The organism is Alkalimonas mucilaginosa (assembly GCF_036327005.1).
Classification (GTDB): domain Bacteria; phylum Pseudomonadota; class Gammaproteobacteria; order Enterobacterales; family Alteromonadaceae; genus Alkalimonas; species Alkalimonas mucilaginosa.
In genome coordinates this window covers 1-57068 of the sequence record NZ_JAUGZK010000002.1, presented here as the reverse complement: position 1 = coordinate 57068, position 57068 = coordinate 1, and the positions used below count along the sequence as shown (strand labels likewise).

The window sequence follows — 57068 nt, the reverse complement described above, 5'->3', positions numbered from 1 at the left end:
GCTTTGGCCAGATCCCCCGTTGGTTCGCCGCCGCCTTGCGGTGACATCACCTGCCAGAACAAGGAGTGATTGGCATGACCGCCACCATGATTACGAACTGCCGTTTGCAGCTCAGGCGGCAACTCCTGGATCCGTTGCAAAAGTTTGGTCAAAGGCCAATCCTGATAATCGGTGTCAGACAGCGCCTGGTTTAAGCCATTGACGTAGGTTTGATGATGGCGCTGATGATGAATTTGCATGGTAAGGGTATCAACGTAAGGCTCGAGTGCATCATAAGCGTAAGGTAAAGCAGGTAGTTCAAAGACCATAAGATTCTCCAAAGTAGAGCAACAGCAAACTGATAATCATTATCATTTGCATTAAATTGAATTGCAAGGCATGCTGGTTAGAAAATTTGTGGAGGTGGTTATGGATTTGATTCAAGACTGGAAAACATTACAACGCATGGGCAACCATGAATTTGCTCAGCAACGCTGGCAAAGTGCCAGCCATTTTTATCTGCACAGCATTCTACTGTTGCGTCATCACTTACCGATGTTGCTACAACAACCCGCGCAGGGTGCTGCTCTTGGCATCATTTGTTTATCCATTGCAGTGCAGAATCTGGCCGATACCTACTACCGCCAGGGGCGCATAAAACGTTGCAGTACACTGCTGAACAGGGCTTTACGGGATTTTCAGCAGTTGCAATCTCTGCTTTGTAGCAGCCATCCGGCAACCGTAGCTTTGCTGCGTGAGTCCTGCCGGCTGCGGCAATTGCTGTATACCCATCAAGCTGCAAGTACCGAGTCAGTCACACCGCAGCGCGCACAAAATTGGGTGAGTGCCGCCAGTAGAAGCTTGCATTAGCAACTATTTACCATCGAGCAAACCATCGTAGCTCTCCCCTACGACTGGTCTGCCATGCCCTGAAACTGCTATCCTAAGTGCGGTTGAACTCACTGTTTGTGATTGTCTTATGTGATTGATACCAGCAAGTTAGTTCCCGAATACTTAGCTGTATGCATATTCTGATTGCGCCTACACCTTTTTTCAGTAAGCTACCCACTTTACAAACATATGGATTTTTTAAACACGGATGATGAGAAATATGAAAATCGCCTTGATGTACGGGGTTGCCTTTATTCTGGGGAGTTTTGCCGCTTTGGTGTATGCAGAACCAGCGTCAGCACAATGTGCTGTACTTCCCTCAGAAGCAATCACTGCAGTTCGACATAGTGTCCTACAACGAAAGCTCTATTTAACCTGTAGTGAGTACGGGCACCGTCTGGAGCCTCGTTCTACATCCAGTTGGTTGAACATATTAAACGCTCCCTTTTACGCCTACGCAGCGCAACCAAAACATGCGACCACTAAGCTAGAGCAGCCAGTATACTTTACACGGCTCACAGGACGCAGACTAAAACAAGGCGAGCGTAAAGCACTGCATGCCCATTTTTTGCAAAACATTTTCCCTGATTACAGATTACCTAGCTCTGTGATCGAAGCTACAGCAACGACCAGTGAAGGATTGGATTGGCGATTATTCTTAATGCCGGATCGAGGTGTACTATGTTATGACCAATGTAGCATTCGTCAAGTCTTCATGATCAAACCCAATCCTTCGCATAAGCAGGACACAGCCTTAGACAGGCAGAAAATCGCTGAGGGTGACAACTCTTTATGGTCGAAACGGAAAATTGGATGGTTTATTGTGCTAGGCCTACTGCACTGGCCAGTACTGACGGTTTTTTTGTTTTTTATGTTGCTACCGCATATCTACAATAACTTGACTACCAACTCAGAGAGAATGGACTGGGTTATAGCAAAAGACATCCGCGGGATTTCTATGCTACCAGTATTATTCATGCTGCAATATTGGCTGTTAGCGGGAAAGTATACTGCAGATGCAAAAGCTGCAAACTGTGAAATCATGCTGCGGATTGGTCAAGGTCTTGTGATTACCAATATTCTGGTATTTATCAACTTTCTTCTTGCCTGATAAGTTTATCCGTCTCAAAAGCCATGAATTCATCCCACACCGCAATAAGCCCGGCGCTGGTATTTTACACTACATAGCATCCGGGCTTCGATTAAATTTAACTTTGCGATTGCAGGTAATTGGGAAGGCCCAGCAGTTTGATCAGGCGCAGCTGTTGTTCAAGCCAGTAGGCGTGGTCGTTTTCGGTGTCATCCAGCAGCTGTTGCAAGATGCTGCGAGTGACGTAATCCTGCTCTTTCTCGCACAGCGCCATGGTGTCTTTGAGTAAGGCATCCACCCGGTATTCCACATCCAGATCGTTTTGCAGCATTTCGGGGACATCTTTGCCCACCTTGATGCCATCGCGTTTGCTCAGATCCGGTACCCCTTCCAAAAACAAAATGCGCTCAATCAAAGCAGCGGCATGGCCTTTTTCATCGTCGAATTCATGGTCGATGCGCTGATACAACTTCTCCAGGCCCCAATCCTGGTACATGCGCGAATGGATAAAGTACTGATCCATCGCACTGAGTTCATTGGCCAGTAAGGTATTCAATGCGTCAATAATGACTTGCTTGCCCTGCATTAGTTACCTCCTGTCTGCAGTTGCAGGTAGTTGGCCAGCCCCATGCTGCTGATTTGGTGCTGTTGGGTTTCCAGCCAGTCGATGTACTCTTCTTCATCTTCCAGCATCTCGGTCAGCAAGTCGCGGCTGACATAATCCTGATGCTGCTCACACAGCGCTATGGCTTGCTTGAGTTGCGGCACTTGTTGCAACTGAAAGTCCATATCGCATTGCAGCATTTCCTCGGTCGCTTCACCAATATTCAGTTTGCCCAATGCCTGCAGGTTCGGCAGCCCTTCCAAAAACAGAATACGCTCAATCAGGCTGTCGGATTGCTTCATATCCAGAATGGATTTTTTGTAGCACGCATCGTTCAGGCCTTTTAAGCCCCAGTTTTTGTACATGCGGGCATGCAAAAAGTACTGATTGATCGAGGTTAATTCGGTGGTAAGCAACTGATTCAGTTGCGCCAACACCTGCGGATGGCCTTGCATAGCAAACTCCGAAAATTTAAACGGGTACTAAGCATAGCCCAAAACGGAAATAAAAACAAAAAATGCTTTACCATCAACAGGATAGCATTGATAATGATTCGTCTTTAGGATGTATTTTCAATCTGCAGGTACCGTCACAAAGCCAAGCTGCTCAATCCCTGCTTGTTGTACCAGCGCCATTAAACGCACCATATGCTGATAGGGCACATCTTTATCGCCCTGCAGATGCAGGACCGGCTGCTGAGCAGCCGCTTGCAGCAAGCGCTGCTGCATTTGCTGCTCGGTAACCAAATCCTGTTGCCAGTACCATAAGCCATCTTTATCCACCGACAACACCACTACCTCAGGATCTGTCTGCACAGGTTGTTCGCTGGCCGTTGGCAGATTCACCGCGACCGCCTGGGTCAGTAACGGCATGGTGATCATAAAGAGGATCAGCAGCACCAGCATCACATCCACCAAAGGGGTCATATTCAGCTCGGTCATCATGTCCTGTTGCGGCTCCAGGCCGCCTCCAAAAGCCATGTTAGCGCACCTCTCGTAACTGTGTTTGTTTGCGCTGCTGCGGGGCTGCTCCGGTCAGAAAATAGGCATGCAACTGATGAGCAAAGCGGTTCAACTTGCTGTGCACGCCACGATTTGCGCGGCTTAAAGCGTTGTACCCCAACAAGGCCGGAATAGCGACCACCAGGCCAGCTGCCGTGGTCAATAGTGCTTCCCCGACCGGGCCGGCAATTTTATCCAGTGCCACCTGACCGGATGCACTGATGCTAATCAAAGCCTGATAAATGCCCCAGACCGTGCCAAACAGTCCCAGAAAGGGTGCCGTGGCGGCCACCGAGGCAAGAATAGCTAGCCCCCGGTTCAGCCCTTCCATCGAGTCCTCGATACTGCCACGTAAGCAAGCGCTTAACCAATCGGTCAGCGGCAGGTGGCCGTGCAGATCAGAGGTATGCAACCGATGGTGTTCCACTGCATCGGCTCCTTCCAGCGCCAGGCGTTGGTATGGATTATCCGAACCCTGTTGCTGCAGCACCGTTAGCCCATCAACAAAACTCTGACAATGCCAGAAACGCTGCATCGCAGCCTGGCCTGGCTGATGCAGGCGCCACAGATGATAGCCCCGGATCACCAGCACACTCCAACTTACCAGCGACATCAGCAGCAGTAACAGCATCACAGCCCGGCTAAGGGGATCGCCATACAACCAAAGATTGGAAAAACTCATTGAGGTGCTGTCCATGGATGCTCCTGCTCCTGCTACTGCAATTGAAAGGTTATGGGTTGCTGGTAACGATAGGCAATAGCGGTATCCCCTTGCCGGGCAGGTTCAAAGCGCCACTGCTTTACTGCCTCCAGTGCGGCCTGATCCAGCCTTGGAAAGCCGCTGCTTTGCAGCACGGCCAGCTCACTGATCTGGCCATCGGCTTCGATCAGCAGCTCCAGCAGCACGGTGCCTTGTTCCCGCAACCGGCGTGACAGCATGGGATAAGCCGGAGCAGGATTGTTTAAATGGCTGGCATCGGCTCTGGGTGCCGTGACCGGGGCACTGGCGGGCGGTGCAGGCTCTTGCGGCTGAGCGACCGGTTCAAGCGGCTGTTCGACTTGCTCCTTAACAACAGGCTCTGGTTCTGTGTACTCTGGTAGCGGCTCCTGAGCGGGAGCGAAAGGCCCATCGTTTACCAGCAACGGCTCTGGTACAAGCTCTGGCTCTGGCGCAGGCTCTGCAGGCTTCGGCTCAGGCAAAGGGACCTGCTCCGCCACAGGTTCAGGTTGCACGGCCGCTGCTGCCTGAACCAAAGCCCCCTGCAGCACGGGAGCTTGCACTGTTGGCTGCGCTGTACCCACCTGACCAACAGCCAGCAACACCAGCAGGTGCCCCAGCAGCACCAGCAGCACCAGGCCAACGTCGCTCCTGCGGGTTGGACCTTGTGCCTGCATAACCATAGGTTTGCTATCCTCTGCCCAGGCAGTAAACTCAGGCAGACAGGCAACAGCTGTCATGGATGACTCCAGGTAGAAATGAGAGCAAATTAGATGCGAATGATATCAATTATCATTAATAACAACAAGCACTCACTTTATCGTACCCAACTGTTATTAGCCGCAGGACTCTGGTACTAGTTGGTTTTTTCCGCTTAAATGCAACAACCTATTGCTATTCGAATAAACAGTATGCTTCGTTCGCTTATCCTGCTCTGTCTGCTGGTTAGCAGCAGCTATAGTTACGCCAACAGCCGTCAGATCGAGATTGATCAGGCGGTGGAAACCAAACATCAAACCCGTATTAACGGCCAGCGGGTGCAGTACAGTGCTTTAACCGGCACTCAGCCAGTCTGGGATGAACAGGGCGAGCCGGTAGCCACCTTGTTTTACACCTATTACCGCCGTACCGATGTGTCCGATGTCGGCAGACGGCCTTTGATGATTTCATTCAATGGCGGCCCGGGCTCCGCCTCGGTCTGGATGCATGTGGCCTACACAGGGCCCAAGGTGTTAAACATTGATACCGAAGGCTACCCGGTGCAGCCTTATGGCGTAAAAACCAACCCCTACTCGGTGCTGGATGTGGCGGATATTGTATTTGTCAATCCAGTCAATACCGGCTATTCACGGGTGGTACCCAATAGCCAGGGCGAACTGTTATCCCGGGAGAAACAGCGTGAGATGTTCTTCGGCGTGAATGCCGATGTCAGCTACCTGGCCGAATGGATCAACACCTTTGTCACCCGTCACAATCGCTGGACGTCACCGAAATTTCTGATTGGCGAAAGCTACGGCACCACCCGGGTGGCGGGCCTGGCGCTGGAGTTGCAAAACCGTCAATGGATGTACTTAAATGGCGTCATTTTGGTGTCACCAACTGATATGGGCATCGACCGTCAGGGACCGGTGAAAGCCGCCAACCGCCTGCCTTACTTCGCGGCTACCGCCTGGTACCATGGCGTGCTGCCAGCGGATCTGCAGCAGCGCGACTTGTATGAGTTATTGCCAGAAGTGGAAGACTTCACCCTGAATCAGTACCTGCCGGCGCTGGCCAAGGGTGCCTTTATCGAGGATGCCGAAAAACAACGCATTGCCGAGCAGGTAGCCCGCTATTCTGGCTTGTCCTTGCAGTCGGTGCTCGGCAGCAACCTGGATATCGACACCGCCTTTTTCTGGAAAGATTTGCTACGCGAGCAGGGTAAAACCGTCGGCCGGCTGGACTCCCGCTACTTAGGCATTGATAAGAAAGAAGTTGGCGAGCGACCGGATTACTGGGCAGAGCTGACATCCTGGTTGCACTCGTTCACCCCGGCCATCAACCACTACATTCGCAACGATCTGAACTACGTCACCGACATCAAGTACAACATGTTCGGCCCGGTGCACCCTTGGGACAGAACCAACGACAACACCGGTGACAATCTGCGCCAGGCCATGGCGCAAAACCCGTATCTGCAAGTGTTGTTTCAAGCGGGTTACTACGATGGCGCCACCAACTACTTTGATGCCAAGTACAGCATGTGGCAACTGGATCCCAGCAGCAAAATGCGCGACCGGCTGCACTTTGCCGGCTACCGCAGCGGCCATATGATGTACCTGCGCTACGAGGATTTGAAAAAGTCCAACGATGATTTGCGCAACTTTATCCGCGCCGCACTGCCGGCGGAAGACCAGGCAGCGAGGTACTAGCAACTACCCAAAGCTCACCATTAGGTGAGCTTTGGGTCTATTTTAAACAAAGCCACGTGAACAAAAACTCCTTGCTGTAACCCCCTACTGTTCGGTTATAATACTTCTTTTTACATTGCAGCAACAAGGAAGCAGTCCTATGGAAAGCAGTACCTCCCCCATAATCGAACAAAGCCGTCATGCTCAGGTTGAGTTCTCCGGCAAAGCTGGCGAGTTTTTTGGTATTTGGATTGTGAACATTTTGCTGAGCATTCTTACACTTGGTATCTACAGCGCTTGGGCCAAAGTCAGAACCAATCAGTACTTTTATGGCCATACCCGTATTGAAGACCAGCCATTCCGCTATCTGGCCAAACCCCTGCAAATCTTAAAAGGCAGATTGATTGCTGTCGCCCTGTTTGCCAGTTATTTCATTCTGTCTGCTGTTGCTCCTATTGCTGGCTTACTGATGGCACTAGGCTTAATGTTTCTTATGCCCTTTTTGATCGTACTTAGCATGCGCTTTTCCATGCGAATGACCAGTTACCGCAATGTTCGTTTTGATTTTCATGGCAGCTATGCCGATGCCTTTATTAACTTCCTGCTGTTGCCGATATTGTCGATCTTTACCCTTTATCTGTTGATGCCCTGGGTACTGAAACGTATTGACCAGTATTTGCACAGCAATATCAGCTATGGTGGTAAACGGCTGCAAGTGAACAATGATGCCGGAACCTACTATGCCGCCGTTCTTATTATTATGGCAGTAGTCACTGGTGTGATCATGACCGCTGTTATACTGGGCTTTGTGATTGCCTTCCTGTTTCCTTTTAGTTTTGGAGCTGAATGGGCCATGGTGCTGGTGTTTGGTATTATTCTGTTGTATTGGCTGATCCTGATGCTAAGTGGCGCTATTTACAAATGCATGATTCGCAATCACTTGTTTAGCCGCACTGTATTGCCAGATACAGCAAGTTTTGCATCCAAGATGCAGGTCATGCCTTACCTCTGGCTCACTGTCAGTAACTTACTGGCAATCCTGTGCACCTTCGGTTTAGCCTATCCTTGGGCCCGAGTACGCAAAACGGCTTATCTGGCCAATGCCACCAGCCTAACGCTGCAACCTGGCATTGATCAATTGGTGGATACCGTACAACAACAGACGGCAGCCTTCGGTGAAGAAGCTGCTGGTTTGTTCGATGTTGATATCTCGTTGGCCTGATGCGCGGTGATCAAGCTGTAGCTGGCCACTTCCAAAAGCCGGGACAAAGCACTTTGTTCCCGGCGACAGCCGTGCTGGCAGACGATGGTAGCTTAAAAGTCTTCCAGCAAAATACTGAGCACCTGTTGTATGAGTGTGCTGCTGAAGACTATCACTTTGCCTCCATTATTCCGGGCTTACCGATGGAGCTTGAGCTGACTGATGGCGGTATTTTCCGGCCGGATGATGCCAGCTTTCGCTGGCCGCAGCAGGCGGCTCACTTTCGCCTTGCAGCCTGGCTGGAAAGCAACCGTCTGAGTATTCTCAGTGCCGTTATTCTGGCCCCTCTGGCGCTCTGGTTGCTGGTCACTGTAGCAATGCCAGCCATGGCCAGCGCCATGGTCCCCTTTGTGCCAGACCAAGTCCGTCAGCAAATGGGTCAGCAAACCTTCTATGCTTTACAAAAAACCATCTTACAACCAAGTACCTTGTCCGAAGAGCAACAGGAAGAGCTGCAAGCACTCTGGCAAGAAGCTCTGCACAGCCTGGAGCTGACATACGATGGGTACCAGCTGCATTTTTACCAGTCCACTTTCTTAGGTGCTAATGCGTTTGCACTACCAGATGGCACAGTGGTTATGACAGATGCTCTGGTGGAGTTACTCAAAAACAAGCCTGACGCCCTCCTGGCCATTCTGTTGCATGAAATCGGTCATGTTGAAGAACAACACAGTATGCGCCTGGTGGCGCAATCACTTGGAGCTGCCTTGGTCTTTGGTGTATTTTTTGGTGATGCCGAGGCTCTGAGTGAGTTAATTCTCGGGGCAGGCTCAGGCATGCTGCAGAATGCTTTTTCCCGGGATATGGAGCGCGAAGCCGACCAATTTGCCTATACCAGCCTGGTGGCTATGGGGCGCTCCCCTGAAGCCTTCGCCGAAGCCATGGCTGTATTTGCTGAACAACACGGCGATAGCGGACAATCCGAGCAGTTGCTCAAGTACCTGAGTACCCACCCGGCAACAGCCGAGAGGATTGAGGAAGCTCGTAAGGCCGCACAGCTTTATCAGCAAACGCAGCCTGTTGAATAACCGCAGCCATGGCAAGCTTACCAGAAGCCTGACTAGCCGATAAATACCGCATGACCGACAGCCAGCAACACGGCATAGCGCAACCCTTTGCCAAGTGCCACCAGCAGCAGAAATAAAGTGAAGCGCACCCGCAATACACCAGCGATCAGAGTGAGCGGATCGCCAACCACCGGCAACCAGCTGAGCAGTAAACTCCAGCTGCCATAGCGCTGGAAGCGGTGACTGGCTGCTGTCATTTGTTCAGGGGTGAATGGAAACCAGCGCTTATGCTGAAAACGATTTAATTCTTTGCCGAGGTACCAATTGACACAGGAGCCGAGGGTGTTGCCCAGGGAGGCCGATAGCCAAAGCCAGAACAACAAGTAGCCCTGCTGCTGCAAAGCCAGTAGCAATACTTCAGAAGAACCGGGCAGCAAGGTGGCAGCGGTGAAAGCGCTGACAAACAGCGTCAGATAAGCCAGCATCAGAGTAGAACGGTTAGCTTAGCGCTTTTGTGCCAGCAGGGTTTCTTCATCCATCTGCTGGATCATAAAAGCAACCTTTTCAAAAAAGGCATCTCGGCCTTCATCCGGAATAGGTTGTGCCAGCGGTATGTTCGCTGTCATCGGGTTGACTGGTCTGTTGTTCACATGCAGCTCATAGTGTAAATGTGGCCCGGTAACCCGGCCAGTGGCACCGGAAAGAGCGATGCGTTGGCCGCGCTCAACCCGTTGCCCATTCCGAACCAGAGCCCTGTCCAGATGCAGATAGCGGGTTTTGTATTGGCCATGGTGCTGAATTTCAATGTAGCGGCCAGCAAAGGGGTGGTTTTCTACCCGGATCACGGTACCATCGGCCGCAGCCAACACAGGGGTGCCTGTGGGGGTAGCAAAGTCGGTGCCGTTATGCGGAGAAACTCGCCGTGTGACCGGATGCAGCCGACGCGGATTAAAAGCGGAACTGATACGGAATTCACGCTGCAAAGGAATCCGCATAAAAGCCCGTTGCAGGCTGTTGCCATCGGCATCGTAATATTGACCATTGTCATGCAGAAAAGCCGTCAATTGTTGTCTGCGATTAAATATCCGGATCCCTTCGATCCGACTTTGGCCGGTGGCCTCTTCACCGACATAATTGTCGCTACGCACTACCTGAAAACGGGCACCGGCCTGAATATCACGCGAAAAATTTACCCTATCCCGAAACAACTGACTGACTGTCGCAATTTCAGCATCGTTCAAACCAGCCCGCTGCGCAGATACATAAAAGCTGCCGTGAATTTCCCCCACCAAGGTTTGGCTGTGCCACTCACCTTCGTCCAGCAACTCCTGATAGCTGAACTCGCCATCGGCCTCCCGCTGGTATAACACTCGGTTACCAGCATGCACAAAGAGCTCCATCGACTGCAATTCACCTTGCTCATCCAACTGAAAAGTAAAGGTATGGCCAGGTCGTAACACATCCAATGCCAGCAAGGATTGATCGGCCGCCATAATGTGGTGCATCAGTTGCTGACTAAATCCATGACGGGAAAAAATTCGGCTTAAACTGTCCCCGGATTGAATGGCGTAATGAATGATGCTGTCATCCACTTCCGGCTCTGGCTCTGATAACAATGCCTGCTGCCATTCTGACCAGCTTTCCTGCAATCTATCTTCCCACCCCAACTGAACCCAACTGGCGGTAAGTAAAGCTGGCATCAGTGTTACCAGGGGTTTTTCCGGCTTTGAACTGCCTGGCCAAAGCAAGATCAAGCCACTAACCAACACCAGTGACAACAGGATGCGCCGATGTGTCGTTGGAAGCCCATTTGTAAGAGTGTGCATAGGTTGCGGCATGCGAAAGCGCTTTTATCGTTCTAGGGTTTGACAACAGACAGTGGTGACCACTGCCTCAGCGATTTTAGGATACTATCACAAAAATAACCAATTCCGCTTCGATTACCAAGGGAAAAAATGGTTCCCATGAAAATAAAAAAACCACCTGTCTTCCCGGCAGGTGGTTGCGAAAGCCGCTAAACTCCAGAGGAACGCGGATTATTCCCCCTGAAAGCACCGCCTCCAGGGAGAAGCTTTAAAAGATATAACTTACACTGGCTTTGACATAGCGCCCAGGCTCGGCAAAACGCCGGTAACCATCGGTACCTGGTGACACATCACCACGAGGACCACCGCCGCCAGGGTGAATAAAACGCATCCGATCCCACAGGTAGTACTCGCGGTCAAACAGGTTAAAGATCCCAAGCTGTAACTGCAGTGCAGCCGTCAGATCCCAACTGGCATTCACATCCACTACAGTAGCAGAACCAGGCACTTGCAATACTGCCGATGTCCTACTGCCGTCCGCCTGAGTTTGCAGGGTATCGGCCTCATTTTTTCCCGCCAGGTGCTGCACTGTGGTCAGCAATTGCCAGTTCTGTCCCGGTGCCTGATAGCGCAACGATGCCAACGCATTGGCCGGACTGACACTTAGCAGAGGCTCCCCCTGGCTGTCTTTGCCATATTGGCGACTGCCGGCCAGCCGCAAGCTAAAAGCCTGACTCAACTGCAGCAAAGACTCCAGCTCAATACCCTGCACCCTGGCCCGGCCAATATTTTGCGGTTGACTGTACCTGTTGCCCTCAATCAAGGTACATTCTCCACGTACACACTGCTGATACTGCAGATCAGGCAAACGTGTTTGCACCTGAGACTCGATCAGATTGCGGTAATCCTGGCGGAATACAGAGAGTTGTAGCTGTTGGCGTCTTGCCGGCTGCCAGCTCCAGGCCAACTCCAGATTCTGACTGGTTTCAGCTTTTAAATCCGGATTAGCAGCAGAACTCCAAATCACCACAGTGTCACCGTTAATGCCTGTCACCGTGGAGCTGCTGACGCCACCGTACATATCGTCGGCACTTGGCATACGGAAGCCACGTCCCCACTGCGCTTTCAGCTGCTGAGAGTCAGTCAGTGGGTACTGGTAACTGATCTGGCCGCTAAGGTTACTAAAGCGACCAGAGGTAATGGTGCCGGACTGATCTTGCAGCAAATCAGACAACTCAGGTTTGTAATTAAAATCATCGTAACGCAGCCCCAAAGTCCACTGGCTGCCACCGGCCAAAGTAATCTGATCGCGCGCCAGCAGATACCATTGATCAATGTCAATATGAGGGATCACAAAGGCAAATGCTTCGCTGCGACCTACCTGGTCACTCTCTCCTAAAAAGTGCGTATTGGTACGCCAGCTGGAAATACGCTTGCGCTCTACCCCCACGCCATACAGCCACTGCTGATGCAAGGTGCCCTGCGACACTTCTTTATCAAATGCCAACGCCAACCGCTGCTGCACCTGACGGAAGCCACGATCTTCGTGACGCATGCAGGGCTGAATCCCCTCCGGGCAGGTTGCATAGTCCATCAGCATTTTAGTCACGCCAAAGTTACGTGTATCCTGCCAATCGAATTTCAGACTAAGCGCATCAAACCAGGGCGAGCCGGCCAGCCATTGGTAATCCATCCCGACACGACGCCTGCGACTTTCATCATCCGTATCCCGGCTCAAATAAGTCCCGCCAATCTTAGCCCGCTCGTCGGCCTCCGCATTGGCTTTGAATTGCTCTACAGTCCAGCCCAGCCGATGTTCAGGCTGCAGCTGCCATTGCAATTTTGCCAGAACATTCAGGCTTTGATTATCCAGCGGCTCCGGGATGCTGCGCGCACCACCTGTCACATCATCGCCTTTATGGGGAACGCGTTGCTGCTCTCCATCCCGACGACTGACCAACACCATGGATTCCACCGGACCACTGCGATTCGCCGCCGAGATACTAAACTGCCGTTCGTGATAAGCCCCGTCAAACCCCAACTTAATGCCAGCATGGCTTTCATCGCCCTGGGTTTGCAGAAAATCAGCAGGGTCTTTGGTTTGGAACAAGACAGCACCACCCAGTGAGCCACTGCCAGCCAGCAGCGCATCGGCCCCTTTTAAAATCTCAACTTGCTTTAAACTATCCAGTTCAATGCCGCCGCGACCAGAGCGGAAAAATGCATAGGGCGCCAGGTTTGATGGATCCAGCCGCTCAGCAAGGGCCAGACCATCCACGGTAATAGCGACCCTGTCGCCATCCATCCCTCTAATGTTAAAGCCTGTCGAGCCAAAACGCCCAATATTGGTCAGCGTCACGCCAGGCGCATAGCGCACAACATCAGACAGTTGACTGGCCTGCTGTTCATTGAGTTCAGCAGCGCTGACGCGTTGCTGATTGATCTGAGCGGAACTCTCTGGCTCTGGCGCTTCGGCGGTTACCTGCACTTCAGGCAACTGTGTCTGCTGGGCCCAGAGTGAGCCAGACATGGCGGCAGCACAGGCCAGCCAAAGCAACCGCACAGACGATTTGTTTACTACAGTACGCAAGCTGTACTCCTTAACTGATCAAATAGTGAATGTGAAATATGGTTATTAAGGCTGGCGGACTGCCAATTGCAACTGAGGCTCTTGCTCCGGCAATGGCTGAGCTTCTGAGATCTGCTGCTCATTGGTGGTATCCCACAACTGGAACACCGCCAGTCCATAGGCAACAAAATCTTTTTTGCTTAGCCAGCCCTGCTGTGCTTGATCCATCTGGCGAAACACATGCTGTGCCAGCTCTTTATGCGTCTGGCGAACTTCCTGCTCCCGCCGCGCTACTCTGGACATAAACTCATCGAGGTATTCACCGCGACTAACCAGACCATCGCCATTCACATCGGTACGGTCATACACACTGCGGCGCTGCTGTTCAAAATCCTGCCAGCTCACTTGTTGCTTATCATCCGTGGCAAACATGGTCAGAAACCCTTGATTATTGTGCGTGGTTGGCATCGCCAATAAAGAACGAACCCGGCGGCGCTCATTATCAGTTTGCGTATTACTTTGGGCACGGCGACGGGGGGCCGGATCAGGATCCCCCACAGCGACGACGCCATTTTGATTGGTGTCAAAGCGGTCAAAAATACGCTGACCAGAGGCCTGGTACTCTTCCCAACTGATGTTGCCGTCATTATCGCGATCCAACGCATTAAAACGGTTAAGCGTTTGTCGTATATGCGCTTCCCGCGCATTGAGCAGCTGCTGCTCCAACTCTGTCATTTCAAAGGCGACAAAAACTTCTTCGCTGATTTTGCCTGCAGCGAAGTCAGACAATGCAGTAAAACGTTGTTGCCAGGCATTCAGAAAGTCCTGACGACTGACCTGGTTTTGTTCATCGGCGGCAAAACGATCAATAAAGCGATAACGTTGCTCAGCCAAAGGCTCTTCCACACTGCTAAATGGCAATACAGAGGCCGCAGCCGATTGCAGGTATAAGGCACTGGTGGCCAGAAAAACCAACAGGGTGCGGGTTGAATAGGTCATGGTGCTGTTCCTTCTTACTTAGATTGATTAGTGGGTGACATCAATGACAACGCTGTAGCTATAGCTGTACTCAGGCACAGAGGCGGTCTCGGGTGCTGGGTGACGGTATCGGCTTAACAACAAATACCGGCCAGGCTGCTGCAGTTGGAAACGAAGGCTCCCCAGAGCATCGCTTTCCAGCTCTAGCTCGGCGGGAGAATCGTCATCGCTGCCAGCAGCAAAGACACGCACCACCTGCTCTGGCAATGGCTTGCCATCGAACAGCAACTGCAGCTCAATAGGCTCGGCAGCAAATAAACTGTTCGGGTGGGTTTGAAAAACCAGCTCAAGCCCCTGCCCATGCGGCTGCAGCGCCCTTTCATTCGGTTGCCCTAACGAAACATAAGCTTCCGCCAGAGTCACCGCCTGGAAATGAGCCAATGGTTCAGCCCCTTCCGGCAAGGGCTGACTTGGATCCCGCACGCTGCCCCGGCGGCCATTCAGCAGGTAGGTACGAAATTCTGCACCGTAACGCTGACCAGTACTAAAACGCCAGGTCCCTTCCTGCTGCAGCTGATGTTCTACCAAAGTACGGACCCGGCCAGTAAACAAGGTATCAGGAGTATGCGGTCGGCCATCTGGTGCAATTACCTGATAGCCATCATTGTTAAAAGCGACTTCCGGCACAAAAAACGTATCGGCAAAAGATGCCTCCAGACTGACCCAGCCACTGCGCGGCACCTCAAAATCTGCGGGCAATAAATAAGGGGTGTGAGACATCGCTTGCATCGACAGCCCTAGCAAGCACACAGCAGCAAAGCAACGCATGGCTACTCCTTTATTGTTATTGATTCTTATTTGCATTAGATCCTATTGCAAATCATTCTCATTTGCAATACTTTACTCTGTAACTTTTGTGCCATACAGTTGGAAAGCAAGATGGTTGATTTTCAGGCAAGCTGGATGAAGTGGTGTAGACTTGAGCAACAGCTGCAAATCGGATTGACACAAGATGAGCTCAATGCCTGCCTGATTGCCGATTATACTCGCCAAGGCTGTCGCCTGGCCGGCCAGTTAGCCAGTTCATCCAATCGCTTGCTGCAAGAATGGGTGCTCAAACGCAGTCTGTTCTTACTGGCCCAACTGACCGCAGCGTTAGCCAATGGTGTCTGCCGGCAACAGGCTGCCGATCAACTGTACCTGCCTTTACTGGCTTTACAGCGTTTGTATCAGGCCGAGCCTGATGCCTATCGCAAGATTTGCCGGTTACGCGCCGATCTGAACCAACGACTGTATACCGTAGCCCAGTCACCGAATAAAGGAGCTCTGAAATGACCACACGTACCGAACGCGATAGCATGGGAGAACTGCAGGTACCTGCCGATGCACTCTATCAGGCCCAAACTCAGCGTGCAGTGCAAAACTTTCAACTAAGCGGCTTAACCCTGCCGGTGCGCTTTATTCAGGCCTTGCTGCACATCAAAGCGGCAGCAGCCGGGGCCAATCAACAATTGGGATTACTGGCTGCGACCAAAGCGGATGCCATTATCACAGCGGCCAAATCCCAGTTGCAGCAAACCGACTTAAAGCACTACCCGGTTGATGTGTTTCAAACCGGCTCTGGCACCAGCAGCAATATGAATGTAAACGAGGTGCTGGCCACACTGGCCAGTCAGCAGCTTGGTGAACCCGTCAGCCCAAATGATGAGGTCAATCTTGGGCAGAGCAGCAACGATGTGATCCCAACCGCGATCCAACTAAGTGCCGTTCTGACGCTGGAACAGGCACTGCTGCCAAAGCTCGCGCATTTACTAACCATAGTACAACAGAAAGAACGCAGCATTGGTCATCTGGTAAAAACCGGCCGTACTCATTTGATGGATGCCATGCCGGTTACCTTTGGTCAGGTACTAAGTGGCTGGCAAAGCCAGCTACTGCATAACCGCGAGCAACTGCAGCACTTGCTGCACAGTTTGCGCCAGTTACCGCAAGGCGGGACGGCGGTCGGTACCGGCATCAATGCTCATCCAGACTTTGCCAGCCGTTTTTGTCAGCAGCTAAGCAATGAGCTCGGCTACCCGTTCAGCCCGGCGAATAATTTTTTCTTTGGCATCAGCAGCCAGGATCTCAGTGTGACTCTGTCGGGTCAGCTTAAGACCTTAGCTGTCTCCCTACTGAAAATCAGCAATGACCTGCGCTGGATGAACTCCGGCCCACTGGCTGGTTTGGCTGAAATCGAACTTCCGGCCCTGCAACCGGGCTCATCCATTATGCCCGGCAAGGTCAACCCGGTGGTGCCGGAAGCTGTTGCCATGCTCTGTGCACAAGTGATTGGCAACGACAGCACCATTACGGTGGCCGGTCAGTCCGGCAATTTTGAACTCAATGTGATGCTGCCAGTGATAGCCTACAACCTGTTGCAGAGCATTGAACTCCTGGCCAATGGCTGCCAGGCACTGGCAGACCAGGCCATTGCTGGCTTTACCGTTAATGAAGCCCATATTCAGCAAGCACTTCATCGCAATCCCATTCTGATTACCGCCTTAAACCCGGTGATCGGCTACATGAAAGCGGCTGATATCGCTAAGAAAGCCTATCAGCAACAACGGCCGGTGCTGGACGTTGCGCTGGAGGAAACCGATTTAACGGAAAAAGAACTTAAAGCTTTGCTGGATCCGGCCAAGTTGTGTCAGGGCGGTATAGTGTAAGCCTGTTTGCTCAGGTAGCCTTGCTGCCCACGGCAAGATTCCATGCTAAAGTGAGTTATCCACTTTAAACCGGAAATACCTGATGCGTACCATGCTTAGCCTTATTTGCATTTTTTTTATGTTATCAGCGCAGGCAGATAGTTCATTGACAGAAACAATCGAAGAGCAACGACTGGAAGCCGCCTGGCAAACGATGCCGCAGGTGCTCAGTCGCTTTGAACCTTTGGTAAATAACCTGCGTTTGGAGCTCCAACTCACCGAACACAGCCAGGATCTGGCACCCCGCTTGCGCCAGCATGGTGAGCAATTGTGGCAACAAGCAGTCTATCAGGCCAGTACCACCCCCGACTACGATGATCGGGCTCTGTACTGGGCCCGGCTAATGATGACACAGGCCCTTGGTCAATGGTGTCAGCAACAACAAGCCTGTACCCACTTGCCGCTGCTGCTCGAAGCCTTAGAATTAAGTAGCCGTGGTCAGCTGAGCATTCGGTTTTCAAAAGACAGCGATGTCCGTATTTTGCTGACAGGATTCGATCCCTTCTTGCTGGATCGCAATTTGAACCAGTCCAACCCGTCCGGTGTCACCGCCCTGATGTTGGATGGCTGGGTATTTCAGCAAGATGGCCAGCAAATCGAAGTACAAAGTGCGATGATCCCAGTGCGCTTTGTCGATTTTGATCAGGGCATGATCGAACAGTTACTAAGCCCACCTCTGCAACAGCAAAGCATCGATATGCTGCTAACAGTCAGTATGGGCCGCGAGCACTTTGATCTGGAGCACTTCCCAGGCCGACGCCGCAGTGCCGAAGCTCCGGATAACCTGAATGTGCTCACTGGCGGCAACGCCAACAACCCAGTGCTGCCACTGCTGGATGGTGCGCCTTTGGCAGGCCCGGAGTTTGTTGCCTACAGCCTGCCCTATCAGGCCATGATGCAGGCCGAGGGGCGTTTTCAAATCAATGACAATCGCACTGTCACCAGCTTAGAGCGTGGCGAGTTTGCCGCTCAGTCTCTGGCCGAATTAGCTGATCAAACCGCGGTGCAGGGTGGTGGCGGTGGCTATCTGTCGAATGAGATTTCCTACCGTAGCATTTTGCTGCGTGACCGCTACAACCCAGAGCTGCCGGTGGGTCATATCCACACACCACGCATCGCTGCTTTTGAGCCCGACACCACAGCCGCCATTGTCGAGCAAATTAAAGCCATGATCCGCCTGGCCGTTGCCAGCACCCCAGTCATCGCAGAGCCTGACAACGGCAAATAACAGCTGCTATAGTCAATCCGACGGCTTGGCGCCGTCGAATGCAGCTTATAAAAATAATCAACACCATAACAATAACTTCAGGAACAGACCATGCGATCCATACTAGCGCTTACCTCTGCACTGCTGCTTTGCAGCAGTGCTTTCGCCCAGCAACTGGGCTGGACCAATATCAAGGGTTATGGCTTTGATGCCGATGGCCAACTGGTACAATTTCAGCAACTGATTATCGATACCGACAGCGGCAAAGTACTGGCCCGCGGCGATGCCATTCAGCAAGATTTTCCCGATGCCAACTGGCAGGATGGCAAGGGCAAAGCGATTCTGCCAGGCCTGATTGACGGCCACGGCCATATTCTGGGGCTGGGCCAGAACCTGATGCAGGTAGAACTACGCGGCACTCAAAGCGAGCAAGAGGCGGTGGAACGGGTCGCTGAATTTGCCGCTCGTCACCCGGAGCAACAATGGATCCAGGGCCGCGGCTGGAATCAGGTACTGTGGGACAACAACGAATTCCCAAGCACGGCCTTGCTGGATGAAGCCGTTTCAGACCGGCCCGTCTGGCTAAGCCGCATAGATGGGCATGCCGGTTGGGCCAACAGCAAGGCGCTGAAACTGGCTGGCATTACCAAAGATACGCTGGACCCACCCGGTGGCCGCATTCTGCGTGATGAACAGGGTAATCCGACAGGCGTATTGCTCAACAACGCCCGTCAGTATATCGGTGCTGTTTTGCCAGAGCCGAATGAGGCCGAGGTGATTCAGGCACTGGAAGCTGCCTTTGCCGAGCTGTTATCGCTGGGTATTACCAGTGTGCACGATGCTGGCATTGATAGCAGCCTGGCACAGCTGTACCAACGGCTGCGGGCAGAAAGCGCCTTACCACTGCGTATTTATGCCATGCTCTCGGCCCGTAACCCCGATCTACAGGACTGGCTGGATCAGGGTATTATCGACGACGAGCGGGATCTGCTGCTGATCCGGGCGGTAAAACTATACGGTGACGGCGCTTTGGGCAGTCGTGGGGCAGCCCTGTTAGCCGATTACAGTGATCAGCCTGACCATCGTGGTTTGCTGGTGACAGAGCCGGACCGGCTGACTGCCCAGATGCAGGCTACCATCAAGGCAGGCTTTCAGGCCAATGTGCATGCCATTGGCGATAGGGCCAACCGTATGGTATTGGATAGATTTGAGCAGATAGCAACCAAGGAGCAATTAGCGCAAGGCCGTCACCGGATGGAGCATGCTCAAATCGTCTCGCCGCAAGATATTCCGCGCTTTAAAACCTTGCATGTGTTGCCGTCGATGCAGGCGGTGCATGCCACCTCGGATATGAATATGGCCGGTGATCGACTGGGCGTAGCGCGGCTGCGCGGTGCTTATGCCTGGCGTACTTTTGTCGATCAGGGCAGCCCCATTGTGGGTGGCTCAGACTTTCCGGTCGAGCTGGCCAACCCCTTTTATGGCTTGCACGCATCCGTCACCCGGCAGGACCAGCACAACCAGCCGGTCGGGGGCTGGCTGCCCGAGCAACGGCTTACGTTAACCGAAGCCCTGCGCAGCTTTACCCGCGATGCCGCCTACGGTGCCTTTCAGGAGGAACGTTTAGGCTCGCTGGCTCCTGGTATGTGGGCAGATTTTATTGTACTGGAGCAGGATCCTTTTGCCATGGAGCCAGAGCAGCTGTGGCAGTTGGAAGTGCTGCAAACCTGGCTGGCTGGCAACAAAGTGTTTCACCGGGAATAACGAACAACGGCGCCTATGGCGCCGTTTCCGTGTGTGAAGGTCTTACTGGGGTTTAGCCCTGCTCAGGCTCTGCTGGCTCTGGCTCAGAAAAATCAGGGCTGACCGAGCGGCTTTGCTTATCACGCAGCTTACCAATCACCGAACTTAACTTGCGCTGCAGCTTGTCAGCAGCACCGGTGACCGCCTGACCAACTACTGCAGCATGCTCGGTCACTGCCATAGGGTCCATACCCTGCAGGCGGGCTTCCAGCAAACAGCGCTTGTCATTGCCATCCTGCTTTGCAGTGCTGTTTTCATCGCTTAAGTGCACTTCAATCCGGGTAATGTGATCAGAAAAGCGCTCTAACTTACTTTTTAACGTATCACGGACAAACTCAGCCAAACGCTCATCGGCCTGGATATTGCGATCACTGTTGATTTGGATCTGCATAGACAACTCCTTTGATAATCACTTGAAAGTGGGAAACTCTTTTCATGGACCATCCTGGCGCTGAAATGTTTCCCTTATCTACTATTTGGAGACGAGATCATCGACAAGCAAGGGGGGAGCAGCGAATTTAATCGGACAGAGTAGCAAAGTCTGGTTAAAATACGTGGCAAGAAACCTCAGATACGATGCGACCATGATCAGCCATAAATGGGCCAAGCAGATAAAGTCCCTGCACCTGAAAAAAAACCGTAAGGCGGAGCAGCAGTTTATCGTCGAAGGCGAAAAAGCCGTACTGGAAGTGCTGGCTTCCGGCTGGCGGGTGCCCGCTTTGTTTGCCACTGAAGGCTTTTTGCAGCAGCACCCGGAAGCCATTCAGACAGCACTTCAGGTCCACACATGCAGTAGTGAGGATTTAGTAAAGGTGGGCACTTTCACCAGCAATGATGCAGCCTTGGCGCTTGTCAGCATGCCACAATGGCCCTCGTTTCAGGCCACACCGGAACAATGGACCCTGGTGCTGGATAACATCAATGATCCGGGCAACCTGGGTACCATTATCCGGATTGCGGACTGGTATGGCATCCAGCATATCCTTTGTTCAGCCAATACCGCGGATTGCTACAATCCCAAAGTTGTGGCAGCAGCCAAAGGCTCCTTTTTACGGGTACAACTGCATTATCTGGCGCTGCCCGAGGTATTGGCCAACAGCCATCTACCGGTGTATGGCGCCTATTTGGGAGGTGAAAACATTCATCAGCTTAGCCTGACTAAGCCGGGTGGCTTTATTGTGCTGGGCAATGAAGCCAATGGCATCAGCAAGGAAGTGGGCCAATGCATCAGCCGTAAAATTACCATCCCGGCTTTTGGCGATGCGGAGTCGTTAAATGTTGGCATTGCCGCCGCCATTATTTGCGACAATCTGCAGCGCCTGACAGCAGCTGGTGAACTTGGGTATACTGAAGCAAATTGACCAACAGGTGATCAGCATGTTCCCTACCATCGAATCTTATGTCGGCCAGACCCCTTTGGTACGGCTGCAGCGTCTGGCCAGCCATACCAGCAGCACTGTGCTGCTGAAGCTGGAAGGCAATAACCCCGCAGGCTCAGTGAAAGACCGACCGGCGTTGAATATGATTTTGCAGGCAGAAGCCAGTGGCCGCATCAAGCCTGGTGATTGCATTATCGAGGCCACCAGCGGCAATACTGGCATTGCTCTGGCTATGGCAGCGGCCATTAAAGGCTACCGCATGACATTGATTATGCCGGCCAATGCTACCGAAGAGCGCAAATCCGGGATGCGCGCCTATGGTGCCGAGCTGATTGAAGTGAGCAAAGAACAAGGCATGGAAGGGGCGCGTGATCTGGCGCTTAGCATGCAAGCCGAAGGCAAAGGCATCGTGCTGGATCAGTTCAACAACCTGGATAACCCGGCAGCCCATTACGCCGGTACCGGCCCTGAAATCTGGCAGCAAAGCCAGGGCAAAATTACGCACTTCGTGTCCAGCATGGGAACAACCGGCACCATTATGGGCGTATCACGCTACCTAAAAGAGCAAAACCCGGCAATTGAAATTGTTGGCTTGCAGCCCTCAGAAGGCAGCCAAATCCCAGGTATCCGCCGCTGGCCAGAAGCCTATTTACCGGGGATCTTCGATAAAAGCCGGGTCGATCGGGTGATCGATATCGACCAGCAGGATGCGCTGACCGCTATGCGCCGGCTGGCCCGGGAGGAAGGTATTTTTGCTGGCGTAAGCTCAGGTGGTGCGGTTCATGCTGCCTTACAATTGGCAGAACAGCTCGATAATGCAGTGATAGTCGCCATTATCTGCGATCGTGGCGATCGCTATCTCTCCTCCGGTATTTACTAGTCGCCAGCCAGAAGACTGCTGCGGGATGGCGACCTGATCAATATTTAAAGCGGCTAACCTGCGCATCAATATCCCGCGCAATAGCTGCAATCAACTGACTTTGCTCGGCCGCATCGGTTGCGGCCTGGCTTAAGCTTGCGACCGCTGTGCTGATTTCAACCACATTCTTGCTGATATCTTCACTCACCACGCTTTGCTCTTCAGCCGCACTGGCAATTTGGGTGGCGGCATCACTAATCCGGTGCGTGGCCTCTATCGCCAATTCCAGTTTTTGTTGTGCCGCTTTAGCTTGCTGCTGGGTTTGCCCGGTCATGTGCTGATTTTGCTGCATCGCATGCACTACCGCCTGAGTTTTGCCGGTCAGCTCGGTGATCAACTGTTGGATTTCTCCGGTAGAATCCTGAGTTCGGGATGCCAAACTACGGACTTCATCGGCGACCACCGCAAAACCCCGGCCCTGTTCCCCTGCCCGGGCTGCTTCAATGGCGGCATTGAGTGCCAACAAATTGGTTTGTTCAGAAATATTGCGTATCACCTCCACGATGCTATTAATGCTGCTGCTGGCCTGCTCCAGTTCGCTCATCATGCTGCCGGCCTGTTGCATGCTGTCGGCCAGCTCACTAATGACCTGAGACGTGGTGACCACGGCCTGATCGCCTTGCTGCACAGAGCCCGCTGCCTCCTGGGCGGATTCAGCCGTTAACGATGCCTGCGATGCCACTTCCGAGGCGGTACTCGACATTTCAGTCACAGCCGTAGCCACCTGCTCAATCGAGCGCTGCTGCTGGGCCACTTCCTGATGTGTACGCTGTGAAATATCTGCACTTGCGGCTGATGACTGTTGTAGGCTCTGTACCAGCAGGGCCGTATCCCGTACTATCTGATGGGTTTTATCCAGAAACAGATCCAATGCAACAGCAAGCTGGCCTATTTCATCCTGCCGTTTTAAACCGATACGCTGGGTTAAATCACCATCGGATTGAGCCAGGTTATCCACCATCAATGTTAATTGCTGCAAGGGCTTCGCCAGACGGCCAGCTACGACAAAGAGTAAGACAGCCCCCGCCAGTGCCACGACAACTCCCAGCAACACTTGCCAGAATAAACTCTGGTTAAAACGACTGCTTAAGGTATCGTTCAGTTGCACCATCTCTGCCAAAGCAACCGCCATAGGCACTTTGTACTCCAGTAACCAGGGGGTTTCAAAGGCACTGAGCGCAATGGGTACTGTCACCACAAAGTCGTCCCCCTGTTGCCGGAAGCTGGCATTGCCAGAACGCACTAAGGACTGCAACTGCTGCCATTCTGTGGCCGCCAGAGGCTCCCCCACCCCTTGCTGGCTTTGGGTACTGCCCACCAAAAAACCACGGTAAGACACAATGCGTAAATCGCCAGCACTTTGGTACAACTCCGTATCCAACTCCGCCAGCAACTGCCGTAAAAACGCCATAGAGATATCGACACCGGCCATCCCCACAAAGCGGTTGTTGTTTAACACCGGATGCACAATGGAGCTCATCAGGGTAGGCACGCCCTGCACATCCCACACCGCAGGATCAATCACACAGGAATTGCGGCGATCTCTGGAGCACAGGTACCATTCGTTCAGGCGCAGGCCCTGGGCATCCCGGGTTTCACTGTACAGATCCGTGGTGGTCACTGGCCTTAGATCCAGTCGGTTTCGCTGGTCGCGGGTCCAGTATGGGCCAAACTGCCCATCATCGGTGGAGTGGCGCCCTTCTCCCCGGAACTCAGCATCACGCCCATCTACCGCATTCGGCTCCCAGACAATATAGGCTCCCAGAGCTTGAGCATTATTGCGCATGGCCGTATGCACCAGTTCACTGACGTGCTCTCTGCTGAGTTGCTCTATAGCACCGGAGTCCATCAGTGACTGCATGCTATCCGCCAGCCCCTTGGCTACCCCCAGTGATTGCACAATCAGGTGCTCAATTTCATCCGCCCGCACTTGCAACTGATTAGTTAGTGATCGTTCTACCTCTTGCTGAAACAAGGCGGTACTGCTGGCCCGGTTGAACTGGAACAATTGATGCGACAGTACAACACCGAGCCCGATACTGGCTGCAACCACGACAATTAAGCAACTGCCTGCGATAACAGAAATCTGATTGCGCATGGTTTTAAATGCAAACATGGCCATACTTTGCCGACCTTACAAAGTTAATTAAGAGATGGATTAAGTATGCCGTAAATTTGGGTTCCTGCCAGATTTAAGCTATGATCTTCCTTACAAATCTTTATTTATATCAAACAGGTAAACCCCATGCACTGTAAAAGTCGCCTGGCGCTTTGTCTCGCCCTGGTTTTTAGCCCCTTCACCCTGCACGCCTCCGATGTGGATGAGCTGCGCCAGCAACTGGAACTGCTTAAGCAACAACTGCAGCTGCTTGAGCAAAAAATTGAGCAGCAGGAAAAGCAGCTGACAGCCCAGCAGCAGAGCATTGAGAGTGTGGAGCAAAGCAGTACGGCAGTAGCTTCCACTCTGGCCAGCCTGGAGCCAGCCAAAGACAGCAGTGATGGTATTTCGCTGGGCGGCGCTATCCGCACCAACTACAGCCATACCTCGTATAGCGATGGCAATAAAAACCGTGGTGGTGATTTTGCTTTTGATATTTTCCGTTTGAATTTAAACGGCAGTATTGGTGATGTGTTGCTGAATGCTGAAATCCGCTTTTTCGATTACATGACGGCGGTAAAATACGCCTATGTTGGCTATCAGCTAAACGAAGACTGGCAGGTACAGGCCGGCATTACCCAGGTACCTTTCGGCAACTGGCCCTACAACTCCCACAATTACTTTTTCAGCACCAACTACTACCTTGGCCTGGAAGACGACCACGATTTAGGCATCCTGTTCAAGCGCCGCGTCAAAGACAACTGGCAGCTGGATCTGGCTTTTTTCAAAAATGATGAACTGGGTGGGGTCGATGGCTATGTCAGCAGCCGGGCCGATCGCTACTCCTACGATGTGGTTGGTTTCCGTTTACCCGGCGATGGCATCTACGACGATCCGGCCCAACCATTGGGCGAGTACAACACTCTGTCTGGCCGTTTTGCCTATCATTTTGAACACCGTGAAGGAGTCAGCACCGAAGTGGGCGTCTCTGCCCTGCAGGGTGGCCTGCACGATGGTCTGCGCCGGGCTGGCGACTACAACGCCTGGGCGCTGCATCTAAACAGCCACTTCGATCGCTGGAACCTGCAGTTGCAACATGGGGAATACCGTTACAAGGTCGACGACATCGACCGGATGGCGGTCGGTGCTTACGCCTTTTACGACAGCATTGCTGCCAAAGCCAAAACCAGCACCGTCAATCTGGCCTACAGCCTGCCAATGCAGTGGGGGCCAGTCACCGGCATGCAGTTTTACAACAATTACGGCCTGGTGCACGACAAATCGGACCATACGGCCGATACCTGGATGAATGTCACTGGTTTCTCGGTAGCTGCCGGCGGCTTCTTTAGCTACTTCGATTTGGTGCATGCCCGCAATCAGCCTTTTGTTGGTGGCTCGGCCTCTGGCGACAGCAACGATACCGAACGACGCTTTAACATCAATATTGGCTATTATTTCTAGCCTGCCCAACGAAGGCCTGTCTCAGGCCTTTGCTCTTTGACGCTGCAACAAACAACGACAACCAGGAGAAGCACTGATGGCAGATCCAAATGACCCTCTGAAGCCGGATGGCAAGGTCAATCCAATCGATACCGACTACCAGATAGGTCAGGACAATATCGTGGTACAAGTGGGCCCCTTTGGCCTGGATATTCACAACCGGGTATTTTTAATCTCTGGTCTGAGCGTGATCGCTTTTGTGATCCTGACCATCAGCTTCCATAGCCAGGCAGAACCTGTATTTGCCAGCTTACGCGGCTGGCTTACCTCGAATCTTGCTTGGTTTTTTATCTCCGCGGCCAATATTTTTGTGGTGCTGTGCCTGGTTCTGATCGTATCCCCCCTCGGCAAGGTCCGACTTGGCGGCACCGAGGCTACGCCGGATTTTGGCTACCTGGGCTGGTTTTCGATGCTATTTGCTGCCGGAATGGGCATAGGCCTGATGTTTTATGGTGTTTCTGAGCCCCTCACCCACTTCAGCAATGCCTATGCCGGTACCAGTTTTGAAGAGGGGGTCCGTGCCGACTCGGCGCCTTTAGGCGGAGCGGGTGGCGATGCTTCCGCAGCTGAACGGCTGGGTATGGCCGCCACCATCTACCATTGGGCGCTGCATCCGTGGGCCATTTATGCGGTACTGGCGCTTGGGCTGGCATTATTTTCGTTCAATAAGGGATTACCGTTAACCGTACGCTCGGTTTTTTACCCACTGCTTGGTGAGCGGGTCTGGGGCTGGCCTGGTCATATCATTGATATTCTCGCCGTATTCGCCACCTTATTTGGCCTGGCCACTTCGCTGGGTCTGGGCGCCGCCCAGGCCAGTGCCGGTTTGAATTACCTGTTTGGTTTGCCGCAGGACACCGCCATGCAGGTGCTGCTGGTGATTGGTATTACTTTAATCGCTCTGGTTTCAGTGCTGGCGGGCCTGGAAGCCGGGGTAAAACGCCTGTCGGAAATTAATATGACGCTGGCGGCACTGCTGATGCTTTTTGTCATCATTGTTGGTCCTACGGTTGCGATTCTGACCGGTTTTGTCGCAAATTTAACGGCTTATCTACAGCACCTGCCAGCCCTGGCCAATCCGATTGGCCGCGAAGATGCCAACTTTGCCCAGGGCTGGACCGCCTTTTACTGGGCCTGGTGGATTTCCTGGTCGCCTTTTGTCGGTATGTTTATCGCACGCGTATCGCGTGGCCGCACAGTGCGAGAGTTTCTTATTTCAGCGCTGCTGATCCCATCGCTGGCCTGCGTGCTCTGGATGTCGGTGTTTGGTGGCACGGCCATCCGCCAGGTGGTCGATCATGGCTACGAGGCCGCCGCTTCGGCTGATTTGCCGTTGCAACTGTTCAGCATGCTGGACTTTATGCCCTGGGCGCAACTAACATCCTTTATCGCCATTATTTTGGTGGTGGTGTTTTTTATTACCTCGTCCGACTCAGGCTCTTTGGTGATCGATACCATCGCCGCCGGCGGCAAGGTTAATGCCCCCACACCACAGCGGGTATTCTGGTGTACCTTTGAAGGCCTGGTCGCCATTGCATTGCTGGTGGGGGGCGGCTTAAAAGCCCTGGAGGCCATGGCCGTGTCCACGGGATTTCCCTTCACCATCGTCTTATTGGCCGCTTGTATCGCCGTGGTGAAAGGATTAATGTCTGAACCACGGCCGGGAAAAGCCTGAGTCATCAGAGGTACATGGCAGCCGTATCCGGAAGGGGCGTCGCAATACGCCCCGACACACTCCATAGCCAGGCAGCTTTTACTATGCAGATTGAACAAATTGAAATTCTGGAGTTTCTGAAACGGCACTCACCTTTTCAAGAATTACCGGATGACTTGCAGCAGCAAGTCGCCAGCAACATCGATATCTGCTATTTCAAGGCTGGCACGCACATTCTTCGCTTCGATCAACCACTGGATGCACTCTATGTGATTCGCAGTGGCGCCGTAGAAACCTTTCGTCGTACCGGTGAGCTGTACAACCGCCTCAGTGAAGGTGGCATTTTTGCCGAACAGGGCTTGCTAAGAAACCGCAAAGTCCGTTTCCCGGCGACAGCGCTGGAAGACACCTTGTTGTATCTGATCCCGGCCGAACAGTTTGATCAACTGTGTGAGCAAAGTGATTTTTTTGCCGATTATGTTGAGATCAGCGATGAGGAACGCCGTAAAAACACCCCCAATCGCCGGGCAGATGCCAATGAGCTGATGACCTCGAAAGTCAGCACCCTGATCAGCAGAGCTCCGGTGCTGCTGGACATCGACAGCAGTGCCCGTGACGCCGCCATGGCAATGCAAGAAGCCGGCGTTTCATCCTTGCTGGTGATGGCAGAGCAGCAGATGGCAGGAATTCTGACCGACCGCGACCTGCGCAACCGCCTGGTTGCACCAGGGCTGCCGTTCGAAACCCCGGTACGCGACATCATGACCACCGAGCTGATTAGCATTTCGCATCATCAATTTGTGTTCGAGGCCATGTTGCTGATGCTGCGCCACAATGTGCATCACCTACCGGTATTAAAACAAGGTCAGCCGCTTGGGGTGATTGCCATAGCTGATATTATTCGTTACGAGTCGAAAAACAGCCTTTTTGTAGTCAGCAGTATTTTCCGTCAGCAATCGGTCAGCGAGCTGGCGGCTCTGGTGCCGGATGTTCGTGCCTGCTTTGTGCGTATGGTGAACGAAGATGCCAACTCTCATATGATAGGCAGCGCTATGGCAGTAATTGGCCGCAGTTTTAAACAACGCTTGCTGGAACTGGCTGAAGCACAGTTAGGCCCGCCGCCTGTGCCCTATTGCTTTTTAGCATTAGGCTCGATGGCACGGGAAGAGCAATTGATTGTCACCGATCAGGACAATGCGCTTATTCTGCACAACGATTTTGTGCCGGAACAACACGATGCCTATTTCCAACAACTGGCCCAATTTGTCTGCGATGGCCTGGACGCCTGTGGCTACACCTATTGCAGCGGTGACATTATGGCCACCAATCCCAGGTGGCGGCAGCCCCTGCACGTTTGGCAGCAATATTTTCGGGATTGGATCACAGCTCCCAGTGCTGAGCGCTTACTGCATAGTTCTATTTTCTTTGATCTGGCTGGCGTCTGGGGCAGGCTGGAATGGGCGGAGCAATTAAACCGCAGTATTTGGCAACAGGCACCCAAGCACCCTCTTTTTCTCGCATCCATGGTACGTAATGCACTGCAGCGCACACCACCCTTGGGTTTTTTCAAAGATTTCGTGATGGAAAAAGATGGCAGGCAGAACAACTCGCTGAATATCAAACGTCGGGGTACAGCGCCGATGGCAGATCTTATTCGGGTGCATGCGCTGGCGATTGGTTGCAGCGAGAATAACTCGTTCGCCCGGCTCAGAGCCATCATCAAAGCCGGCGTACTGCCACCAGGGCGCGGCGAGGATTTGCGCGATGCGCTGGAGGTGATAGCCATGGCCCGTATTCGCCATCAGGCACTGGCGCTGGAAGCCGGTGACGAGCCGGATAATCAACTGGCACCGGAGCAGCTGTCTGATTTTGAGCGCCGTAACTTAAAAGAAGCCTTTCAGGTGCTCAGTAACGCCCAGAAGTACCTGAAGTTTCGCTATCAGGGCAACCGGAGCTGATATGCTGTATCTGGGGCCAGCCAAACAGAAGCAACGCCGCCTGCCTGGTGATCCGGCCGTGGCTGACTGGCCGCAACACTTTGCCAATCGGGCTAAGCAAAGCAGGCATTGGGCACTGCAGCAGTATTACCAGGCAGGAATTCCTGCTGCCGATAGCATCCTGTCTGAGGTACCACTGCTGGCTATGGACTTTGAAACCACCGGTTTTGATGCCAAACGCGATGGCATTTTAAGCATAGGCACAGTGCCGATGAGCCTTGGCCGGATCCACAGCAGTCAGGCCCGGCACTGGTTGCTCAAACCCAAGTTTGCTTTAACTGAACAATCGGTGGTGGTGCATGGCATTACCCATAGCGCCATCGAAAGCGCGCCGGATATCACCGAGATCTTACCCGAACTGCTGCAGCAAATGGCCGGCAAGGTAGTGGTGGTGCATTTTCGTGGCATTGAACGCCCTTTCTTAGCCGCCACCTTGCAGGACAGGCTTGGTGAAGGCATTGATTTCCCAGTGATCGATACCATGGAGCTGGAAGCACGGCTGCATCGGGCCAGACCACCCAGCCTGCTGGATAAATTGCTGGGCCGCCAACCTGTCTCCATTCGGCTGGCAGATAGTCGCCGCCGCTATGGTTTGCCAGATTACCGGCCGCACCATGCGCTAACCGATGCGCTGGCCTGCGCCGAGTTATTGCAAGCCCAAATTGCGGATCGCTTTAGCCCGGACACTCCCTTGTCGGAGCTTTGGCGCTGAGCGTGTTGCAGCTGGGAAGCTACCCGGTAGTAATGGCCTGTCGCCGTTAAGACTGGGGCTTATCTCCCTCCTTAATGGCGTGCCATTCCCATCTTTCCGGCAATGGATATAAAACCGGCTCCATCACTTCACCCCCGCTTGTTGAAGCAGGTCTAATGCTGCAAGTTCTAGTTTACTAAAGGCGAACCACTTTTTCCCCAGATCTTTCATGGATGCGCCAATATGGTAAATCTGGTGTTGGTCGATGATCAGAAAGCGGTCGTGGGCTTTGTTAAATGGCTTGAGTTCAATGCCAGGGTATTGCTGATTGTGTTTATAAACATCAAGCTCAAGTTTTTTTGTTACATTGCTGGTCATTAGCGTGACGCGCACCTTGGATTTGCGTTCGCTTAGCATAGTTAATACACTTTCATCAATATAGTTGTCGATTAACACTATCTGCTTATTCGCCGATTTAATCAGCTTATTAGCGAACACATAGGCATCAAAGACTTGCCCATCAAAAAATATTCCTTGTTTTACCGGTAGGCTTGAAGCTTCCATTGCCTGGAATAAGGTATCTATGCGCTGATCTGATAGCTGTTGTTTCTGCTCTACTTGTCCAAGCCGTTGAAACAGGGCGGCGTTATTCAGCAAAAAGCTGCGCATTTGTACAAAGGCTTGCATGATCTGAATGCTGACCTGAATGGCGATATCACTACGCAACACTGCAGAAAGCATGGCAATGCCTTGCTCGGTAAAGGCATAGGACAGATATCGTCGCCCGCCATGTTGGCTTGAGGTCACAATTTGTGACCTCAAGCTTTCTTCCTCTTCAGGGGTCAGTTGAAAACGAAAAGATTCCGGAAATCGCGCAATGTTTCGTTTTACTGCTTGATTCAGCACTTTGGTATCCACCTGATATAGCTCGGACAGGTCTCGATCCAGCATGACTTGTTTGCCTCTAATAGTCAGAATCAGGCTTTGTAAGGATTGGGGATTCGTGGTTGTCCTGAGCGTATGTACTGACAATTTTCCCTTATCCATGCTTATTTCTCCACCAACAGATCTTCAATTTTATCCAACAAGCCAGACTCTAGTTTTTCCTTGGTACAGATATGTTTGAGAATATCGCTTGCTGCTAGATGCTCGGACTCTTTCTTAGCTTCTACTACAGCCAGATAACGGTTATCTTTGTGAAGCAAGTAATCCACAAAGCAACGCCGCCCACATACTCCTCCAGCCATCTTTCTACCGTCGGTGAAGTAATGCTCCCGAACGATAGTGCTCAGTTGCTGAGTTTACTGCCCACAAAGGAGCATACTGCAAATATTACTTTTCAATAACTTTTGTAACCTTAAGTCAATTTGTACGGAAGTCAATACTAAAAATGAGTAACAATCTATAATCGAAACAACAAGCGGACAGCAATCTTGCCTTTTGCTCGCGCCCGCTGAAGCAGTTCTGGTATAGTGGTATTGTTTTGATAATCTGCAAGGAGCCAAACTGCATGCAATGGCAGGTGCTGACTTTTGAGCAACTGGATACCTATACGCTGTATGCCCTGTTGCAACTGCGTGTCGATGTCTTTGTGGTAGAACAAAACTGTCCTTACCCGGAACTGGATGATCGGGACCTGCATCCGCAAACCCGGCATGTGTTGCTGAAAAAAGGCGACAAAGTGATTGCCTATTCGCGGGTACTGGCGCCTGGAGTGGCCTTTGATCATTACCCTGGCGTGGGCCGGGTCTGCGTCTCGCAAACGGCCAGGCGTTTAGGGCTGGGCCAGGTGTTGGTGGAGAAAACCATCGCCGTGGCCAAAGAACACTGGCCACGGATGGATATTCATATTTCTGCCCAGTGTTATCTGCAGCAGTTTTATGAACAACACGGCTTCCAGGCAGCCAGTGAACCCTACCTGGAAGACGATATTCCTCATCTGAAGATGATCTTACCCTATCGCTAAACGATTAAGGCAAGGCGGCTTCAAACGTCAGGGTCAAACTTTCGCGCACCTGATCTGCCAGCGCATTGCTGCTGTCCAGTTGCACGCTGGCTTCAATCACATAGCGCCCTGCTACCTGCGGGGTAAAGGTCAGATAACCATTGGCATCCGAGCTTAGCACCTCACGGCCGGCATCGTCCCGGTACAACTCGCCTTCGCGCGACAATTCTACCTGCACATCAGCCACCGGCTTGCCATCCAGCACAAACTGCCAGCGCACCGGCTCGGTCGCCACCACATCGGCCGGATGAGTCAACAGCTTTAACTCCAGCCCATCATTACTGAGTGCCAGTGCCGTCTGATTGGGGGCATTGACACTCACATAACTCAGTGCTCGGCCACGGCTACGGGTGGTAACAACATCGGTGGCATTGGCTGGTAACTGCGCTGCCCGCTCTTGTTTATTGGCCATAATACGACGGCGCTGACCATCTTCCTGGAAAAAGGTGAAGTAACGTGCCGGCCCACCCAATTCAATGCGGTAGGTACCATCCATGGTCAACTGGTGATCTGCTTGCGACTTACGCTTGCCCTGGTAACTCTGAGCAAAAGCCTGGCGCTGACCATCCGGAAAAACAATCGACAGATTGGCCGGGCTCACCCCTTTGTCTGCCACAAAAGTCATGTTGGCTGCTGATACATCCACCGAAATCCAGCTGTCCTCCGATGACAGCACAAAGTGGCTGGGTAACACCCACAAGGTATGGGCCGCAGCACTGACACTGCACAGCGTTAACAGGGTTGCTAAAATCATTTTTTTCATGCGTGATGGTCCTTTTAGTTTAGAGTAATTTTCAGTTCGCCCAGCTCCGGCATCGCTTCCTGGGTATAGTGCTGAGCCGCGCCGCCCCATTGAAAGCTCTGACGTTGCAAACTGCGTCCACCTTGCTCACGCGAGGCTTCAACAAAAACAGTGTATTCACCGGCGGGCAATGGCTGGCCGGCATCATCCAATCCATCCCAACTCAGTTGGTAACGGCCTGGGGTGCGGGTTGCACCGGTACGGGCATCGACCAGCTCAGTTTCACTGCGGCCAATTTTGCGCCAGAAGCGACGAATATCCTTCAGCCAGTCCGGCTCTTTACGCCAAAGCGCAATCAGACGTACCGGTTGCTGCGCTTCATCCTCCACCCAGACAGCCACATAAGGTCGATAGTATTGAGCGGTTTCTATCACCGGCAATTCCAGTGAGATAGTAAGTTCCTGCGCTTTACTGGCCGGAGCAATCAAGCCGAGGCCAAGCAATAACGCAGCAGTAAACAACAGTGATCGCATACAAACTCCCTTCATTAAATTGCAAATTCAGATGTGCAAAGACATCAGGTAAATCAGAATGGCGGCCATGCCACCCAGCAACGCCAGGGTATTGCCGATGGCCCGCATCGACTGCGACTTCAACAGCAAATAAAAACCGGTTAGCGCAAACACCAGGCAACTGATGGCGGTAATATCAATCAACCAGGCCCAAAGGCCACCGGCATCACGTCCTTTGTGTAAATCATTGGCCAGCGCCAGATAACCGGCAAACACCTGCTCCAATTCCAGCTCAGCCGCGTCAAAGTCCAGCAGCGCTGTGACATAACCAGCCGGGCGCTTAAACTCCAGCTCCAGCAGTTCATCATCATTATCAAACTGATAGCGCCACTCAGTAGCCCGAACACCATGCTGTTGCTGCAACCACTGCTGCACTTCCTGCGCATACCAGTGTTGCTGATCCGGTGCCTCGGGCATCGCATCTCGCTGCAATTCAGCCGGTACAGGCAACAATTCCAGGCGCTGATAACTGCCCCACTGACTCTGCCAGTTCGGGTGATTCAGGGTGATGCCGGTGATGGAAAAAAACAGCAACAACAACAGCACCCACATCGCGCTGTAGGTATGCAGCGCCCGCATCAGGCGCTGCAGATTGAACGGACTAGGCTTCATCCGCCACCTTAGAAGTTGTAGGTCGCAGACAGCCAGAAGCTACGTGCTTTCATCGAGGTGTTGTAATCCGATGTACAGCTGTAAGCATCCTGCGCTTCGGTCAGTCGACAAGTACGACTGGATAAATCATCATCCAGCAGGTTGTTGATGCGGGCACTGACCACCCAGGCATCCGATACCCGATACATGGCTGATAGATGGAACAACTGGTACGATTTATAGTAGAGTTTATTGGTTTCAGGGCCATCCGGACCCGGCTCGATCTGGGTGCCGCGGAAGCGCTTACTGCGAATTTCTGAGATCAGCGATAAAGAGAGTGGCTCAGTCAGTTGCCAGCTCAGATTGGCATTGATCATATGCCGGGGTGTGCTGACCAGAGGCAAACCCTGATTGTTGCCACTTTTGACTTCACTGTCGGTAAAGGTGTAGTTCGCTGTCATCGACCAGCTGTCGCTCAGTTTCACCTTACCTGCCAGTTCAACCCCACGGGTTTCGGATTTATCGACATTGGAAGCCTGGCGGAAACTAACATAGCCTAAATCAGCCCAGCCTGTGCCCACATCGACACAGCTTTCACCAGCCGCCGCCACCTCACAATTGGGCAAGTTATCCTGGCTAATAATTTTATCTTTAAAGTCATTGTAAAACAGCGTGATGTTACCACTGAACCTGTCGCTGCCAGTGTAATAGGCGGCAACTTCATAGTTAATGCTGGTTTCTGGCTGCAAGCCTGGAGTACCTACCATCGGGCTGGTGCCCTGACCGCCAAAGCCGGTAATACCGGAGAACAATTGCTCTGGACGCGGTGTTTTGTAGCCGGTACTGATGCCGCCTTTCAGCGTCCAGTTGCTTAAACCACGCCAGTTCAGATAAGCACGCGGGCTAAACTGACTACCAAAAATATTATGATGGTCGTAGCGGGCACCCAGAGTTGCCGTTAAATCAGTAGTCAGATCCATGCTGTCTTCAGCAAAAATAGCCCATTGACGGTGTTTGGCCTCGGTACCTGCACGGTAGCCATCACCGTACATGCCAAAAACACCATCTTCCATATCGGCATTAAAGTATTGCGCACCCACCACAAAGAAATGGTTCTGCCACTGCGATTCCAGCTTGGTATCGATGATCAGGTTATCAATTTTGAGGGTACGTAGCGGCCTCGGTAAAAACTCATTTTCCAATTGCAACCGAATGGCATCGGTTAAAGCCGGGACATTCACGCCCTGATCTTCTCTGGCCTGATCCCAGATAGCTTGCACCTGCAAACGCTCCTCCACCGTCAGTGGTAAAGAGCGGCCAAAGTTTTCACTACGGCTTTTGGTCAAAGCACTTTGCCAATTACCAAAATCAAAGCGTCCCTGATGGCTAAGCACAAACTGTTCCCGCTCTACCCGCTGGTATGGTGTATAACCAACCCGCGGCATTACTATGCCGCCACTGGCGCGCCATAGACTCTCTGGTCCATCCAATGTGCCAGTCTGTCCCAACCGATTGTCGTAGCGTTGTTTAGAAATATCGTATTCGATCGCCAGGTCCTGCTGCTCGGTCAGAGCGTAGTTCAGTGTCAAGCCAGCATTCCAGTTCTTTGCACCCACAATTTTGCGATCGCCAAAGTTACCCTGCTCCGACCAAATGCTGCCATCCGGTAAGGGCAATGCCGTCTGATAACTGGGATCGCTATCATCCCGGTCATAAATACCAGCCCGCAACTGATACACCAGCCCATTCAAACCACTAGGGCCGCTTAAAAACAAGTCCAGCTTTTTATCATCACCATACTGACTGTCTTGCTGCAAATTGTAGCTGGCCGTCACACTCCCATGCGTGCTGTCCATATGGCGCCGGGTAATGATGTTAATAACCCCGCCAATGGCATCAGCACCATACAAGGTAGACATAGGGCCACGCACTACTTCAATACGCTCTATCGCGGCCAGTGGTGGCATGTACATAAACTGGCTGTTGCCAAAGTTATTTGGGCCTATGTTGCCAATGTCGCTTTGACGACGGCCATTAAACAACACCAAAGTGTAATCGGATGGCAAGCCCCGCATGGTAATGCTGATATTGCCGTTTTTATCCTGGCCACTACCAACATCAATCCCTTCAATATCTCGTAGCGCATCTGCCAGGCTGGTAAAAGGCTTGGCCGCTAATTCCTCCCGTGTAACCACAGTGACGCTGGCAGGTGCATCGATCAACTTTTGCTCAAAGCCTGCAGCGGTGACAACGATGACTTCGCCATCGTACTCCGGCAAATCCATCTTGACTCCGGCCAAGGCTGGTAGGTGTATAGCAGACACGACAAGGGCAGCGACAGCACTGCGACGGAAGGTTTTCATTCGTTTCTCCTGTTGTTATAACGGTGCCATATTGGGGACACTCGATAGCGCGGTGCAAATGATAATGATTCTCACCATTAAGATCAATAGCAAATGTGAATAATTATCATCTAGCGTAGAGGCTAGTTGCCGAGCATCAGCAGCAGAGCAATAACAGGAAGGAGTAAAACCCGAAGATTAGGACAATATGGGGGTATGTAGGTCCTGGTCACTGCCATGGACTGGCAGTGACCAGCTAGTACAGAGCGGTTAGAAGCGGTAACGGAAGCCCAGCTCGAAAGAGCGCTCCGGGCCAACATAGATACCCTGACGCAAGCCAGCAATGTATTGCTTGTCGGTCAGGTTTTTCACAGCACCAAACAGGGTAAACTCATTGCTTACACTGTACTGTGCAGTCAGATCCAACACGGTATACGAAGGCAGTAAGCCACCCCAGATGCCACCACCGGCACCAGTTGGCAACTCAACCTGATTGCTCGGATCACCGTACTGCTCACCACGGTGGTGTGCTGTCAGCGCCGCTTTCAGGTTGTCTGCACTGTAGTTCAAGCCAATATTGGCCATAAACTTAGGGGCATACGGCAAACGATTGTCTTTGTGATCGCCAGTTTTGAACTTAGAGGTTGGGATCCAGGTGGCATTGGTATCCAGGCTAAAGCCAGCACCAAAATCATAAGCCAGTGCCAGCTCCATGCCGCTGTGCTCGGTTTTACCTGCATTGGACTGAGACAAGTTTGGATCGCTGTTGCCCGTTACCACCTGATTGCTAAAGTCCATATAGAACGCAGCCACTTCATAGCTCAGCGCACCTTCGCTGCCACGGATACCAATCTCGTAGTTGGTAGCCCGTTCGCCATCCAGCTTCTGATCGGTCAGGCCATCCAGGGCCACGCCATTGGATGCCGGAGAAAACGCACGGTATACACCACCGTACAGTTGCACAGCAGGAGTCAGCTCATACGTCGCACCCAGACCTGGCAATACTTCCGTATTGCTGGTTTTGGCTGAAGCATTGTTCTGAGTCAGGATTTCCCGCTCTTGCTCATACGACTCAATCCGCACCCCTGGTGTTACCGCCAGGCGTTCAGTCAGTTCAATACGGCTCTGTACATAGGCGGCGATACTATCGGCCGAGTCAACAATATGGCGGTCATTAATACCGGTACGGTCCTGCGCCCGGGTAGTCCGGATACGGGTGTCATTTGATTCTTCCCGCATTAAGCGCAAACCAATCTCGGTATCTGCACTCAGACTCCCCCACTCATGCGCCAAACTTAACCGCGTTTCAATACCAAAGCGCTGCCAGCTGCGATTGTTACCGGTTAAATCATCAGTATAAACCCAACGCCCCGCCGCATTGGATGCCGCTGTATCCACGTTGTAACGCCAGTAATCACGAGTAACATCACTCCAATACACCAGGGTTTTCAGAGTGGTGGTGTCGTTGATAGTCCATTCATGGTTCACATCAAAGGCTTTACGATCCGTCAGGTACCAGTCGTCCGGTGCCGGATTGTAACGCTCACCGGCCAGGTAATCGTTCAACAGCAAACCACGGTAAGAGATATTGGCATCGTTTTCATGGTAAGAAAACTTCACACCAACACGCTGATTGGCGCCAATGGCGGTGCCGGCTTTTACCATCACATCGCTCATCTCGTAGCCTTTATCCATAAAGCCATCGCTCTTGGCATGAGTAGCGACCACACCGGCATACGCATCGCCCGAAGCATTTTTACCACCGGCTTCGATACTGGCTTCACGCATATTGAAAGAACCAATACGGCCAGACAGCTGCACGCCATCATCTGGTGTTTTGGTGATGTAGTTGACTACGCCACCAATAGTGGATGGGCCATAGCGCAACGACGCCGAGCCTTTTAAGATCTCAGCACCGTCCATACGTTGAATACGTGGGTTGAAGTAACGGTCATTGCCAATAAAAAGCCCCGGAGCTACCGGTACGCCATCTTCCAGCACCAGCGACTTGGACTCACTAGCAGATAAACCACGCAAACCGAAGTTACCAACAATGGAGGTTTCTTCTTCGCCCTTGATATTGATACCCGGGACCCGGCGCAACACGTCTTCGGTCGACAAAGGCTGAATGGCGTCAATCTGTTCACGGCTAATAAGCACCACAGTGCCAGTCTCAATATGAGCATGACTCAGTTGATCGCCTCTCACACGGATCACTTCAATGCGCGGAGCTGATGAGTGCTGTGCGCCATCGTCGTCACCAACAACTTCGCCAGCCAGAGTAGTCAGTGGCATAGCACCAAGTGCCAGTGCCAACGCTAATTTATTGGGTGTAAATGTTCTTCCTACAGCCATGATGATACCCCTTAACTTAAGAATGAATCGTCAATCAGCAGTGTGCGTAACCACTGCTCTTGTTGTTCTGTTTGGGGCAGGATCCTAAGCGCTAATGATAATGATTGTCAATTGAATTGTGATATTGTTTTACTTAATAAGGGCGCACTTCCTCTGCGCCCTCGCGACCGAACCGGTCTCCTTGCTTGGCCTCGTTAGCCAGCACTGCCGTATAGATACTCCGCACGCTGAAACAAAATCCAACTGGTTAGAATGTACTTATCATTGGATACCGGAATGCAGCCTCTGTGGGTATGGGTAAAGTAGGCCGGTGCTATCACCATGCGACCGGTTTTGGGCTGGATGGCTTTGTTCTGGTAATAAAACTCGGTCTGACCGCCGTCCTCAACATCGTTCAGGTAGAACATAAACAACAGCGCCCGGTGCAAAGCCTCGTTGTGTGGCTGCTGCGGATATACTTCGGAATGCCAGTAATTGTAGTTGCCTTTGCCGGCGTCGTACTTTTGCATTTGCACCGCACCAATCCGAAACAAGGCCCGCATATAGTCAGCCACTTTATCACTACCGAACTCGGTAAAATTATCGTGGGTCAATGCCACCGGCTGGCCGGTTTGTGGATGGCGGATGGTCAATGCAATAGGGCCAATCAAAGCAAAGTGATGCTTCCGAAAATACTGCTCGGCATAGTTGGACGTTGCTTCAATAATGGTGTGCAGGTGCTGCTGGTATGCGGCATGCTCGTTTAAATACAAATCGGTGCTTATTTTTTTGCTGGGATCTACCCCACCACCGGTGCGGCCGGGAGCTTTGTGTGCGCTTTGCTCAAAATCAGCGATCAGCTGTTGGCAAAAAGCCGGGCTTAGCGCATCATCGTACACCTCAATAAAATCAGTCATGGGTCTCTCTTGCAATGTTCACAGAAGTTATACAACCGCGTTTTTCAGAAACGGATGCGTTAGGTCACATTAACAATACCGTGGTCGCGGTCTGGTTTGAAGCCTGTCGCACGCCTATTTTTCAGATTTTCACCCCAGAGCTGGATCTAAAGCGCTGGCCATTGATCGTTGCCAGCATAGCAGTGGATTTTAAAGCCCAGTTGCATTATGGCAGTGAGGTAGAAGTACGCAGCTGGATCAGCCGGATTGGCAACAGCTCCTTTGAGGTCACCCAACAAGCCTGGCAGCAAGGTCAGTGCTGCGCCGAAGGCAGAGCTGCTTTGGTGCATTTTGACTACCAACAGCAAAAAGCCAAAGCGCTAAGCCCGGCGCTGAAGGCTGCCCTGGAGCAGCATAAGCTCTAGCACTTAGTCAGGGCAACGCCCCTCAAAGCGCACCGTCATGCTGGCCTGGCGGATCGGTGGAAACACCGAGACCGTGCCGGAGGCTTTCAGTATTCCATCTTCCACCCAGCGTTTGAGCTCCGGGGACTCTGCACTATCTTCAGGGCCGCGATGCACCCACTGGGCGTTGTCGTAAGTGACCGACAATGCGTGCATGCCCGGCCAGCGTTGCAGCATCAGCGTGACGCTTTGCCCATCTGCCAGCGTGCCCCGTGCACCAGCTGTTTCCGGATCCCCAGCACAGCTGGTCACTTCCACCGGGAAGGCTTCACCGTCCAGCCACAGTGTGCCGTTACCGGCTGACATGGCAGCAGTGCTTAGTAGTAAGGCCATCGCGGGAAAAAACATAAAACCTCCTTGTGGTGAGTTTGGGTACTTCCTGATACGTTTGCAGCCATAACCATAGCACAAGGGGGAGTTTTGGAGGTAGAAAGAGCTTGGTTGCTAGAGGTGCCATCGATGGCCGCAACCGTGGCAACGATGCCTGGCTTTACGCAGCGGAAAAATAACCCCGACGACCCCCAGCGTTAAGATAAGCAACAGCAGCATGGCTGGTGGTATGCTGTGCTGGATGGCTTTCGCGCCGCAATGGGGGCATCCCTCCGGCTCTGTATCCGGAAATTCCTGCTGCAAAGAGACCTCATACTCCCCTGCCAGATGCTGCTGCAAAATAGTCCGGCCTTGTGCTTCCTGCTCTGCCTGAACCTGCACTTTGACCCCACCGAGGGCTTGCGACAGACTCCAGTTCGCCCATATATGATGCTCATGCGCAATCCAGGCAGGGATCCCTTCCGCTTCCAGCCGCCCTTTGGCAAGATGGGCCTCAACAGGGTTGGTAAAAACCTCAATGGTTACAAGTGTTGGCATGCTGCTGTCAATTCAGGGGGCTAGACTGTCGAGCATACAACTGCTCCAGCGCTTCACGCAAGGTTGGGTAAAAGGTCAGCATGCCTGGCTCAGGCTGCACACCCGCTTTAGCCAGGGTTTTAAGAGGCTGGAACTGCAGATCGGCGATTAGCAGTTCGACCTGCTGTTTGCGGCACTGTGCTCTGAGTTTTTCCAGGGCTGCCAGGCCGCCGGCATCCAGCAGTGGCACCCCATCCATATACAACAGCAAGCCGCGCTGCTGCGCGCTTAGTAAACCAATTTCAGCAAAAATACGATCGGCGGCGGCAAAAAACAGCGGGCCACTGATTTTCAGTACCTTCCAGCCTGCTGGTAATGGCTGTTCCACCTGCTTGCGGTTTTTGGAGATATCGGTCACTTTGGTCATGGCAGCGATATCTTTCATAAACAGCAAGGTCGCCAGCAAAATGCCAGCGGTAATGGCGATGACCATATCCAGAATCACCGTCAGCAGCAGGCATACCATAAACACCAGCACATCGCTGCGTGGCGCGGTTTTTAACAAATGCACTGCTTTGGGTGCTTCGCTCATGCCCCAGGCCACCATCACCAGCAAGGCTGCCAGCGCCGCCATCGGGATATAGGCCAATAAAGGGGTGAGCAGCAACAGTGCCAGCAACACCACCAGGGCATGCACCATGCCGGCAACGGGCGACTGTGCCCCGGCATTGAAATTGGCGGAAGAACGAGCCAGCGCTGCCGTTGCGGTAATACCGCCAAAGAATGGCGTAATGATGTTGCCAAGCCCCTGCCCCAGCAATTCGCTGTTGGCACTGTGCCGCCGGCCACTGGCATTGTCCAGCACCACGGCGCACAGCAGCGATTCAATGGCTCCCAGCATGGCAATGGCAAAAGCGGCCGCCAGCAAATCCTTCGCCAGTTGCCAGCTAAAACTAAGCGCCACCCCATCCGGGCCGGGGCGGTTCCAGGGCCAGTCAAAGTAAGGCAAGTACGGCGGTACACCGGCGGCCAGGCTGCCATCGCTGGTCAGATAACTAAAACGGGAAGAGACTGTCGCCAGATCAGCGCCAAAATGCAGCAACAGCATGCCCAGCAAGGTGCCGACCAATAGTGCCGGCAAATGCGGCGGAACCGGCGTTTTCAAGCGCCGCCAGCCAATCATCACCAGCAAGGTGGTGCTGGCCACCAGCACACTGGCCCAGCCGGCTTGCGGCATGGTCTGCGCCAGCAGCCAGATTTTATCGGCGAAATGTTCTGGCAGGGCCTCGAGCGGCAAACCAAAGAAGTCTTTGAGCTGTAAAATCACAATCACGATGGCAATGCCGGAAGTAAAACCCAGGGTGACGGATTCAGGAATGTACTCAATCAACCGGCCAAGCCGAAACAACGCCATAGCCACCAGCATCACTCCGGCCAGCACCGAGGCCAGCAACAAGCCGCTAAGACCATACTTCAAAGCAATCGGATAGAGGATCACCACAAAGGCCGCGGTTGGGCCCGAGATGCTAAAGCGCGAACCACCGGTCAGCGCAATCACAAAACCAGCAATTATGGCGGTGTACAGGCCATACTGTGGCGGCACCCCCGAGGCAATGGCCAGCGCCATCGCCAGTGGGATGGCAATAATGCCCACCGTCACACCGGCCAGCAGATCTTTCATCAGCTTGCGCCGGTTGTAGCCCTCGGCCAGGCTTTCACGCAGAGCATGGCAAATGCGCAAGGAAAATAAATGGGCCCGGTGCGACATCTCACCATCCCTATGCTAACCAGAGGATTTTACTCAGTATAGCGCCAGCTCAGACCAGAGCCTATTGGCCATTAGTCGGAAAAATGAGCAGTTTTTACAACGGGATGAGCCTGGCTCCCCCCTGCTAAGCCGGCACAGTTGCAGCAATCACATAATCATGGCCACTGGCGAGTACGCCGTGCTCTGCCAGTAAAGCTTCGCCGCGCTGTTGCAGCGCATCGGCGTGCTGCAGCATCGCATCGGTCAGCGCCTGGTTGCCAAAACGCTGGGCGCGCTGGCGGCACATACCCAGCTGGCTATGCAAAAAACGCTCGCCGTAACGGATGCCAAAATGCTTGCAGCTGTGCACCTGATAGCCGCTGCGCTCCAGCTGGCGTAAGGTCCAGTCGGCCGGGTATTCGCGGTAAGGGCGCTCCTGCGCCAGCAGCAGGCAGGCATCGCGCAGCCGGCCAAGTTCGGTGACAAATTGATCGACCTCGTTGTTGCGGTAAAGTGGCACATAAGGCTCCAGTGCGGTGATGTACAAACGCCCGCCTGGTTTTAAGTGCTGACGAATGCGCGGCAGCACCTGATCCTGCCAATAAGGCGCAAAGCCATCGATGGCGCCGATAAAGTAATCCAACAAAATGGTATCGAACTGCTCACCGTCCAGCAGCTGTTCGTCCATCCAATTACCCACCACCAGCCGATCGTCTGGCCGCATGGCGGTCGGGTAATGTTGCACACTTTGCCGGGCCATGGCTTCGGAGGCAGTAATGGCGGTCCAGCGCTCAGTTTTTAACGTGCTAATCCATTGCAGCGAGTTGACGCCGGTACCAGCATCCAGCAGATGCCCCCAGGGCGCATCGCCCTGCAATTGCTTGATGTAACGAAATAATGCAGAAATTTTCGGGGCTGTGGAGCTGGTAACCGGCATAACGGACTCGCATGGATAACAAAAAAACTGGGGGATAAAGTGATAATATCACATTGACGCAGCGTTGCCATAACCGTTTACCGCCAGACGTATCGGATGAATTATTTTTGCAAATCGTTGCAGATGGGTACAGCAATACGGGTAGAATGCAGTAAAGGCAAGCCCCTTATAGCCCGAGCAAAAAACACACGGAACGGTCTTGCAGAACGTCAAGCCGGAGCGTTTGATAAAGGCCCGGCAAACAACCGCTTACAACGAAGGATGAACCGATGAAATTCCGTTTTCCAGTTATTGTTATCGATGAAGATTTTCGCTCCGAGAATATCTCTGGCTCAGGCATCCGTGATTTAGCCGAGGCCATCGGCAGCCACGGTTTTGAAGTGGTGGGATACACCAGCTATGTGGATTTAACCGCTTTTGCCCAGCAAGCCAGCCGCGCCTCCTGTTTTATTTTGTCGATTGACGATGAAGAGTTTGGCAGCGGCACCGATGCCGAAGTCACTGCCGCTCTGGCCGAGCTTAGAGCCTTTGTGCAAGAAGTGCGCAAGCGCAATGCCGATATCCCGATCTTTTTATATGGCGAAACCCGCACCAGCCGGCATATTTCGAACGATATTCTGCGCGAGCTGCACGGTTTTATTCATATGTTTGAAGACACGCCAGAGTTTGTCGCCCGCCATATTATCCGCGAAGCAAAAAAGTACCTGGATGCATTGGCACCGCCGTTTTTTAATGCGCTGATGGATTATGCCGAGGACTCATCCTACTCCTGGCATTGCCCGGGGCACTCGGGCGGCGTCGCCTTTTTGAAAAGCCCGGTCGGCCAGATGTTTCATCAGTTCTTTGGCGAGAACATGCTACGGGCCGATGTTTGCAACTCGGTCGATGAGTTAGGCCAGCTGCTGGATCACACCGGGCCGGTGGCGCAAAGTGAGCAAAATGCCGCCCGTATTTTTAACGCCGATCATTTGTTTTTTGTCACCAACGGCACCTCGACCTCGAATAAAATGGTCTGGCACTCGGTGGTGGCACCCGGCGACATCGTGGTGGTGGACCGCAACTGCCATAAGTCGATTTTGCACTCGATCATTATGACCGGCGCCATCCCGGTATTTTTAATGCCAACCCGCAACCACTACGGCATTATTGGCCCTATTCCAAAAAGCGAGTTTTCGCCCGAGTCCATCGCGAAGAAAATTGAAGCCAACCCCTTTGCCCGCAACGCCAAAAACAAAAAGCCGCGCATTTTAACCATTACCCAAAGTACCTACGACGGTATTTTGTACAATGTGGAAGAAATTAAGCAGCAGTTGGGCTCCACCATCGATACGCTGCATTTTGATGAAGCCTGGTTGCCGCATGCCAGCTTCCATGGCTTTTACCACAATATGCATGCCATTGGGAAAGACCGGCCGCGCTCTGAAGAAACCCTGGTCTTCGCCACCCAGTCGACCCATAAATTGCTGGCCGGCTTATCGCAGGCGTCGCAAATTCTGGTGCAAAATGCCCAGCACCGCAGCCTCGATACCCACCGTTTTAACGAGTCCTATTTAATGCACAGCTCGACCAGCCCGCAATACGCCATTATTGCCAGCTGTGATGTGGCAGCGGCGATGATGGAAGCACCGGGCGGCACCGCACTGGTGGAAGAAAGCTTGCTCGAAGCGATTGATTTCAGACGGGCCATGCGCAAGGTGGATGCAGAGTTTGGTGATGATGACTGGTGGTTTACCGTCTGGGGCCCGGAGCATTTGCCGGAAGAAGGCATTGGCGAACGTGATAACTGGATGCTGCATGCCACGGATAGCTGGCATGGCTTTGGTGATATTGTTTCTGGCTTTAATATGCTGGATCCAATCAAAGCCACCATTATTACCCCGGGCCTGACGCTGCAGGGCCAGTTTGATGAGCAAGGCATACCTGCTACGATTGTGAGCAAGTACCTGGCTGAGCACGGTATTATTATTGAGAAAACCGGCCTCTATTCGTTCTTTATTATGTTTACCATTGGCATTACCAAGGGCCGCTGGAACTCGATGGTGACCGAGTTGCAGCAGTTTAAAGACGATTACGATCAAAACCTGCCGATGTGGCGGGTAATGCCAGAGTTTGTGGCGAAAAACCCGCAGTATGAGCGCGTTGGCCTGCGCGATCTCTGTCAGCAAATTCATAATATTTACCGGCAGTTTGATGTAGCCAAAGTCACGACCGAGATGTATCTGTCGAATATTGAAACGGCGATGACCCCGGCGGATGCCTGGGCCAAGATGGCGCACCGGGAAATTGAGCGGGTGTCTATTGATGCTATCGAAGGTCGCGTCACCGCGATGCTGGTCACCCCTTACCCGCCGGGTATCCCGCTGATGGTGCCAGGCGAGCGCTTTAATAAAACCATTCTCAAGTACCTTCAGTTTACCCGCGCCTTTAACGGCCAGTTCCCGGGCTTCGAGACCGATGTGCATGGTCTGGTCCGGGAGACGGTAGAAGGCGAAGTGAAGTACTTTATTGATGTGGTAAAAGAGTCCTAGTGAAAAGGCAGCGCTGCCATCGTTGCAGCGCTGCGCATAGGTTCTCATGACCCATTTGTGTTTTAGGCACGAGTTTGCACGCTTTGATCTGCCCCAAAAATCACCCCAAAATTAAAGATGCGGCCCAATAATAGAGCCCACAGCCCCCCAAAAGCGAGTGGACCAGCCGCGCTGACGCCATTGCTCCAGGGTATAGCGTTCAGCATCCGCCATATCCTCATCGATCAATTCCCGAATCATGGCAGCTCCCTTTTCGCCGTATAAATTAACATTGGCCTCACCATTAATGCGCAACGAGCGGTTATCCAGATTGGTCGAGCCGATACTGGCCCATTGATCGTCAATACTGATCAACTTCGAGTGATACATGGCAGGCTGGTACTCATACAGTTCGACTCCGGCTGCAAGCATCTCCCCCCAACGATTCACAGAAGCCTGGCGCAGATACCCCTGGTCAATGCTGTCACCGGGTACCAGAATTCGCACCTGCACCCCACGCTGTGCGGCGTCACGCAAGGCATCAAGAAAAGCCTGATCGGGATAGAAATAGGCGGTGGCGGCCGTAATTTGACTTTGTGCGGCGCTGATCGCATACAGCAGCATTGGCCGCATCCGGTGGCGGCCCTCACGCGGTGAGCTATTGACCATTTGCAGGGTGAGTGCCCCCTGTTGTTCCAGCTCAGGAAAATAGGCCTCGCCATGCAACCAGTCACCGCGTGCATCCAACCAGCTTTCTGCAAAAGTGGACTGCATGGACGCCACGACCGGGCCGCGAATAAGGAAGTGGTTATCGCGGTAGGTTTTGTCTCCTTCCGGCAACCAATTATTGGCAATGTTGGCGCCACCGGTAAAGCCAACACCACCATCCACCAGCAACAGTTTGCGATGGGTGCGATGGTTAAAGCGTGCCAGCTGGTACCAGGAGGGCTTGCGCCACAGCTCCACCTCCACACCGGCTGCTTGCATGCGTTCAAACTTCTCCGGCGCTGCACTGCGCGACCCGATAAAGTCAATTAGCGCATGAACTCTAACCCCCCGCTCAGCTGCCCGAACTAGAGCATCGCTCAAGGCCCCGGCGGAGTCTTCTCCCCAAAACTCATAGGTTTCGAACGAGACCGAATGCTTAGCCTGATCAACAGCCTCAATCATGGCCGAATAGATCGCTTCGCCATTTCGCAAGACAGTCACCTCGTTTCCTTCAACCAGCGGGTAATTTAGCAAGGCTCCCATGGATCGTTGAAAACGTGGATCGGCGATGCCATAGTCTGGTGTTGGCAGGCTTTGTAAGCGGATGGGCTTCGGCATGGCATTAAACAGCATGATGTTTGCCACTACCACAAGCACGATGAAAGCGATGAGCAACAGCAACACAGAACGAAGTGGGTAACTACGGAGTATTTTCATTGCAAAAAGAGAGTATCTCCCAATACCAAACGTATAACCAACCTATCCACCCTGGCTTCAAAGGTCAAGTTATCATCACCCTTAGGAATTAGCGCGTAAATTTTGAGCTGCCCCGAAATTTTCGGATGACCAAGGAGGAGATGTTAACCTATACCAGTAACTTTATTGATACGGATGGCTTCAGCGGTGGTAGCAGCACCAAGTTTCAGCCGGGCATTTCGTAGATGATTTTCAATCGTGCGCCCTGAGATACCAAGCGTTTCTGCAATAGCGGCTTGTCGCCAGCCAGCACCTATCCAGGCCAAGATCTCCTGCTCTCTTGCTGTTAACCGGCCTTTTGTCGCCGCAGCAGGTGCCTCAAGTAAATATCTGGCCCGGAAAAAAGCCACATTGGCTAAACTGGTTAAAGCAAGCCGGCTGCTGCTGGATGCATCTATCGTATCGCCAGCAAAGCTAAATGCACCTTGCAAACCAGTTGCGCCAAAGATGGGGATTTGCAAACCATGTAAGCCCTGTCCTTGCGGTTTATTGACTATTTTGTAGCGCTCGCCGTTAGCAGCAGGGATTTTGCTCCAAAAAAAAGGTTCGTCATGGCGGATCACATGCTGGGTAGCAGGGCAATGCCGTAAATAGGTCGCTACATCAATCTGCTGCCCTTGTTCCAGCCATAAACCTTCTAACCAATAGATGCGTTCAAGTCGCCCTTCCAGACTGCTGTTTACAGTGAATGATAAAATACGATCATAACCAAGAGGCGCAACAAAATTGCGGACATAGTGTTGTAGTTCGCTAAACTGCTTGCTGCGCTCAACAGCAAGCAAAGTCGGCATTAGCTTATCTTGCGACACGATAAATCCGCTTTAAACCGCATTTAATAGTGTTGTAGCGGCCAGTTGCCCCAACGCATTAGCGGCAAGCGGACTATCACCCGTCAATAAATTGCGATCTTGATGCACCATACCACTGATCCCATCGTTTAAAATGATAAAGCCGTTATCCTGTAATTGCTTGGCATATTGCCAGGTTAAGTGCCCAGGCATGTAACCGATGTCAGGGGTTTGTGCATCCAGCGCATCAGGAAAGGCACAAAGGCTGTAGCCGGCCAAACGCGAGTTACTGCCAACGGCCAATAGCGCGGCGGGGCCATGGCAAAGTGAGATAATAAACTTGTTATAATCCATTGCCCAGTTTAGTAGCTTGCTCATATCGCTACTAAAAGGTAAACCGATAAGCGCGCCGTGCCCCCCTGGGATAAAGACTGCGATGTAATCTGAGTCCGCACCTAAATTATTGGCCATCACATCAGCAAGTTTCAATGGTGCTTGAAATTGCTGTCGATATTTTGCAAATAGGCCCATCACTTCTTTGTCTTCGCTTGGCATAGCCCAATATTCAAACTTAGCCGGGTTGCCTGAAAGCGTGGCAATATCAAAATCAAAACCCGCTTTAGCCAAATGATACATTGGCAGGAGCGTTTCCACCGGATGATTACCGGTGGAAAACAGCGTACCATTTTGCATCGGTAAGTAACGCTCATCTGCTGCTACCACCAATACTTTCCAACGGCCGCCTTGGTAAGAATTTGGATACTCCGCATTGCTTAAATCTGATTTTGTAGAAGTAAACTGGCTAAGAGAAAAAGGTGATGGGAAGAAAGCGTTATCTTCGGCCAAATCCCGGGTTGGTGTTTTATCAGTTGCAAGGTTGTTGGTCATTATCAGCTCCAAGAGTTTTTGTCTTCAGCTGTATAATAAGATAGCAGTTTAAGTGGCAACATAGGGGTTTTCCCCTAATTTAGCTGACTTTATTCAAGTTCATTCACCCTAAGTATTTCACTGCCACGCCGTACTGTTAGTACAGATATTTTTTGGGCAGGCGCATCAATGCCGTATATGACCCGGTAAGCTCCGTAGATGATTTCCCGTATTCGCTCGATACCAGCCTCAGGCACTTTTCTTCCGCTCATGGGGTGTGTTACTAAGCGCTCAACCGACTCGAACAGCCCCTCTACCCATGCCTCGGCAGCCAAAGGCTTATCTAACGCAATGTAACTGGCAATGTCTCTAACGCGCTCTAACGCGAGCGGGGACCATTCCAGCTTCACGTACGCAACTGCCTCAAAATCATGTCCTTCGCCTCGGCATGAGGCACCCCATCCCCTGCCTCTATTTGTGCTTCTGCACTGTAAATATCCTCCAGCAGCTCTAACCGCTCCTGCATGCGTTGATATTCATGCACGCCAACCAGCACGGCAACTCCACGGCCACGCTGAGTTAGCACCATCGGACGATGTGTCTCGTTAATCTGCTTTACAAAGGATGCTATTCCAGCCCTGAAGTCAGATAACGGGCGAATATCTTCATTAACTCTGAGTTTTGTCATGGCAAACCAAACGTACTGTTGGACGTACCTCTAAATGTACTTCATGAGACTAGAAAGCGCAATTGACCATTACCGATTAAAGAGCTGGTTACTGTTGATGTACTGAGTGATTTGCTCTGGCGGGGACCACGAAATTCGTTGATCTGTCCCCGAAATTCGAAAAATACTCGAGAGACTGCCGCAGCACTTAGATAGGTAAGCCATCCATTTCAAGATTTTGGTGGTTATGCGCCTTGCGATTAAAGTCACCAGATACCATAATTAGGTACTTTTTGGTATTTAGGAGTCTATTCATGGCTAAAAACACCAGCATCACGCTTGGCGATCACTTCGAAAGCTTTATTGCCAGCCAGATTGACAGTGGGCGTTACGGCTCCGCCAGTGAAGTGATTCGCTCGGCGCTGCGCTTACTCGAAAACCAGGAAGCCAAACTGCAGTTACTGCGACAACTGCTGATCGAAGGGGAACAAAGTGGTGATGCCGATTATGATCTCACTAGCTTGATCAGTGAACTCGATAGTGACGACGCTTGATGAAGCCATTTGTGCTCACTGCTGCAGCGAAAACCGATTTACGGGATGTTGCTTTATTTACTCAGCGCCGTTGGGGCAAAGATCAGCGAAATGTTTATTTAAAACAATTCGATGATTCATTTTGGCTCTTAGCTGAGAACCACGACATCGGTAAGTCATGCGATGAAATCCTACCAGGCTACCGAAAATTTCCTCAGGGTAGCCACCTGATTTTTTATCAGCAAACAGGCAGCCAGCAAATAAGGATCATCCGCATTCTTCATAAGAGCATGGATGTTCAACCGATATTTGGCGCATAACACTGCGAACAACAGCACCCAGGCATAGGCTATCTTGCTGATGCAAAAACAGACCATGAAGCTCGTAAATTTTGATCTGATAATCATCTAGCCTGAGTGGCCCTTAGACGGCCTCCAAGTTAATAGCTATTTTTTGATTGACGTCGAAAAACATCTATTTCCAAGGAGGCCGTATGAAATTGTATGTCGGGATTGACCTTCATTCCACTAATTCAGTGCTGGTTATTCTGGATGAGAATGATAAGGTCATTTATTCCAAGCGTTTACCAAACGATGCGCAGGTTATTCTCGGAGTGCTTGCCATGTACAAAGAGCAGATTGAAGCCATTGCAGTAGAGTCGACTTACAACTGGTATTGGCTGATTGATGCGCTGCAAGCACAAGGCTACGAGGTTCGGCTGGTGAATACCGCCGCCGTCGTGGTCTACGATGGCCTGAAGTACAGTGGTGATGTTGCTGATGCCAGGCACCTGGCGCATTTGCTGCGCATGGACTTGCTGCCCTGTGGTTATATTTATCCGAAAGAGCCTCGTGCTCTGCGTGATTTAGCACGAAAACGCGCCCAACTGGTACGGCAAAAGACCACCCAGCTGTTGTCCATCAAGAATTTATTGGTGCGCAATACCGGCCGGGATACACCAAGCTACACCATTAAAACATGGACAGCGGAGCAAGTGGCTGCACTGCCCCTGTTGCCAGAGCAGTTACTGGCGTTGCAGGCCAACTGGGCCGTGATGCAAGCATTAGCACAGCAAATTCAGGCCGTAGAAGCTGAGCTGTTACGCCAGCTCAAGCCCTGCAAGGCTTTTCAGCTGCTCAAAACCGTATCCGGGATTGGCGATATTTTATCGATGACCATTTATCTGGAAACCGGTGATATTCAGCGGTTTGACAGTTGCGGTAATTTTGCCTCTTATGCCCGGATGGTCACGTCAAAACGCGAGTCCAACGGCAAGAAAAAAGGCGAAGGAAACCGGAAATGTGGCAATCGTTATCTGTGCTGGGCCTTTATGGAGGCAGCACACTTTGCCATTGGCTCGGATGAAACAATCAAACGCTTTTACCAGCGTAAATGCGCAAAAAGTTTAAAGGTAGTCGCGATGAAAGCTGTAGCCCACAAACTGGCCAGAGCCTGCTACAACATGCTCAAAGACGGAGTGGAGTTTGATGTAAAACGCGCCTTTAACTGAGTTTACTCAGCGTAGCTGATGCCGTATTTGGGGTTGGTAAAACCATAGATCTGATTGCACAGCTACGCTGTTTTACCTTGTTTTGCCGTAACATCGCCTGCTGCCTGAGCCATCAAGGGGTTGGTTTAAAGCCATGATTCTGTCGCAGCAAAAGCTGCATCACTTGGACAGGCGGGAGAACAGAGGGTTTTCTGGGGCTACAAGTAGCCAGGGGCCGGATGCAGTCAGTCCAGAGCCTTGATCCTGATGGGTGACTGGTGCGATACACGCACAACCACCAACGAGAACTAAAATGCGACGGTTATTGGTTTGCAAGGAATAAAAGATACGCGCACTTGGCGTGCGCGTGGTTTTGGTTACGCTATTGACACCGAGAGGCTAATGGGTGACCCCGAAATTCGAATTTCCCCCAAGTCCGGATAAAAATTACCCTCAAGCAAACCAACCTGAACTGACTTTATGCCTAAACCCTTGCAAACAGCACCGAGATGAGGATGAACATAACAAAGACCGCTCACTGCATGATGTGCAGTACTTTGAATTACGCTTCTCAATCTCTTCGTGCTCATATTTTCCTTGTACAGCTAACACTTGCAGCACAGGCCGAAACCCGCGCAGCGGTTGAGGTTCAGGCCACGCAGTGGCCGATTGTGACTGCGCTTGTTATGTGCTTTTTGCAATTTTTTCATGCCCAACGTATATCATTGATACAACTATAATTGGAGCACCAAGAGCTAGTATCCCCAACGATTTAGGATAACCTAAATATAAAAATATTAAGCCGCCTAATAATGCAAGTAACAACCCCAAACAGCAATGCCTGCGTAACTTCGTGGACCAAGTGAATAACCATAAGCATATCAATGCAATTGTTGCAGTGAGAAAAAAAGCGTGCCGCGAAAATCCCTGTAACGCTTCACTCGAACCTGCCTCATTTATGTTAAAAAGCCAAACCAATCCAAAACTGTAAGGCAACAGCAGTAAGCATGAGACTAAAAGTCTGAGTAAGATGCTCATAAATACACCACATAACGCAAAGCACACGGGCGGCGAGCCGCGCAGCGGGTTGACGTCCCAGCGACCAACGGGAGCGAGTGATCCGCCTTGTTATGTTTTATGCTTAACATATTGATTATAAAACCAAAGATAGTAAATACCCAAAATTGTCCCAAGTGGGAATAATAGAACCATACCAATCAGTGAGGTTGGTAAGCATAACTTGAACGCCCATATTTTATTTCGTAGCAAGTTAAGTCCAGCAAGTGACATTAAAAAAAGTGTTGGTATAAAAATTACATTTATCAGAAGTTGTAACATTCCCATGTCGTGTAAATTTCTGAGCGCAGTAGCACCAACCAGAAGAAACAGCACTCCCCCCAACACAAAATAAATAAAGCCAATAATTTTTTGATGAATACTCATGCTACCGCCAGTAAACATAACGCCCGCCACAAACGCGAGCAACTTGTTGCGAGTCGAGCGCTCAACGGGCGCGTTTTGGTGGCGTTTGTTAGGTGCATCAAAAATTCGCTAATTAATTAATGCGCCGATTGCAAAAATTGACATGACAGGAATTGCAACAACTGCATCGACAACTATCGCAGCAGGGGTTGCTATTATTTTTCCTGCTTTATCAGCACCACCAACAGGCATTTCAACCCTTACATAATGGTGACCTTCCAGTTGTTCAAAAGGATAGTCCCCTTCTACAACATACCGCTTTCCCATCATCGGGAATGTGATCCCCATGTTTCCGGGTCGGTACTTTCGATCAACGAATACAAGTGCCCGAAGCTCAGTCACATTCGATGGTTGTATAGCTACCAAGGTAAACTCACCAGCGACATTGTTTTCTTTATCAAGCTTAAATGTGCTGTAAACAGGCGTAAAATCCATTGTTCGGCTTAACGCTAAAATACTTTTAAATTTATCACTTGCTTCAAAGATATAGCTATATTTCTCGCCAGTGACAATCAGCAAGTTTTCGTCAGCTACACCATAGAAGCCTGTGATGTGTTCATCGTAGCTTGGAGCCTGCCAAACCTGTGAAGTACAACCAGTCAAAAAAATCAAAATGGCAAATAATCGGTAGTACATTTGGTCTCCTCAAAGCCCTAGACATAATGACTCCCCACAAGGTGCTGACCTCCGAGTTCGTGGGTTAGCTTCGCAGCCAGAGCCATACTGTATTTGCTGAGAATACAATACTGGAGGTCAGCATGATTAACAATAGCATAACCTTTATTGGTCTGGACACGCATAAAGATTTTTTCGAAGTCGCCTACATTGAAGACAGCCGTGAGGCCAAACCAATCAGCCTTGGCCGCATTGGTGGTACCAAGCCCGCCTTGCAAAAGCTGGTTCGCCAATTTGAATCGAAGCATCCAGGGAAAACACTGCACTTTACTTATGGAGCTTCCCCTGCTGTCAGCAAGCAAGGATGCTGAAATCAGCAGGTGCTCATTGGCTATCGTGAAATATCCATTGTCGCCCTCTGCCACGGTTCATCACATGGTAGTAAGCATTGTCGTATTCAATTCGCAGTGGTCTTGTCATGGTAAAAATTTAGACTAGCCAAAGCGGCTTCGCAATAGTCAAGATTTGACCCCCATCACCCTGACTGATGAACACCTTCGAAGCAGAAGGCTCTGAATTTGTTGCCAAAGACTGATCCGAATCATTCGGAGCCTCTTCTTCAATGTCTTCTATGTACTGATTTATCGAATCTTTCAGCAGCTTGAAATCATGCCGAAATGCACGGAGATGATCGGCGCTATAGTCGAAACCAGCGATGTATACCATCGTTGGATAATAGAAGAGCAGTTCACTGAAATGTTCGAACTCTGTTGAATCCTTACCGAACACCTTTACGAAGGTCCTCTCAACTAGATTTTTCCAACTCTTGAACTCCGGATCGTCACTGTTTTCGACAGTGACTGCTTCGGACTTATCGAGGAGTTTTCGAAGCAACCTCAGCTTCTCTGCCTGGTCGGGCATTCAGTTTTTCCCCCTAAGCATATAACGTTTCACCTTTACGGCGTTTACTTACTGGTCGCTGTTTAGCCAGCGAGTAAATGTCCGAAAACAGGCGCTTGTTACATTTGTCACCATTCTTCGCGGCGACCCCATTGCTCTTTTGCTGAGATAAAGTCTCTGTCGGCTTCAGCTCTGAAGAAAAGCGTGAACCAGAAGAAAACGGGGATTAATCCCATTAGAAAAACGTTCAGATACCAAGCGAGTTCTTGCTGGACTGCAAAATGAAGAGCTGCTGTCCCAATGGTAAAACATAGAAAAATGACAGCCATTAAATAGCTATGCATTACGCTCAGTACGGTTCCCACGAATCTTGTTCTTGGTCTTTTTATGGGTGATTCGATTGCAACGGAGGCCCCTTGAAGAAACCGTTTGCTAGCATCCCTCGTCTTGGAGCTTATGAATAATGCAGCTTTGATTAATTCTGGATCTTGAATTGACTTGGCAATATTTTTGAGGATGAGAATAACACCCCAAGCTAATACCAGGTAAACAACCAAGCTAATCCCCCATTCGGGAAAGATCTCCTTGTTTTGGAGGATGAAATCAATGACAGATTTTACAGTCTTTTCCATGAGTAACGACTTAGCCCTCTAAATGTAACGCTTTGCTCACCGGTAAATTAGGAGCGTAGCGAGTAATTTATCGGCGTGCAGCAACTTGTTACACGTCATTTATACAGCAACTCACACACTTCCATTACTGATTTTTATATTGTTTGCATTCTCACTGGTAGAGCCCTTCAAGTTGAGGTAAACCAAGAAAGTATGATGGTCTTGAGTCACTGTAGTTACCTTGCGCATTCCGCCTTAATGATGTTCGAAGTAAGATGCAGCATAACTCGGCTCTAGTGATTCCGACATAATGTAAATTAGTGTCTTCTGATAAGCTTGGATAATTAATATCGTCCCAATTTACACCTGGTATTCGGTGTGGGAAAGACCACTCCTCCATATCCAAATGAAACACTATTTTGAATTCCAAGCCCTTAGATTTATGAAGCGTCATGAGCTGGACTTCATCCTCTGCAATGGGCTTAAACAACTTCACTAAGGAATCATTGTTCCAGATTGATCTCACAGCTTCATTTTCAACTTTTAACTCGTTATACCCCATTAGCTGCAGTAAATCGTTACATCTATCTATAAACATTTCCAGATTTTGTTCGGCACGAATAGACTTTAATACTCTTCTTAACTCAGCAATATTTGCCAACCCAAACTTTAATGAATATTTTTCTATCAAGTCTTGGGCAGTTGGAATTGATTCGTATTTGTATAAAAGAAAATCTGAATAAATGTCAGCACACTCAGTGCCGATATCATTAAGTGGTGTATCCTTATACAATCGGTGTTCAAGGCCTAAGCCTAACGAAAACTCACTTAAGGAGACTTCTTTTTTTGCTAAAACTGCAATATCACATGCATGAGCAACTTTACCGTTTTCTAACCAATCTGTTATCCAAGAGGTGACGACTTCAGCTGCATTTTTTAAATTCCCAGTAAGTAAACGCCTGTACACTCGAATATCATCTTCGTGAGGTATTAATTGATATTGAGGAACAAGAAGCCGAGAAGCATAATTAACAATTGATGGGTGACACCTATGATTTAAGTCGAGCTCAAAATGCTTAAAATTAACAGTGTCTTTGGTTAATTCAATCAAGAATTCAGGCTGACTTCCCCTGAAACGATATATCGACTGATCGATGTCACCAACAGCAGTTGCGACTAGGCCAAGTTCACGTAGTTTGGTGAAAAGCTCATGTTGTGCCTCAGATGAATCCTGATACTCATCCATAAATACATGAGAATAACGCGCTTTTATATAATTCTGTGCCGAAGCTGAGCTATTGAGTATTAAAAGTGACAAAGCAGCAAAACTGCTCATCCACAGGATTCCGTTATCATATAATGCTTTGAAGCCATCATCGGA

57 protein-coding genes (1 of these 57 running past the window's edge) are annotated in these 57068 nt (G+C 51.4%); 22 read left to right on the top strand and 35 right to left on the bottom strand.

The features are described from left to right. A protein-coding gene (locus tag QWF21_RS02475; RefSeq protein WP_330086460.1) for a superoxide dismutase crosses the window boundary here: on the bottom strand, positions 1 to 308 show its 5' portion. The gene continues 301 nt to the left of window position 1, outside the view; 308 of the gene's 609 nt are visible here — the first part of the coding sequence; it begins with the start codon at positions 306 to 308; its stop codon lies off the left edge, out of view. A 100-nt stretch (positions 309 to 408) separates the two neighbouring features. Between QWF21_RS02475 and QWF21_RS02470 the strand changes: the two genes are divergently transcribed. Continuing rightward, positions 409 to 849 carry a hypothetical protein gene (locus QWF21_RS02470; protein WP_330086459.1) on the top strand — a complete coding sequence of 147 codons (441 nt, stop codon included), beginning with the start codon at positions 409 to 411 and terminating at the stop codon, positions 847 to 849. A gap of 241 nt (positions 850 to 1090) precedes the next feature. After that, positions 1091 to 1981, top strand: coding sequence for a hypothetical protein (locus tag QWF21_RS02465; protein ID WP_330086458.1), 891 nt, complete (start codon positions 1091 to 1093; stop codon positions 1979 to 1981). A 97-nt stretch (positions 1982 to 2078) separates the two neighbouring features. Here the strand turns inward: QWF21_RS02465 and bfr (QWF21_RS02460) are convergent, their stop codons facing one another. From bfr (QWF21_RS02460) to QWF21_RS02440, 5 genes are all read right to left on the bottom strand, one after another. Further along, a complete protein-coding gene (gene bfr, locus QWF21_RS02460; RefSeq protein ID WP_330086457.1) occupies positions 2079 to 2546 on the bottom strand; it encodes a bacterioferritin in 468 nt (155 codons plus the stop codon). Then, a complete protein-coding gene (gene bfr, locus QWF21_RS02455) occupies positions 2546 to 3019 on the bottom strand; it encodes a bacterioferritin (RefSeq protein ID WP_330086456.1) in 474 nt (157 codons plus the stop codon). Before bfr (QWF21_RS02455) ends, bfr (QWF21_RS02460) begins: the two co-directional genes overlap by 1 nt. Positions 3020 to 3136: 117 nt before the next feature. Then, positions 3137 to 3544 carry an ExbD/TolR family protein gene (locus QWF21_RS02450; protein WP_330086455.1) on the bottom strand — a complete coding sequence of 136 codons (408 nt, stop codon included), beginning with the start codon at positions 3542 to 3544 and terminating at the stop codon, positions 3137 to 3139. Between the two features lies 1 nt (position 3545). Further along, positions 3546 to 4262 (bottom strand): MotA/TolQ/ExbB proton channel family protein, encoded by a 717-nt coding sequence (locus QWF21_RS02445; RefSeq protein WP_330086454.1) that lies wholly within the window; start codon positions 4260 to 4262, stop codon positions 3546 to 3548. Positions 4263 to 4279: 17 nt separating this feature from the next. Further along, positions 4280 to 5023 (bottom strand): energy transducer TonB, encoded by a 744-nt coding sequence (locus tag QWF21_RS02440; protein ID WP_330086453.1) that lies wholly within the window; start codon positions 5021 to 5023, stop codon positions 4280 to 4282. A gap of 171 nt (positions 5024 to 5194) precedes the next feature. Here QWF21_RS02440 and QWF21_RS02435 point away from each other — a divergent pair, with 171 nt between their 5' ends. The 3 genes from QWF21_RS02435 to QWF21_RS02425 all read left to right on the top strand — a co-directional run bounded on the left by QWF21_RS02435 (position 5195) and on the right by QWF21_RS02425 (position 8962). Continuing rightward, entirely contained in the window at positions 5195 to 6694 is a 1500-nt protein-coding gene (locus QWF21_RS02435) for a S10 family peptidase (RefSeq protein ID WP_330086452.1), read from the top strand. A gap of 139 nt (positions 6695 to 6833) precedes the next feature. Beyond that, positions 6834 to 7895 carry a YjgN family protein gene (locus QWF21_RS02430; RefSeq protein ID WP_330086451.1) on the top strand — a complete coding sequence of 354 codons (1062 nt, stop codon included), beginning with the start codon at positions 6834 to 6836 and terminating at the stop codon, positions 7893 to 7895. Next, positions 7895 to 8962 (top strand): M48 family metallopeptidase, encoded by a 1068-nt coding sequence (locus tag QWF21_RS02425; protein ID WP_330086450.1) that lies wholly within the window; start codon positions 7895 to 7897, stop codon positions 8960 to 8962. The genes QWF21_RS02430 and QWF21_RS02425 overlap by 1 nt, the downstream gene beginning before the upstream one ends. Before the next feature lie 32 nt (positions 8963 to 8994). Here QWF21_RS02425 and QWF21_RS02420 read toward each other — a convergent pair whose 3' ends face one another. The 5 genes from QWF21_RS02420 to QWF21_RS02400 form a co-directional block, all read right to left on the bottom strand. Further along, positions 8995 to 9423 (bottom strand): YqaA family protein, encoded by a 429-nt coding sequence (locus QWF21_RS02420; protein WP_330086826.1) that lies wholly within the window; start codon positions 9421 to 9423, stop codon positions 8995 to 8997. A 21-nt stretch (positions 9424 to 9444) separates the two neighbouring features. After that, positions 9445 to 10641: a peptidoglycan DD-metalloendopeptidase family protein gene (locus QWF21_RS02415; protein ID WP_330086449.1), complete on the bottom strand. Its 1197-nt coding sequence runs from the start codon at positions 10639 to 10641 to the stop codon at positions 9445 to 9447. Between the two features lie 373 nt (positions 10642 to 11014). Beyond that, entirely contained in the window at positions 11015 to 13336 is a 2322-nt protein-coding gene (locus QWF21_RS02410) for a TonB-dependent hemoglobin/transferrin/lactoferrin family receptor (RefSeq protein ID WP_330086448.1), read from the bottom strand. 45 nt (positions 13337 to 13381) lie between these two features. Continuing rightward, complete coding sequence (locus tag QWF21_RS02405; protein WP_330086447.1) at positions 13382 to 14314, bottom strand: EF-hand domain-containing protein; 933 nt, start codon at positions 14312 to 14314, stop codon at positions 13382 to 13384. Positions 14315 to 14341: 27 nt separating this feature from the next. Continuing rightward, positions 14342 to 15121, bottom strand: coding sequence for a DUF4198 domain-containing protein (locus tag QWF21_RS02400; RefSeq protein ID WP_330086446.1), 780 nt, complete (start codon positions 15119 to 15121; stop codon positions 14342 to 14344). Between the two features lie 135 nt (positions 15122 to 15256). On the opposite strand from QWF21_RS02400, the gene QWF21_RS02395 reads away from it, so the two are divergent. The 4 genes from QWF21_RS02395 to QWF21_RS02380 all read left to right on the top strand — a co-directional run bounded on the left by QWF21_RS02395 (position 15257) and on the right by QWF21_RS02380 (position 20011). Beyond that, on the top strand, positions 15257 to 15628 hold the full coding sequence (locus QWF21_RS02395) for a hypothetical protein (protein WP_330086445.1): 372 nt from the start codon (positions 15257 to 15259) through the stop codon (positions 15626 to 15628). Further along, complete coding sequence (locus tag QWF21_RS02390; RefSeq protein ID WP_330086444.1) at positions 15625 to 17001, top strand: class II fumarate hydratase; 1377 nt, start codon at positions 15625 to 15627, stop codon at positions 16999 to 17001. The genes QWF21_RS02395 and QWF21_RS02390 overlap by 4 nt, the downstream gene beginning before the upstream one ends. A gap of 145 nt (positions 17002 to 17146) precedes the next feature. Continuing rightward, the gene (locus QWF21_RS02385) at positions 17147 to 18268 is read left to right on the top strand and encodes a hypothetical protein (protein WP_330086443.1); all 1122 of its coding nucleotides are present in this window, start codon (positions 17147 to 17149) and stop codon (positions 18266 to 18268) included. Between the two features lie 90 nt (positions 18269 to 18358). After that, positions 18359 to 20011 (top strand): amidohydrolase, encoded by a 1653-nt coding sequence (locus QWF21_RS02380; RefSeq protein ID WP_330086442.1) that lies wholly within the window; start codon positions 18359 to 18361, stop codon positions 20009 to 20011. A 52-nt stretch (positions 20012 to 20063) separates the two neighbouring features. On the opposite strand, the gene QWF21_RS02375 is transcribed toward QWF21_RS02380, so the two are convergent. Next, complete coding sequence (locus tag QWF21_RS02375) at positions 20064 to 20441, bottom strand: HPF/RaiA family ribosome-associated protein (protein ID WP_330086441.1); 378 nt, start codon at positions 20439 to 20441, stop codon at positions 20064 to 20066. 193 nt (positions 20442 to 20634) lie between these two features. Here QWF21_RS02375 and QWF21_RS02370 point away from each other — a divergent pair, with 193 nt between their 5' ends. Both QWF21_RS02370 and cysM read left to right on the top strand, forming a co-directional pair. Then, positions 20635 to 21411: a TrmH family RNA methyltransferase gene (locus QWF21_RS02370; RefSeq protein WP_330086440.1), complete on the top strand. Its 777-nt coding sequence runs from the start codon at positions 20635 to 20637 to the stop codon at positions 21409 to 21411. Between the two features lie 10 nt (positions 21412 to 21421). Further along, positions 21422 to 22309 carry a cysteine synthase CysM gene (cysM, locus tag QWF21_RS02365; protein ID WP_330086825.1) on the top strand — a complete coding sequence of 296 codons (888 nt, stop codon included), beginning with the start codon at positions 21422 to 21424 and terminating at the stop codon, positions 22307 to 22309. A 37-nt stretch (positions 22310 to 22346) separates the two neighbouring features. Here cysM and QWF21_RS02360 read toward each other — a convergent pair whose 3' ends face one another. Next, complete coding sequence (locus tag QWF21_RS02360) at positions 22347 to 24470, bottom strand: methyl-accepting chemotaxis protein (RefSeq protein WP_330086439.1); 2124 nt, start codon at positions 24468 to 24470, stop codon at positions 22347 to 22349. Positions 24471 to 24593: 123 nt separating this feature from the next. On the opposite strand from QWF21_RS02360, the gene QWF21_RS02355 reads away from it, so the two are divergent. From QWF21_RS02355 to QWF21_RS02340, 4 genes are all read left to right on the top strand, one after another. Then, positions 24594 to 25907, top strand: coding sequence for a porin (locus QWF21_RS02355; protein WP_330086438.1), 1314 nt, complete (start codon positions 24594 to 24596; stop codon positions 25905 to 25907). Positions 25908 to 25983: 76 nt separating this feature from the next. Next, positions 25984 to 27621, top strand: a complete 1638-nt coding sequence (locus tag QWF21_RS02350) for a BCCT family transporter (RefSeq protein ID WP_330086437.1) — start codon at positions 25984 to 25986, stop codon at positions 27619 to 27621. A gap of 83 nt (positions 27622 to 27704) precedes the next feature. Continuing rightward, the gene (locus tag QWF21_RS02345; protein ID WP_330086436.1) at positions 27705 to 29558 is read left to right on the top strand and encodes a DUF294 nucleotidyltransferase-like domain-containing protein; all 1854 of its coding nucleotides are present in this window, start codon (positions 27705 to 27707) and stop codon (positions 29556 to 29558) included. Between the two features lies 1 nt (position 29559). Next, positions 29560 to 30309, top strand: a complete 750-nt coding sequence (locus QWF21_RS02340) for a 3'-5' exonuclease (RefSeq protein WP_330086435.1) — start codon at positions 29560 to 29562, stop codon at positions 30307 to 30309. Between the two features lie 123 nt (positions 30310 to 30432). On the opposite strand, the gene QWF21_RS02335 is transcribed toward QWF21_RS02340, so the two are convergent. Together QWF21_RS02335 and QWF21_RS02330 are read right to left on the bottom strand one after the other, a co-directional pair. Continuing rightward, positions 30433 to 31335 carry an ORF6N domain-containing protein gene (locus tag QWF21_RS02335; protein WP_330086434.1) on the bottom strand — a complete coding sequence of 301 codons (903 nt, stop codon included), beginning with the start codon at positions 31333 to 31335 and terminating at the stop codon, positions 30433 to 30435. Positions 31336 to 31337: 2 nt separating this feature from the next. Beyond that, on the bottom strand, positions 31338 to 31535 hold the full coding sequence (locus QWF21_RS02330; protein ID WP_330086433.1) for a hypothetical protein: 198 nt from the start codon (positions 31533 to 31535) through the stop codon (positions 31338 to 31340). A gap of 263 nt (positions 31536 to 31798) precedes the next feature. Here QWF21_RS02330 and QWF21_RS02325 point away from each other — a divergent pair, with 263 nt between their 5' ends. Next, positions 31799 to 32254: a GNAT family N-acetyltransferase gene (locus QWF21_RS02325; protein ID WP_330086432.1), complete on the top strand. Its 456-nt coding sequence runs from the start codon at positions 31799 to 31801 to the stop codon at positions 32252 to 32254. Between the two features lie 4 nt (positions 32255 to 32258). On the opposite strand, the gene QWF21_RS02320 is transcribed toward QWF21_RS02325, so the two are convergent. From QWF21_RS02320 to QWF21_RS02295, 6 genes are all read right to left on the bottom strand, one after another. After that, positions 32259 to 33056, bottom strand: a complete 798-nt coding sequence (locus tag QWF21_RS02320; protein WP_330086431.1) for a DUF4198 domain-containing protein — start codon at positions 33054 to 33056, stop codon at positions 32259 to 32261. A 14-nt stretch (positions 33057 to 33070) separates the two neighbouring features. Further along, the gene (locus QWF21_RS02315; RefSeq protein WP_330086430.1) at positions 33071 to 33568 is read right to left on the bottom strand and encodes a DUF2271 domain-containing protein; all 498 of its coding nucleotides are present in this window, start codon (positions 33566 to 33568) and stop codon (positions 33071 to 33073) included. A 27-nt stretch (positions 33569 to 33595) separates the two neighbouring features. Next, on the bottom strand, positions 33596 to 34219 hold the full coding sequence (locus tag QWF21_RS02310; RefSeq protein ID WP_330086429.1) for a PepSY-associated TM helix domain-containing protein: 624 nt from the start codon (positions 34217 to 34219) through the stop codon (positions 33596 to 33598). 8 nt (positions 34220 to 34227) lie between these two features. Continuing rightward, the gene (locus QWF21_RS02305; RefSeq protein ID WP_330086428.1) at positions 34228 to 36561 is read right to left on the bottom strand and encodes a TonB-dependent receptor domain-containing protein; all 2334 of its coding nucleotides are present in this window, start codon (positions 36559 to 36561) and stop codon (positions 34228 to 34230) included. 249 nt (positions 36562 to 36810) lie between these two features. Next, positions 36811 to 38895: a TonB-dependent receptor family protein gene (locus tag QWF21_RS02300; RefSeq protein WP_330086427.1), complete on the bottom strand. Its 2085-nt coding sequence runs from the start codon at positions 38893 to 38895 to the stop codon at positions 36811 to 36813. A gap of 194 nt (positions 38896 to 39089) precedes the next feature. Continuing rightward, the gene (locus QWF21_RS02295) at positions 39090 to 39791 is read right to left on the bottom strand and encodes a 2OG-Fe(II) oxygenase (RefSeq protein ID WP_330086426.1); all 702 of its coding nucleotides are present in this window, start codon (positions 39789 to 39791) and stop codon (positions 39090 to 39092) included. A gap of 14 nt (positions 39792 to 39805) precedes the next feature. Between QWF21_RS02295 and QWF21_RS02290 the strand changes: the two genes are divergently transcribed. Then, positions 39806 to 40195, top strand: a complete 390-nt coding sequence (locus tag QWF21_RS02290; protein ID WP_330086425.1) for an acyl-CoA thioesterase — start codon at positions 39806 to 39808, stop codon at positions 40193 to 40195. A gap of 3 nt (positions 40196 to 40198) precedes the next feature. On the opposite strand, the gene QWF21_RS02285 is transcribed toward QWF21_RS02290, so the two are convergent. The 4 genes from QWF21_RS02285 to QWF21_RS02270 form a co-directional block, all read right to left on the bottom strand. Next, on the bottom strand, positions 40199 to 40582 hold the full coding sequence (locus tag QWF21_RS02285; protein ID WP_330086424.1) for a hypothetical protein: 384 nt from the start codon (positions 40580 to 40582) through the stop codon (positions 40199 to 40201). Positions 40583 to 40678: 96 nt separating this feature from the next. Continuing rightward, complete coding sequence (locus tag QWF21_RS02280; RefSeq protein ID WP_330086423.1) at positions 40679 to 41101, bottom strand: putative signal transducing protein; 423 nt, start codon at positions 41099 to 41101, stop codon at positions 40679 to 40681. A 7-nt stretch (positions 41102 to 41108) separates the two neighbouring features. Next, a complete protein-coding gene (gene dauA, locus QWF21_RS02275; RefSeq protein ID WP_330086422.1) occupies positions 41109 to 42848 on the bottom strand; it encodes a C4-dicarboxylic acid transporter DauA in 1740 nt (579 codons plus the stop codon). A 124-nt stretch (positions 42849 to 42972) separates the two neighbouring features. After that, positions 42973 to 43764, bottom strand: coding sequence for a class I SAM-dependent methyltransferase (locus tag QWF21_RS02270; RefSeq protein ID WP_330086421.1), 792 nt, complete (start codon positions 43762 to 43764; stop codon positions 42973 to 42975). A gap of 269 nt (positions 43765 to 44033) precedes the next feature. On the opposite strand from QWF21_RS02270, the gene QWF21_RS02265 reads away from it, so the two are divergent. Further along, a complete protein-coding gene (locus tag QWF21_RS02265) occupies positions 44034 to 46292 on the top strand; it encodes an arginine/lysine/ornithine decarboxylase (RefSeq protein ID WP_330086420.1) in 2259 nt (752 codons plus the stop codon). Positions 46293 to 46403: 111 nt separating this feature from the next. Here QWF21_RS02265 and QWF21_RS02260 read toward each other — a convergent pair whose 3' ends face one another. The 5 genes from QWF21_RS02260 to QWF21_RS02240 form a co-directional block, all read right to left on the bottom strand. Further along, positions 46404 to 47696, bottom strand: a complete 1293-nt coding sequence (locus tag QWF21_RS02260; protein WP_407935253.1) for a phospholipase D-like domain-containing protein — start codon at positions 47694 to 47696, stop codon at positions 46404 to 46406. Positions 47697 to 47839: 143 nt separating this feature from the next. Beyond that, positions 47840 to 48526 (bottom strand): PA1136 family autoinducer-binding transcriptional regulator, encoded by a 687-nt coding sequence (locus QWF21_RS02255; RefSeq protein ID WP_330086419.1) that lies wholly within the window; start codon positions 48524 to 48526, stop codon positions 47840 to 47842. Positions 48527 to 48556: 30 nt separating this feature from the next. Then, positions 48557 to 49411 (bottom strand): glyoxalase III HchA, encoded by an 855-nt coding sequence (gene hchA, locus QWF21_RS02250; RefSeq protein ID WP_330086418.1) that lies wholly within the window; start codon positions 49409 to 49411, stop codon positions 48557 to 48559. Between the two features lie 89 nt (positions 49412 to 49500). After that, positions 49501 to 49800, bottom strand: a complete 300-nt coding sequence (locus tag QWF21_RS02245) for a type II toxin-antitoxin system RelE/ParE family toxin (RefSeq protein ID WP_330086417.1) — start codon at positions 49798 to 49800, stop codon at positions 49501 to 49503. Then, positions 49797 to 50078 carry a type II toxin-antitoxin system Phd/YefM family antitoxin gene (locus QWF21_RS02240; protein ID WP_330086416.1) on the bottom strand — a complete coding sequence of 94 codons (282 nt, stop codon included), beginning with the start codon at positions 50076 to 50078 and terminating at the stop codon, positions 49797 to 49799. The genes QWF21_RS02245 and QWF21_RS02240 overlap by 4 nt, the downstream gene beginning before the upstream one ends. 293 nt (positions 50079 to 50371) lie before the next feature. On the opposite strand from QWF21_RS02240, the gene QWF21_RS02235 reads away from it, so the two are divergent. The 3 genes from QWF21_RS02235 (at position 50372) to QWF21_RS02225 (ending at position 52100) form a co-directional block, all read left to right on the top strand. Beyond that, the gene (locus tag QWF21_RS02235; RefSeq protein WP_330086415.1) at positions 50372 to 50611 is read left to right on the top strand and encodes a type II toxin-antitoxin system ParD family antitoxin; all 240 of its coding nucleotides are present in this window, start codon (positions 50372 to 50374) and stop codon (positions 50609 to 50611) included. Continuing rightward, positions 50611 to 50910, top strand: coding sequence for a type II toxin-antitoxin system RelE/ParE family toxin (locus QWF21_RS02230; protein WP_330086414.1), 300 nt, complete (start codon positions 50611 to 50613; stop codon positions 50908 to 50910). The genes QWF21_RS02235 and QWF21_RS02230 overlap by 1 nt, the downstream gene beginning before the upstream one ends. 173 nt (positions 50911 to 51083) lie before the next feature. Continuing rightward, complete coding sequence (locus QWF21_RS02225) at positions 51084 to 52100, top strand: IS110 family RNA-guided transposase (protein WP_330086413.1); 1017 nt, start codon at positions 51084 to 51086, stop codon at positions 52098 to 52100. Positions 52101 to 53207: 1107 nt separating this feature from the next. Here the strand turns inward: QWF21_RS02225 and QWF21_RS02220 are convergent. Both QWF21_RS02220 and QWF21_RS02215 read right to left on the bottom strand, forming a co-directional pair. After that, on the bottom strand, positions 53208 to 53522 hold the full coding sequence (locus QWF21_RS02220) for a hypothetical protein (RefSeq protein ID WP_330086412.1): 315 nt from the start codon (positions 53520 to 53522) through the stop codon (positions 53208 to 53210). 108 nt (positions 53523 to 53630) lie between these two features. Then, entirely contained in the window at positions 53631 to 54197 is a 567-nt protein-coding gene (locus tag QWF21_RS02215) for a hypothetical protein (RefSeq protein WP_330086411.1), read from the bottom strand. A gap of 122 nt (positions 54198 to 54319) precedes the next feature. Between QWF21_RS02215 and QWF21_RS02210 the strand changes: the two genes are divergently transcribed. After that, a complete protein-coding gene (locus QWF21_RS02210) occupies positions 54320 to 54547 on the top strand; it encodes a hypothetical protein (RefSeq protein ID WP_407935252.1) in 228 nt (75 codons plus the stop codon). Positions 54548 to 54665: 118 nt separating this feature from the next. Here QWF21_RS02210 and QWF21_RS02205 read toward each other — a convergent pair whose 3' ends face one another. From QWF21_RS02205 to QWF21_RS02195, 3 genes are all read right to left on the bottom strand, one after another. Beyond that, a complete protein-coding gene (locus QWF21_RS02205; protein WP_330086410.1) occupies positions 54666 to 55097 on the bottom strand; it encodes a hypothetical protein in 432 nt (143 codons plus the stop codon). A gap of 107 nt (positions 55098 to 55204) precedes the next feature. Next, the gene (locus QWF21_RS02200) at positions 55205 to 55708 is read right to left on the bottom strand and encodes a hypothetical protein (RefSeq protein WP_330086409.1); all 504 of its coding nucleotides are present in this window, start codon (positions 55706 to 55708) and stop codon (positions 55205 to 55207) included. A 151-nt stretch (positions 55709 to 55859) separates the two neighbouring features. Beyond that, positions 55860 to 57068, bottom strand: a 1209-nt coding sequence (locus QWF21_RS02195; RefSeq protein ID WP_330086408.1) for an ATP-dependent helicase, incomplete at its 5' end; no start/stop codon positions are given.

Bases quoted from the DNA above. Each gene is read 5' to 3' on its own strand.
- QWF21_RS02470 (WP_330086459.1), top strand. From the start codon at position 409: ATGGATTTGATTCAAGACTGGAAAACATTACAACGCATGGGCAACCAT.
- QWF21_RS02465 (WP_330086458.1), top strand. From the start codon at position 1,091: ATGAAAATCGCCTTGATGTACGGGGTTGCCTTTATTCTGGGGAGTTTT.
- bfr (WP_330086457.1), bottom strand. From the start codon at position 2,546: ATGCAGGGCAAGCAAGTCATTATTGACGCATTGAATACCTTACTGGCC.
- bfr (WP_330086456.1), bottom strand. From the start codon at position 3,019: ATGCAAGGCCATCCGCAGGTGTTGGCGCAACTGAATCAGTTGCTTACC.
- QWF21_RS02450 (WP_330086455.1), bottom strand. From the start codon at position 3,544: ATGGCTTTTGGAGGCGGCCTGGAGCCGCAACAGGACATGATGACCGAG.
- QWF21_RS02445 (WP_330086454.1), bottom strand. From the start codon at position 4,262: ATGGACAGCACCTCAATGAGTTTTTCCAATCTTTGGTTGTATGGCGAT.
- QWF21_RS02440 (WP_330086453.1), bottom strand. From the start codon at position 5,023: ATGACAGCTGTTGCCTGTCTGCCTGAGTTTACTGCCTGGGCAGAGGAT.
- QWF21_RS02435 (WP_330086452.1), top strand. From the start codon at position 5,195: ATGCTTCGTTCGCTTATCCTGCTCTGTCTGCTGGTTAGCAGCAGCTAT.
- QWF21_RS02430 (WP_330086451.1), top strand. From the start codon at position 6,834: ATGGAAAGCAGTACCTCCCCCATAATCGAACAAAGCCGTCATGCTCAG.
- QWF21_RS02425 (WP_330086450.1), top strand. From the start codon at position 7,895: ATGCGCGGTGATCAAGCTGTAGCTGGCCACTTCCAAAAGCCGGGACAA.
- QWF21_RS02415 (WP_330086449.1), bottom strand. From the start codon at position 10,641: ATGCCAGCTTTACTTACCGCCAGTTGGGTTCAGTTGGGGTGGGAAGAT.
- QWF21_RS02405 (WP_330086447.1), bottom strand. From the start codon at position 14,314: ATGACCTATTCAACCCGCACCCTGTTGGTTTTTCTGGCCACCAGTGCC.
- QWF21_RS02400 (WP_330086446.1), bottom strand. From the start codon at position 15,121: ATGCGTTGCTTTGCTGCTGTGTGCTTGCTAGGGCTGTCGATGCAAGCG.
- QWF21_RS02395 (WP_330086445.1), top strand. From the start codon at position 15,257: ATGAAGTGGTGTAGACTTGAGCAACAGCTGCAAATCGGATTGACACAA.
- QWF21_RS02390 (WP_330086444.1), top strand. From the start codon at position 15,625: ATGACCACACGTACCGAACGCGATAGCATGGGAGAACTGCAGGTACCT.
- QWF21_RS02380 (WP_330086442.1), top strand. From the start codon at position 18,359: ATGCGATCCATACTAGCGCTTACCTCTGCACTGCTGCTTTGCAGCAGT.
- QWF21_RS02375 (WP_330086441.1), bottom strand. From the start codon at position 20,441: ATGCAGATCCAAATCAACAGTGATCGCAATATCCAGGCCGATGAGCGT.
- QWF21_RS02370 (WP_330086440.1), top strand. From the start codon at position 20,635: ATGATCAGCCATAAATGGGCCAAGCAGATAAAGTCCCTGCACCTGAAA.
- QWF21_RS02360 (WP_330086439.1), bottom strand. From the start codon at position 24,470: ATGGCCATGTTTGCATTTAAAACCATGCGCAATCAGATTTCTGTTATC.
- QWF21_RS02355 (WP_330086438.1), top strand. From the start codon at position 24,594: ATGCACTGTAAAAGTCGCCTGGCGCTTTGTCTCGCCCTGGTTTTTAGC.
- QWF21_RS02350 (WP_330086437.1), top strand. From the start codon at position 25,984: ATGGCAGATCCAAATGACCCTCTGAAGCCGGATGGCAAGGTCAATCCA.
- QWF21_RS02345 (WP_330086436.1), top strand. From the start codon at position 27,705: ATGCAGATTGAACAAATTGAAATTCTGGAGTTTCTGAAACGGCACTCA.
- QWF21_RS02340 (WP_330086435.1), top strand. From the start codon at position 29,560: ATGCTGTATCTGGGGCCAGCCAAACAGAAGCAACGCCGCCTGCCTGGT.
- QWF21_RS02335 (WP_330086434.1), bottom strand. From the start codon at position 31,335: ATGGATAAGGGAAAATTGTCAGTACATACGCTCAGGACAACCACGAAT.
- QWF21_RS02330 (WP_330086433.1), bottom strand. From the start codon at position 31,535: ATGGCTGGAGGAGTATGTGGGCGGCGTTGCTTTGTGGATTACTTGCTT.
- QWF21_RS02325 (WP_330086432.1), top strand. From the start codon at position 31,799: ATGCAATGGCAGGTGCTGACTTTTGAGCAACTGGATACCTATACGCTG.
- QWF21_RS02320 (WP_330086431.1), bottom strand. From the start codon at position 33,056: ATGAAAAAAATGATTTTAGCAACCCTGTTAACGCTGTGCAGTGTCAGT.
- QWF21_RS02315 (WP_330086430.1), bottom strand. From the start codon at position 33,568: ATGCGATCACTGTTGTTTACTGCTGCGTTATTGCTTGGCCTCGGCTTG.
- QWF21_RS02310 (WP_330086429.1), bottom strand. From the start codon at position 34,219: ATGAAGCCTAGTCCGTTCAATCTGCAGCGCCTGATGCGGGCGCTGCAT.
- QWF21_RS02305 (WP_330086428.1), bottom strand. From the start codon at position 36,561: ATGAAAACCTTCCGTCGCAGTGCTGTCGCTGCCCTTGTCGTGTCTGCT.
- QWF21_RS02300 (WP_330086427.1), bottom strand. From the start codon at position 38,895: ATGGCTGTAGGAAGAACATTTACACCCAATAAATTAGCGTTGGCACTG.
- QWF21_RS02295 (WP_330086426.1), bottom strand. From the start codon at position 39,791: ATGACTGATTTTATTGAGGTGTACGATGATGCGCTAAGCCCGGCTTTT.
- QWF21_RS02290 (WP_330086425.1), top strand. From the start codon at position 39,806: ATGTTCACAGAAGTTATACAACCGCGTTTTTCAGAAACGGATGCGTTA.
- QWF21_RS02285 (WP_330086424.1), bottom strand. From the start codon at position 40,582: ATGTTTTTTCCCGCGATGGCCTTACTACTAAGCACTGCTGCCATGTCA.
- QWF21_RS02280 (WP_330086423.1), bottom strand. From the start codon at position 41,101: ATGCCAACACTTGTAACCATTGAGGTTTTTACCAACCCTGTTGAGGCC.
- dauA (WP_330086422.1), bottom strand. From the start codon at position 42,848: ATGTCGCACCGGGCCCATTTATTTTCCTTGCGCATTTGCCATGCTCTG.
- QWF21_RS02270 (WP_330086421.1), bottom strand. From the start codon at position 43,764: ATGCCGGTTACCAGCTCCACAGCCCCGAAAATTTCTGCATTATTTCGT.
- QWF21_RS02265 (WP_330086420.1), top strand. From the start codon at position 44,034: ATGAAATTCCGTTTTCCAGTTATTGTTATCGATGAAGATTTTCGCTCC.
- QWF21_RS02260 (WP_407935253.1), bottom strand. From the start codon at position 47,696: ATGAAAATACTCCGTAGTTACCCACTTCGTTCTGTGTTGCTGTTGCTC.
- QWF21_RS02255 (WP_330086419.1), bottom strand. From the start codon at position 48,526: ATGCCGACTTTGCTTGCTGTTGAGCGCAGCAAGCAGTTTAGCGAACTA.
- hchA (WP_330086418.1), bottom strand. From the start codon at position 49,411: ATGACCAACAACCTTGCAACTGATAAAACACCAACCCGGGATTTGGCC.
- QWF21_RS02240 (WP_330086416.1), bottom strand. From the start codon at position 50,078: ATGACAAAACTCAGAGTTAATGAAGATATTCGCCCGTTATCTGACTTC.
- QWF21_RS02235 (WP_330086415.1), top strand. From the start codon at position 50,372: ATGGCTAAAAACACCAGCATCACGCTTGGCGATCACTTCGAAAGCTTT.
- QWF21_RS02230 (WP_330086414.1), top strand. From the start codon at position 50,611: ATGAAGCCATTTGTGCTCACTGCTGCAGCGAAAACCGATTTACGGGAT.
- QWF21_RS02225 (WP_330086413.1), top strand. From the start codon at position 51,084: ATGAAATTGTATGTCGGGATTGACCTTCATTCCACTAATTCAGTGCTG.
- QWF21_RS02220 (WP_330086412.1), bottom strand. From the start codon at position 53,522: ATGAGTATTCATCAAAAAATTATTGGCTTTATTTATTTTGTGTTGGGG.
- QWF21_RS02215 (WP_330086411.1), bottom strand. From the start codon at position 54,197: ATGTACTACCGATTATTTGCCATTTTGATTTTTTTGACTGGTTGTACT.
- QWF21_RS02210 (WP_407935252.1), top strand. From the start codon at position 54,320: ATGATTAACAATAGCATAACCTTTATTGGTCTGGACACGCATAAAGAT.
- QWF21_RS02205 (WP_330086410.1), bottom strand. From the start codon at position 55,097: ATGCCCGACCAGGCAGAGAAGCTGAGGTTGCTTCGAAAACTCCTCGAT.
- QWF21_RS02200 (WP_330086409.1), bottom strand. From the start codon at position 55,708: ATGGAAAAGACTGTAAAATCTGTCATTGATTTCATCCTCCAAAACAAG.